This is a genomic window from Flavobacterium sp. Arc3 (assembly GCF_041431375.1).
Lineage (GTDB): Bacteria > Bacteroidota > Bacteroidia > Flavobacteriales > Flavobacteriaceae > Flavobacterium.
In genome coordinates this window covers 1-57,671 of the sequence record NZ_JASMRI010000012.1, presented here as the reverse complement: position 1 = coordinate 57,671, position 57,671 = coordinate 1, and the positions used below count along the sequence as shown (strand labels likewise).

Here is a 57,671-nt window from a genome sequence, read left to right as displayed (position 1 = left end):
TCCCATGTTAAATTTCTATCAACTGCACTTCCAAGTACAACTCCTGTATTAGTTAATTCATTGTAACCAGTTTCAAAAGACTGTATGTAAGGAAAGTATGATGGGTTCCCATCAGCATCTTGAGTTTGATTGTTACCTAACTCTCCATAAGATCCTCTTAGTTTTAATTCAGAAATAAAATTACTATCCTTTAAGAAGTTTTCTTCAGATACTAACCAAGATCCCCCAACTGCATAGAAACTACCCCATCTAACATCAGAACTAAATCTAGAAGAACCGTCTCTACGAAATGATCCTTCTAAGAAATATTTCTCTTTGTAATCATAACTTAAACGACCTAAATAACTAGATAGTCTATCTTTTGCAGTATATCCTGAAACAGACGATGGAGTTGTACTTCCATTTAAAACGGCAACCCCTGGTAAAAATCCTTCTCCTTGAGCACCTAAAGCATCAATCTTAAATTGGTAAGCCTCTTGAATCAAATCTGCTCCGAAAGTATGATCTCCGAATGTCTTTTTATAATTCAATGCATTAGTAACATTTACTCCACTAGTAATGTTTCTATTTTGAGTAACTCTACCTTGTACATTTGATGCATATCCTACTTCACTACTTGCATATGTGAATGAATCATATAAGTACTTTTCAAAAGCTATAGTAGTTTTAAATGAAAGACCTTCTGTAATTGCTGCTTCTAAATAAGTATTGGCAGTATAATTATCTCTTTTGTAACCTATATCATACTTAAATAATGAACCATATGCATTTTCATTATCAAACACTGGACGGTTTGCGTTTAACAATTGCCCTGTATTAGCACCGTAATCAAATGACTTTTGCCCATTCCCATCTAACAATAAATCTCCATTTCCATCTCTTCTATAAACTGGATAGATTGATGGCACATTATAAATAAACTGAATAGCACTTTGGTAACTCGTTCCACTTTGAGATGGAAAGTTTTGATCTGACGTTGAATAAAACATTGTCACACCACTCTTCAACCAATCGTTGACTTTAGTATCAATACTAAGTCGAGTATTTAACCTGTCAAATTTAGAAGTAGTTACATTTCCTTCTTGTGAAAGGTAATTTGTAGTAAAATAATACTTAGTATCTTCACTACCAGCAGATATTGCCAATGTATGTTCTGTTCTAACAGCCGAGTTATTTAGCATTAAATCTGCCCAATTTGTATCCCACTTTTTATTAGTAGTAACCAAATTTCCATTAGCATCTACTGGAGTAGCAACTGTATAAGGATTATAACCTAATCTAGGTATCAAACCACTTGATGCATTAGAACCAGCTGTAGTGGCGTTTTGACCGTTGATATACTGATTCGTATTTTTCATAGCTTCCCAGTTCAATCGCATGTATCTATCTGAACCAACCATTTTATGTAATGGAACAGCATTATCAGCAAAACCTATAGTTGAAGTCAACGAAACTTTTGGAGCACTATTAAACTTACCTCTTTTTGTCGTGATAAGAATAACACCATTTGCACCTCTAGACCCATACAACGCAGTTGAAGACGCATCTTTCAACACACTCATCGATTCAATTTGGTCAGAGCTTATCGCATTTAAATTACCATTGAAAGGAGCTCCATCTAATATAATTAATGGAGATGACGAAGCATTTATAGAACCTGTACCACGAATACGTATTGTAGGGCTTTCACCTGGCATTCCACCTGCAGCAATTATATTAACACCCGAAACACTACCTTGCAAAGCTGTCATAACATTTGTCGCTTGTTGCTTTAATAGTACATCACTGTCAATTGTTGCTACTGAACCTACAATGGATTTTGCCGTTTGCTTACCATAAGCTACGATAACTACCTCATCTAATGATTTAGCATTTGATTGCAAAGATACACTCACTCTGTTTGAAGCACCTACTGTAACCGATTTATCATCCATTCCAATAAAAGAAAACACTAGTACATCTCCAGTATTTACTTTTAGAGAATACTTTCCATCAAAGTCAGTTTGGACTCCTCTTGTCGTACCTTTAACAATTACATTCACACCTGGTAATGGTCCTGAGTTATCTGTTACTACCCCCGAAATTGTTTTTTCTTGTGCAAAAGAAAATTGGAAACTTAACACTGTCAAAAGCATTAAAATCCATTTGAATTTTGATCTCATATTTAAATATTTTGAATTAGTTAAGACAAAAATCTTAAATATATCTTAAATAAAAAAATTATTAGTCATAAAATTTAACAATTTCATAAGGTTTACGCGCAAAAAAATGCAAATAAACCTATTTTGTTAAAACATTCTATCGCTGTAAAATCATAGAAACTATGTGTTTATGTAAAATCAGTAGAAAAAAAAGTAATCAAATACAATTCTATATAAAAATTGATGGTGTAGATATATATTTTATTTTCAAATGAATTCAAAGAGACATGAATAATTTTAGAACCCCTACTCTATTTTCAAATCTGCATTTTAGTTATTTATCTAATGATCCTCTTCAAAAACCGTAAACGCAAAATGAAAAATCCAATTTAAATAACTCATAACAATCAACTAACCCTTTTTGTACACACAATTGATTTATATTTTCTAATTTTGCTTAATGCTCCAACTTAATTTTTCAAAACTCATTTTAGAATCCGGAACTGATGAGGCCGGCAGAGGTTGTCTTGCAGGGCCTGTTACCGCCGCCGCCGTAATTCTTCCTGCAAATTTTGAGAATATAATACTAAATGACAGTAAGCAACTATCTGAAAAAGCAAGAGACAAATTACGCCCTATAATTGAGCAACAAGCTATTACCTTTGCGGTAACGCATCTAGAACCTTTAGAAATTGATGACATTAACATTCTAAATGCCTCCATAAAAGCAATGCAGGAATGCGTTTTAAAACTTAATCCACAACCTCAATATATTATTGTAGATGGCAATAGCCCTTTCATTCGAAAAAAAGGCATAAAAAACAGCAGTGGAAAAATTTTCACTCCGGTAGAGCTTACTATTTTGACCTCCATTCCTAGTAGCAGTATTGTAAAAGGAGATGCCAAATTTATGAGTATTGCTGCCGCATCAGTATTAGCTAAAACATATCGAGATGATTATATGAACCGGATTCACGAGGAGTTCCCTATGTACAACTGGAAACAAAATAAAGGGTACCCAACAAAAGAACATCGAGAAGCAATTCGGAAATATGGCGTAACTAAATACCACAGATTAAGTTTTAGATTACTACCCGAACAGCTGAAACTAGACATGTAGCCCTAATCCCATTCCCCTGTGAAGGAGAAGGAGACTTAATGGAATATTGAGAGTTAATAGATTTTAAAAAAATTATTAATTTAAAAAAACTATAGGTTGTTGATTAACTAATTTGGATTGCATACTACACCATTTAAGTCATATAAGTTCTTTTAAGACTAATCTACTTTATATGTTTGGTGCCTTTGTAATTAAGCCATAGATAAAACGTTCACAGACTTATCATATCCTTTTGTCCTTCGTAGCTAGTTTTTAATTTCGCAAGCAAACAATTCTGCGAAATGTTTCAAGATTTTAGCCTTTACTTCTTCCTCGTTTACTTTTTCTACACCGAGTTCAACATTTAATGAGGTTACCGCTTTACCACGAATTCCACATGGAATGATATTGTCAAAATAACCTAAGTCAGCATTGACGTTCAAAGCAAAACCATGCATGGTGACCCAGCGTGAAGCACGAACTCCCATAGCACAAATTTTTCTAGCAAATGGAGTACCTACTCCAAGCCAAACTCCCGTTTCTCCTTCACTTCTACCGCATTCTAAGCCATATTCTTGCAATGTTAAAATAATTGATTCTTCCAGAAAACGCAAGTATTTATGAATGTCAGTAAAGAAATTTTCTAAGTCTATAATAGGATACCCAACAATTTGTCCCGGACCATGATACGTAATATCCCCACCGCGGTTGATCTTGTAGAAAGTGGCACCTTTGTCTTCGAGTTGTTTTTCAGATAAAAGAAGATTACTCAAATCACCACTTTTACCTAATGTATATACATGTGGATGCTCTACAAAAAGAAAATAATTAGGTGTTTCTAACTCTAATTCTTCCCTGCGATTTCTTATTTTTAGGTCTACAATTCCTTTAAACAATTCTTCCTGGTATTCCCAAGTTGCTTTGTAATCTTTATTCCCTAAATCTTGAAGCTGTATTTTTTTTTTCATTTTATTCAAATTCTACTTTAAAGCTTAAATCTATATTGTCTTCTAAATTTTCTATCGGTATTTCCTTAACAAAGTTCTTTTTATCTGCTGATATAACAACTCCTGGCATCGAGACTGTTTTTATTTTTTTAGGAAAATGATATTCAATTGAATATTTACATTCCTTTAAAAAATCACCTAACTTTTTCGAAAATTCATCTTCAGGCTCTTCTTCTTTTTTTGTTTTTAACTTTTCCTTTGTTATCTTGTTTTTTTGCTCGTTTGTTAAAGTGACTGTTTTTATAAAATATTTACCATCATAACTAAAATTGGCATTACTAGTATTCTTATCCTTTGAAGGGGTCATTTTTTTCACAGCTATTTTTTTATCTGAAAGTGATAATAGAGACGCCGCTTTAGTAGGTGACATGATATTGGACAAACTATCTACAGAAGGAAAATCAAACTCCATATCATAGCTAAACTCCTTTGCAATCTCGTCAATTTTCATTCTTACTCTAAAAGCTTCAAGCAACTTGAATTGCGCTTTTTCTACCTCCGACAATTTGGCAATACTGTCTTTCATTGGCGCCATAATTTCCTTGAAAGTAAATGTAGAATCCATTACTTTAGGGACTTTAGTAGAATCTGTTGATTTTCCCATTTTCATTAAAGCCGAAACATCAAAACCATAAGAAAAAGTACCTGATCCATCTTCGTTTAAGACCATTTTCTCTTTAATTGTACAACTTGTACAAACAAAAATCAATAGTAACAATGGATAGAATTTCTTCATCTTTTTTACAAAGATACAAACTCTAGTTGAAACGACTAGTTCGTTACGCTGATTACTCTAGGGTTACTTCAAGATTCGTACTCGCAGGATTTTGTAAGAAATCAATTATGTTGAACTGTAATTCTAATGACTTTTTATCATTACCAATGATGGCGCTGGAGTTTGAAACTGTTTTTATTTTTCGTGGAAAATGGTATTTCATGACATAAGACTGTTCTAACTTAAAGTTAACAAGCCTTGTTTTATAATTTCCAATTTTTTCTTTTTCAGTTTTATAAATCGCCTCATCAGTAATGGTTACGATTCGGTTAAATTTATCCCCGTTCAACGTAAAACGGATATTGTAATAATGCTCCTCGGCAGTTAAAGCGTAATTGTGAACGATATCACTAATGTAATTTTCTGTTTTTGAAAGATCCGCAATATCTTCTATTTTTTTGAAATCTTGAGAAATTGTTGTTCTAAATTCTTTATCAAAAGCACTTTTTTTAAGATGAACTTTTACCTCTTTAAATTTATTAAACAATTCTTGCTCTGCGGCCGTATACTTTATAAAATTACTATTGTATTTATTGATATAGTCTTGAAAAACATAAGTTGTGTCTTGAAAAATGGTTTCTTTTGAATATTCTTCTTTTACAATTTGCATATAGCTATTTTCATTGCGATGACTTTCATATACAATCGTTCCCGAATTATCAGGGTTGACATTTAAAGTTTCAGTAACCTCACAACTAGTAAAAGAGATTAATATCAGTAAAAAAAAAGCGTACTTCATTTCATTTTAGATTTATTGACACTAAATGTACTGTAGTTATAGTTTTCAAAACGATATTTTAACAAAATATTCTTACAAACACATCTTCTCTATAAAACCAACTATTTACTAATTAGCCTTTATCGGACTACCATCGTCCGTTTTATCAATGAGTTATTTTCTTTTTTTTATCGTTTACTTACAAGAGCCTGATATTGAATTTATATCTTCAATTGTAGTCCTAGATGTCAACGTATGCCCAACGAATCCGCTGTAGGTTTTGGGATAAAAAGTACTTCTAAAAACAATGTTTTGAGCTGCGACCTCAGTTTGTTTTAAAATTCCTGAAGTAGTTACTGGACTGATGTATTGCCAAACGATGTTACCACTACTATTTATTTCAGTAAAAATCCCTGCTGGACCATTGCAAAAAAGGACGTTTCCATTAGACAACTGTTGTGCTCCAGAAATATTTTGAGCATAAATACTGTTTGGATTTTCGTAATTGTAATTCCATGATGCTGTAGCGGGTAAAGAAGGCAATGTTTGCGTATAATTATAACCATTCACTGGTGGTTTTATAATTTCTATCGTCGAATAATTACCGCCAGTTCTACCATTTCCATTGTTAAAAATCATAATTTGATTCTCAAATGGAAATCCTGCCTCAATCCAATACGCATTATGTTGTCCAAATAATTGTGTCGTAGTTCCTGTGTTGTATGCCAAGGAATTTCCCCATCGGTAAAGTAAATCTCCACCATTACCAGAGTTTCCCCCAGCATGACTTTTGGCTTGAGCAGTAGTGGTACTGTGATCAATAATCCACACTTCGTTAAAGGAATGCGAACTTACTAAAATTTGGTCTAAGGCAGCGTTGTAGTCTATTGAATTTAGATGTATCCAATCTTGGTTTGTAGCACTAGCATTGTAATTTAGATTAATCAATTTTGATGCTGTAGCAATGGTTCCGTAATTCGGTTTAGACACGTCAAAATCTTGAACTAAATGATCCCATAAATGCCATTCCCAAACAATGCTACCTCCAGAACTTCCCGTAGGTTTTACTTCAATAATTTGTTCGCTCCACACAGTTACGGGAACTAAGTTTGGATTTCGTCCCTGTGCAATTGCTTCTGTATTTGTTTTTGATTCCCAAGCGATAATCAGCACGTTTCCGTTGGGTAATGCTTTTACATCGTGGTGCTGACATTTTAAAGCATCCGAAAGGGTGTAACTCCAAATCACATTTCCGTTCCAATCTATTTTTTCAATAACACCACCTTTTCCACCGGCATTAAAAGTGGTGTTATTGTTGTTTCCAGGCCGCAACAAGCTACCATCTGTCAATAAATAACACGACTGCCCCGGTTTGTAATTGCTAGACCATGTCTTTACTTGCTTACCACATTTATCTATCAAATAAGTTGTGTTGCTGCCTATGGGGGCAAACAAAACATAACCATCGTCTAATGATCCAGCATCATGACGTGTTAAACCAACAGTATTTGAAACTGCCGGAATTACTGGGATTTCAGAAGGATTATCATTTGAAGTGCTACAAGAAATTAGCAAAAAAAAATTCAAAACAGAAGCTATTAAAACTACTATTTTCTTATTGGTTACATTTTTATAGTTCATGGTTTTTAATCTTTAAGTACTTGTTTTTCTTTTTTTAATGTAATAATGTCTTCTATAATCCGATCCATTTCTACGGCCACTGTTCCATTGTAAACTCCACGAATGCGGTGTTTTCCATCTACCAAAATAAAATTTTCTGTATGTAGAAAATCATTTGCTTTTCCGAAATAACCAATAGAATCTCCTGCAAAATATTGTTTTTTAGCTATCGAATAAATAGCTTCCTTATCACCTGTAAGTAAATGCCATTTGCCCGAAACACATCCTTTCTCTTTGGCATATTCTTTCAAAACCGCAACATTATCTTTCTCGGGAGTAACAGAATGCGATAGCAATAAAACTTCTGAGTCGTCAATGAATTTATCTTGTAAAATTTTCATATTATCTATCATTTTCGGACAAATACTGCCGCAACTTGTAAAGATAAAATTGGCAACATAAATTTTGCCCTCCACTGTTTTTTGATTTACTATTTCTCCGTTTTGATTGGTGAATGAAAAATCAGGAATAGTATGAATTTTTGAAAATTCTGGACTATCCGGACTAATCCATTCTGGAGTAAATTCGAAAGAATTAAAAAAGGGTAATCCTTCGTCTTCCTCTTTGTTTTTATCACACGACAAAAACACAAAAATCATTAAAACCAAAACTGTCCATCTATTATTCAACACTCTTTTCATAAGGATTTTTACATAATTTAATTCCGATCAAGCCGTATTTCTTTCCTTTTTTAATCACATAATTGGCGCGAACACTACCGTCTTCAAACCACAAACGTTCACTCCCTTCTTCTTGGCCTTTTTCATAATGGAATCGTTTGAATAATTGACCTGAAAAATACCATTCTTGCACTTCTCCTTGGTATTCATCATTAAAAAATTGATAGGAATACTTTGGTTTTCCATTCTCCCACCAGCCTTTGTGTTGTCCTTCTTTTTTATTCGAAACATACAAACGTTCTTCGGCCAAAACACCATTGGGATACCATTGTTTCTGGACTCCTTCGAGCATACCTTTCAAGTACAATTTCACAAAAGCAGTATCCTTATTGGAATATAAAAGATATTGCTTTCCTGAATATTTTTGGGATTTAAAATATAAAGTATCCTGCTTAAAATGAAAATCAGTATCGTTAACTAATTTAAAAACATAAGGCGTTTTTTGCGCTTGCCTAACCGATTTTTCATCTTGAGTTTTATTACAACTATGAAAAAAAAGTACTGCAAAAGCAATAAAAAAAATAGTATTAAAAAGGGGTGTTTTCAAATTCATTAGATGATTTTACAACAAAAATATTTTCATTAGTTGATTGGTAACAATCAATTAGACTCTAAGCCTCAGCCACTCAGAAAATTTGAAGGTCTGCAACTTTTAATCTTAAAAAAATCTAATTAGATACCGTTCCCGGAGTTCCATAATACCCGTTTCCGTTAATATACGGATCTGAATTTGTTACATGATAATGATAAATCCCGTTAGGATAATCTACCGTTGCTGTAGTATGTCCGTGGTAGACATCAAGACCAGTGACAGCAACACCATTTTCAACAGGACCATATACGGGAAATCCGTCCAGTAAAAATCCCATTAAAGCCTCTTTTCCTTTATTAGTTGTTAAGTAAGTGGGTTCAACATGATAATGATAAATCCCTGTTGCTTGCGGGTGTCCCCAATATTGATCAAAGGAAGTAATCTCATCCGTCAAAGGCTGATTTGGCCCAGCGTACTGATTAAAAAATGGGACTCCGTTTATAGCTACCCCAATAGCTCCTAAAGGTGTTGAAGCATGCGTTGTTGCTACAACAGGGTTCAACGGAATTTTAAATGTAAAAGCTAAATTTAAATTGATGGTATTTGGATTTTTTTTAAAGGTAGTCCCTCCAAAAGTAGTTCCGCTAAAACTTTCGTACTTTGAATTGCTAGTGGCATAGTACACACTTTTATGATCCGGTTGTCCATTGGTTTTAATAGTAACATAAGTCCCGTCAGAGGTTATGCTTGAAGCGCCGTAGACCTTCTTATAAATATCGGGTACTGCTGTCGAAGTTGTCGCAGCTGATGCACTATCATCAGAACTAGTACAAGCAAAAAGTAAAAAAGTTGCTACTAAAGAAGCTGCAAATACGGTTGTTTTTCTCATGTTTATTTTTCTATTTAATTACCCATTGAAATTTCATCATTCAGACTTGTATTAGTTAAGACACATTCAAGTTAAAAAGGTTTAATAATAAAACAGAAAAATTAACATTTTCATTAATTATAATTTGGATATCGTTGAAAATTACTGTTTTAAAAACAACTATTTACTACTCAAAGCATACATAAATAACCGCTTTTTCACTTTGCAACTTTAAGACATAAAGACTATCTTTGTGCTCTTAAAATAAGCACAAAAATGGCATTATCAGAACAAGAAATTATCCGAAGAGAAAAACTTCAATCCTTACGCAACTTAGGAATCAATCCTTATCCAGCTAATCTTTTTCCTGTAAATCACACTTCGAAGCAGATAAAAGAAAGCTTTGAAGAAGGTAAGAAGGTAATTGTTGCCGGACGTTTGATGAGTGTGAGAGATCAAGGAAAAGCTTGTTTTGCCGAACTGCAAGATAGCGAAGGCCGTATCCAATTGTACGTGAATCGTGATGTTTTGTGTCCTAGTGATGATAAAACATTATACAATCAGGTATTCAAAAAATTAACCGATTTGGGTGATTTTATTGGAATCGAAGGAGAATTGTTCACGACCAAAGTAGGAGCGCAATGTATTCGTGTCGATGGATTTACTTTCTTGAGTAAAACCTTGCGTCCGTTGCCTTTACCAAAAGTAGATGAAGACGGAAAAGTACACGATGCCTTTAACGATGCTGAATTGCGTTACAGAATGCGTTATGTAGATTTAACAGTGAATCAACATGTTAAGGATACTTTTATCAAGCGTACAAAATTGTTTAATGCGATGCGCGCTTTCTTTAACGAAGCGGGTTACCTAGAAGTTGAAACGCCTGTTTTACAAGCAATTCCGGGTGGTGCTGCAGCACGTCCTTTTATTACGCACCACAATTCACTTGATATTCCGTTGTACATGCGTATTGCGAATGAGTTGTATTTAAAGAGATTGATTGTTGGTGGATTTGATGGGGTGTATGAGTTTTCGAAAAACTTCCGTAATGAAGGAATGGACAGAACGCACAACCCAGAGTTTACTGCGATGGAAATATATGTAGCCTACAAGGATTATAACTGGATGATGGAATTTACCGAAAAATTGTTAGAGCATTGCGCTGTGGGTGTAAATGGTACTAGCGAAGCAACTTTTGGTGAACACCAAATTAGCTTTAAAGCGCCTTATGCTCGTGTAACAATGACGGATTCTATTAAACATTTTACTGGTTTTGATATCTCAGGTAAAAACGAAGAAGAATTGTTTGAAGCTGCAAAAGGCATGGGAATCGACGTGGACAAAACCATGGGGAAAGGAAAATTGATTGATGAAATTTTTGGAGCTAAATGCGAAGGAAATTATATTCAACCTACTTTCATCACGGATTACCCTAAAGAAATGTCACCACTTTGTAAAGAGCACCGTGACAATCCAGAATTGACGGAACGTTTTGAATTGATGGTTTGCGGTAAAGAAGTAGCGAATGCTTATTCTGAACTAAACGACCCGATTGACCAACGGAGCCGTTTTGAAGACCAAATGCGCCTAGCTGCCAAAGGAGATGACGAAGCGACTGGAATTATCGATGAAGATTTCTTGAGAGCTCTTGAATACGGAATGCCACCAACGTCTGGATTAGGTATTGGAATGGATCGTTTAATGATGTTCCTGACTAATAATGCATCGATTCAAGAAGTATTGTTGTTCCCACAAATGAGACCAGAGACGAAACAAGTTCAAGTGGAGCTGGAAGACGATGAGAAACTAATTGTTTCTTTATTACAAGCGAATGAGAACCAAATGGAATTTGGATTATTGAAAATAAAATCAGAATTGAGTGGTAAAAAATGGGATAAAGCCATGAAGAACTTATCTTCTCTAGGAATGACTGAAGTGGTTGTTGAAGGAGATGTGAAAGCTTGCCGCTTGAAAGAGTAAATAGTACTCAAAATTATAGTAAAAACGGCTTGAATATTTTCAAGCCGTTTTTTTTTCTTTATGCTAATACTGGAATTTTAACCCCAAGCAATTCTTCTTTATACAAAAGCAGCTGATCTAAGATGCTGTCATTATCATTTTCCGTACTAATTGCTGCTGCAAACAAGGACTGATAATACCCAATTCCCTCCGTCAGATTGTTTTTAAAAGCATTCCATTTTTTTATTTGGCCCGCAGTAATCTCTTCAGAAACTCCTTTAATTTCATTTTTCAAATAATCAATATACATCGTCAATTCTTTGACAAACATATTAGGGCGATTTGTTGACGTCAATACAGAAGCGTTACCATAAATATGTTGCACCATTTTAGAAAGTGATACTTCTTGATCAAAATAAGCCATATTGGGACCGGGACAAATAACGACACCTTGCGCCTGCCCTTTGATTTTCATCTCATTCTCTAAATAAGACGCATTTGCCAAACCTACACAAAGACAAGATTTCTCGGTAATTTTCGTTTTAGCGTTTGCAAACATTTCTGCTGTCAAAGTCTCTTTCTTACTATCTAATTCCTCCAATTTCAAATCTTGAAATTTCTTGGAAGCAGAACAAATTCCTTTTGCACCATATTCTTTGCTTAGCGCCAAAAATTTCTTTGGGCAAGAACTTCCAGCATTGCTTTCCTGAATTCTTTTTAATTTCAACATTTCATTAGTCGTACCTTTCAAGGTATTAAAAGGAATTCCAAGTGGAGATATATGACTCAAATACAAGTCTTCTTCTTTTGCTTTTGCCAATAATTTACGTGTGTCTACGTCAACAGAAGTCGCTTCAGGAACCAGTAGAAATGGTGAACCCCATCCCACGGAATCCACTTGATAATGATTCATCAAAAAATCATGTTCTGCCGCAGTTCCAACTCCACCTTGCACGGTAATTTTTAGTTCCAATGGATGCTCTGGAATGTGTTTCCCTTTTTGTCCTAAAGTTTTTATCATTAATTCATGTGCCGACTGGATCAATTGGTCTTTCTTTTGCTTGAACTCTTCTAAAATAGGCCCTAAAAGATGCCCTTCGGTAGCAAAAGCGTGTCCTCCGCAGTTCAATCCAGATTCAATTCTATATTCAGAAACCCAAAGTCCTTTTTTTGCCAAAAAGTTACCCTGAATCATCGCCGAACGAAAATCGCTTACTTTGAGGATAATTTTCTTATTCAAATGATTATTTGCATCGGGAAAAAACACATCGAAGTTCTCAAAATAGCTATACAGTCTTGGGTTCATCCCTGCAGATAGCACCACCCCAGAGGTCAGTTTACTGTTAGCAAAACCACGAAGAGAAGCATGGGCATCATTGAATTCCGTTGGCATTTGCTCCTCTTTTAGGAAATTATCCTTGTCTACTTTAGTCATGATGTTGACATCGATATCACCAGCAGTTAGATTAGTTTCAATAAAATTTCTAATATTGTCTTTAAAAGCAACACCTTCATCTATTAAATCCTGCAAGCCTAGCTTTATCTCAGACTTGTTTGGTAACATCGCAATGTAATTTTCCAGAGCTAGTTTACTTTCGGCAAGTTCATTTTTGAAATTCTCAAACTTCTGTTTTACAATTTTGTCTACCAAATCCAAATAAGAAGTAATACGCTCTGCACGATAATCGTGTATTTTTTGAGTTATTTCTTGGTAAGGCAAATTAAATTTACTGCTATAAAAAGCATTCATTTTCTCTATTAAATCATCGTCTATAATCGAAATTACAGAAGAGATACCATACTTTGCTACCCTAATCGGACTGTCAATAGTATATGCCAATCCCATTACAGGGATATGGAAAGTATGTAACGGTTTAGTTGTTGTTGTCATTCGTAAAATTTTAATTGTACTGTAGGCCACAAATTTCATAAATGCAAACCGTTAAAAAGCTGATAATTATCATTTTATTAAAATAAAAAAGAGATGATATTTGCATTAATACACTGGATAATAAGCAAATATACCTTAACTAACATCCAAATTAATTATGTCTATAGATGTTGATTCACTTTTTTCGCGAGGCGCTGCAGCAACAAAATATAAAAAAAAAGAAATAGTTTTTCACGAAGGAGAAGCTGCTAATTTTTATTATCAAATCATTGATGGCGGCGTAAGAGCATACCACGCAAATGATAAGGGAAAAGAATTTACACAAGGTCTTTTTTGTGCAGGAGAAGGATTTGGCGAACCACCACTATTAATTAACGAAACCTATCCTTGCAAGGCAATTACGGTTAAGGATAGTACTATTCTAAAATTATCTAAAGACAATTTTTTAAAAATCCTTGATGATTATCCTCCAATCCAGAAATATTTCCTGCTTTTACTGGCAAAAAAAATACATTCCAAGTCAAAAACTTCCAATAATATTATCAATCAAAATCCTGAGTTTAGAATCCTCGCTTTTTTAAATTCATTCAAAAAGAAATCCGGAAGTGCTAATGGTGATAAGGTTTTAATTCCCTACACTCGCCAAGAAATCGCGAATCATACTGGTTTAAGAGTAGAAACGGTGATTCGGGCTCTAACTAAAATGAAGAACTCATGCAAAGTCGAAATAATCGACCGTAAAATTTATTACTAGCACCAATTTTAATTTCCAAAATTAAGATTGGAGACCCAAAAAAGATTTGGTAGCTATCATTGAGGTGAAAGTCGTAGTGCAGCAATTTAAATTGAGAAAGAAACTTTTTTTTTGCAAAATTACTCAACAAACACATGAGAGATTGCCTATTCCAAAACTTGTATTGAATCAATTGGATTGCTTTGGTGTTTACCCAAAAAAGAATAATTACAATTCTTCTTTCTATATAAAAACTCAGTTAAGTTTCGATTTAACAAAGTAGTGCTGCTTTATTATGAATATCCTTTTTATTAACTAGATCAGATACATTTTCGAAAGTAGTTATAGCTATTTGTGTTAGAGCTTCATTAGTAAAAAAGGCTTGATGAGCAGTTACCAATACATTTGGAAAACTCATTAATCGCTGTATATCATCGTCCTGAATAATATCTTCAGACAAATCTTTAAAAAATAATTTTTCTTCTTGTTCGTATACATCAATCCCTAAGTAACCCACTTTACCATTTTTCAGGGCTTCGATACTATCTGTTGTATTAATCAACCCTCCTCTACTGGTATTAATAAGCATAATATTATCTTTCATTTGTGAAAGCGAATTTTTATTTATCATATGCTTTGTTGCGTCACTCAACGGACAATGAAGAGAAATGATATCAGCTGATTTAAAAATATTCTCCAAGGTTTCATAACGCACTCCTAACTTCTCCATTTCTTGATCTTTACTGATATCAAAAGCTAACACTTTACAACCAAAGCCCAAAACAATTTTAGCAAATGCTTTACCTATATTTCCCGTTCCAATGACACCTACTGTTTTACCATGTAAATCAAAACCCAAAAGTCCGTTTAACGAAAAATTTTGTTCCCGTACTCGATTATAGGCTTTATGCGTTTTACGATTTAATGTCAATATCATTGCCATGGCATGCTCAGCAACAGCCTCAGGAGAATAAGATGGAACACGACAAACTCTTATACCCGCTTTTTTAGCAGCGATAAGATCTACATTATTGAAACCTGCACATCGCAAAGCAATAATTTCGACTCCCTTTTCTGCTAGTTTTTCAATAACTTGAGCATCTAAAACATCATTTACAAAAACACAAACAATTGCTGTATTTTTAATTAAATCTACTGTTCGAAAATTCAATTGAACTTCAAAAAATTCTAATTCAAAACCAAAATTGGCATTGTACTTTTCAAAAAAGGACTTATCGTAGGACTGTGTAGAGAAGAAAGAAATTTTTTGCGCCGTTACTTTATGGTTTGCTGTCATGATATTAAAATAATTAAAAACTAATGCTTCTTCCTAGCAGAGAGATTGAATAAAAACACTAGATTTAGAATACTAATTCAAATATACTTATAAACAAAAAAGCAATACTAATTCTATAGAACTATTATTGCTTTTTTTGTTTCGTGGAAAATAAAATCTCACGAATTTCTACAAAGTATAATTTAAGTTGACACTCCATCTATAATTTGCTTCTATATTCCCGCTTGATAAATTTTGATTGATGGGAAGCATGGCATTAATCCCTACCGAAAATTTGTCTTTTCCTACTTCAAGACCAAACTTACTAAAAAGAATATCTCCTGCAGTATTTAACACCTTTTCTCCATATTGTTTATTGGTCTCATAAACCTCACCCGCTACACCTATTTGAGGAACTAGCTGCACTGTATTTAAATCTACAAGATAAAACAAAGTACTACCGTAATTCAGTTGGTTTCCAAACTGATACTTCTTAGAATTCTCTGTTTTGATATTGTAATTTATCATGCTATTCAGCCCCAAGTTTTTCTTTTTAATCACATACTCGGTAAGAAAAAGGTAGTCCCAACTTCCAGTTCCTAGTTGAAAACTTTGATTTACAGTACCTAAATTATTAGACTCTTCAAACTTACCTGTAGGCATTTTTACACCACCGCCCACTTGTACAGTATGAGTAAAAACAGTGCTATCCTTTTGTGTCTGATAAACAGAATAGGTCGCCATAACGGTGATATCCCCTAAACCACTTATATTTTCAGTTCCTGTAGTCAATTCTCTATTATGAAAATGATACGGAATCAGAGCTGCAATTTGGATTTTTTCAGTTACTGGAATTTTAGTCCAAATTTGAGCCGTATTAAAGTTTTCGTCAACCCAAGGAGAATTTGCAAAAATCCCATCTCGACTGGAGTAACTTTGATTAAAATAGCGAATACCCACAAAATTACTATTCAACATCGAGCTAAAACCCATACTCCCACCGCTGGCAGAACAGCCACAAGCATCACAGTCAAAATCCATTGCTGCATCCAATTGCATTTTCTGAAAAGTGAAGCTGGAAATACTATCTTTTGCAGGAGTCATAGCACTAACTAATTGAATAGATAAAAAAGTAAGCACACTTAATATTATTGTATTTTTCATTGTAATTAAAATTCTGAAAATCGTTTATCAGTAAGATATTGATTGTCGGTTAATGTTTTTAGAAACGCGATTAGTTGTACTTTCTCTGTTTCCGAAAGTGTAATTCCTAGTTTCCCATTTTGTTTTAAAATAGGATCTAAAGTAGCTGAGTCTACAACTCCAGAACTGTAGTGGTTAAGCACTGCCTCGAGTGTTCCAAAACGGCCATCGTGCATGTACGGGCCAGACACCTCCACATTGCGTAAACTAGGTACTTTAAATTTATAATAATCTTGTGCGAGTTCAGTAACTCTGGAACGCCCAACATCATTAATTAATGGGTTAACAGCTAAGCCGTTGTTTCTAAAAGCATCATCGGTCATTAGGTCTGTTGCATGACAAGAAGCACATTTGTTTTTAAAAACCGCATAACCCGCTGTTTCATCACTTGTAAGTGTACCTCCTGATTCATTACGTCTATAATGATCGAATGTTGAATTAGAAGAGGTCAGCATCACCATAAATTGTGAAAGTGCTTTAAGCATGTTCTCTATAGAAACCGTTCCATCAGTAAAAGAGGCTTTAAACAATTCCCGATATGTTTTATCGGCTTTCATCATAGCCAGAATAGCGTTTAAATCGCCATTCATTTCGATTTCGCTCGTTAAAGGAATAATAGGTTGCAGATCTAAATGCGATGCAGCTCCATCGTACATAAAAACACGTTGAAAAGCCATGTTTTGAATAGCAGGTGCGTTCCTAGTTCCTTGAGCATCATTCCCACCATGACTCACGGTGTGTCCGTGATGGGTGAAGGCATTTTCCTGCAGGTGACAAAACCCACAAGAAACTAGTCCGTCAGAGGCTAAGCGACCATCATAAAATAGTTTTTTACCCAGTTCGAATCCCTTTTCTGTTGGAGGATTTGTAGTGATATCATAAGCTAAATCCGGAAAGTTAGAAGGCACTGTAAAATCTAATGGAAGATTCACATAATCATCATCCTGATCTGAGCAACTAATAAATACGGGAAGAAGTAGCCAAAGAAAATGTTTTATTTTCATGGTTTTTAATTTATAAAGAAGCACAAAAGTTGTAGAATAGCCCCGGTTGAAGCGGCATCCTTTTTTTATTTTCAAAAAAAGATATAGCGTAAAACGGGACTTAACTTGTTAAAAATAGTACTCTTGTGCTCCTAAAAAATGAAATTAATCGTTGTGAACGTGGTCTACTGTAAACATAGTCGATACATTTTGAGTAATTAAAGGCAAGTTTGAACCTCCCATAATATCTGCAGCTGTTCCATTAGGATTATTGTCAGAAAGCTTAATCACATTTGTACTGTTTAAAATTTTAGACAAATCAGTAATAATGTGAATTTGCGGTGTAATCGTACTTCTCACTAAGGCTTTTGTCTTTAAGTCAAGACTAACTGTTGTGTAGTTATAATCTGTTCCTGTTTGCCCCGTATGTACTTTAAACGGCACTGCAGTGGTTACAGTAGCTGAAGTAAAATTCCCCTCAAAGGCTACAAATTTATATCCTGCTGACCAGCTCCACATCATTCCTGCCGCTTGCGCTTTAGCTAAGAAATCTCCTTGACCATCTGCTCCAGCACTCCATTGGTCTTTATCTACTCCAATACCAAAAGTAACCTTAGTATAGTTGGCCGCTGGCACATTTGTTAAGTCAATTACATGACTATCAGCGTTAGATTCATCTACAATAAAATAGCTTTCACTTTTAGGATACGTAACAGTAGTTCCATCTTCTTTAGTTAAAACTATATTACTAATAATGTATTTTATAGCTGTAATTTTAAGCACTTCATTGCTAGCGGTTGTGTTTGTCTGGGTTTCAAGAATTAGGTCATTTCCGTTGAAAGAGTTATCAAATTCTAATGCTAGTGTTCCTGTTCCTGAAATTGTTTCTTCATCACTAGAACATGCAGTAAAAGTAGCACTCAAAGCTAAAACAGCTAAGGCTTTGTATATTAAATTTTTCATTCCTTTAAGTATAATTTCTTTATATGATTTTTAAATAAGTTGCATCAAAAGACTTCCTCATAGGCTTTCGCCAAAGGGAATCAGACACAAAAAAATGATATTATTAAGAAATTAAAATTGGTGGACGAAAAACAGCATCACTTTCTAAATGCGAGTAGAAGTTAGTATAAGCAGCATTAAATTCTAGTGTAGTTGCTTTTTGAAAAACCAAAAAATTAAAAGAAGCTGCCTCTGTAACAAAAAGATCAACAAATGGATTTGAGGTTTGCTTTTTCTCAGAAGAAGTGGATTTATCATCATCAGATGCTTTTGCCAATTCTTTCATCAAATGACACTTACCATTACATTTTAATTCTGGCTTTGCTTTATTAACACAAAGTACTTGTGAGATATACTCATAATTAACAGCATAGTCTATAACCGGAAGAATTGGTTTTAGAAATAAGAGTAATAAAATTATGACTGCATATTTTTTCACACGGCAAAGATAGAAATCAAATTTGAGTTTAAAGTGATAAAAATCACCTTTTACTAAATTTTTGTTAAGGCTTAAACCTTTGAGATACATTACTGTCTTATCACTATAACATTAAAATAAAAAAAATGAAAAAATTAATTATCGCCGCATTATTGCTTGTTGGAATGACAAGTTTTGCGCAACAAGGAAATAAAACTGACAAAAAACAAGGTAGAGCTGAAATGGAAAAATTCACTCCTGAACAGCGAAATGAGTTGATGTTGAAAAAAATGACATTAGAACTAGATTTGTCATCAAAACAACAAGCTCAAATGAAAAGTATCATTGCTGAAAAAAGTGCTAAAAGTGAGGCAATGATGAAGGCTCATAAAGACAACAAGACAAAACCAACAAGAGACGAGCGTTTTGCTATGAAAACCAAAATGATGGATGAGCAAATTGCGATGAAAGCTAAAATGAAAAGTATTTTATCTGATGAGCAATTTGTAAAATGGGATGCAATGAAAGAAAAGCATGACAAACGAAGAGGACACAGAATGCACAAAAGATCTGGTGATAAAACGGATCGCAAAAAAGAAATGCAGAAATAAAAAAAAACTCTCGGTTTGATACCGAGAGTTTTTTTTTGTTCTAAAAAGTTTTAGAAACTTTATCTATTGCTTGAATTGTAAAATCAAGATCTTCATAAGTTAACGCATCTGTAATAAACCAAGTCTCATACGCTGATGGCGCGATATATATTCCTTCCTGTAATAATCCGTGGAAGAATTTTTTAAACGTTTCATTGTCTCCATTTGCCGCTGATTTAAAATCAACTACAGGAGCAGCGTCAAAATGAACTGAAATCATAGATCCAATTCTATTGATTGTAAATACGACATTGTTTGCTTTTAGTACCTTTTCGATTCCAGCGTGCAAATAAGCTGTTTTCTCTGCTAGTCTTTCAAAAATAGCATTGTCTTCATTTAATGTTTGCAACATCGCTAATCCTGCAGCCATAGCCAGTGGATTCCCTGATAAGGTTCCTGCCTGATAAACTGGCCCAAGTGGTGCTAGATAATTCATTATTTCCTCACGAGCAGCAAAAGCACCTACAGGTAGCCCACCACCAATTACTTTTCCGAAACAGACTATATCTGCATCGACATTAAACAATTCTTGTACCCCACCTCGTGCTAATCGAAATCCGGTCATAACCTCATCAAAGATAAGCAGTATACCATTGTCAGTACAAAGTTGGCGTAAGCCTTCTAAAAAACCTTTGTTTGGTGGAATACAACCCATGTTCCCTGCAACCGGCTCCACTATTATAGCGGCAATTTCGTTTTTATTAGCTTCGATTAAAGTCTTTACATTTTCTAAATCATTGTATTGAGCTAACAAAGTGTCTTTAGCCGTTCCCTCGGTTACCCCAGGACTATTAGGCGAACCAAAAGTTACTGCTCCACTTCCTGCCTGAATCAAAAATGAATCAGAATGACCGTGGTAACAACCAGCAAATTTTATAATTTTATCTCTTTTTGCAAACCCACGAGCCAATCGTACTGCACTCATACAAGCCTCAGTACCTGAATTTACAAATCTAATTTTATCAATATTAGGCACCATTGACACTGCCAAAGCGGCAATTTGTGTTTCTAGTTCTGTGGGCATACCAAAAGAGGTTCCCAACTTAGCTTTCTCGATTACAGCTTGCACCACCGGTTCAAAAGCATGACCTAAAATCATAGGTCCCCAAGAATTAATATAATCAATTAAACGATTTCCATCTTCGTCGTACATATAAGCACCCTTGGCACTTTTAACAAAAATTGGAGTTCCCCCTACTGCTTTAAATGCTCTTACGGGCGAATTTACTCCTCCAGGAATTACCTTTTCTGCTTCAGCAAAAAGCTGACTACTTCTTTTATATAACATGTATATTTGAATGTTTTATTTACGATATGCTATCTTCTATTCTAAACTTCTATTATTTCACTATCAATTTTTGGCCGATAGAGATGGTATTGGCTGACAGATTATTGATTTGCTTTAAATCGTTAACCAATAAATTATATTTTTTTGAGATTGAATACAGGGTATCTCCTTTTTGCACTTCATATAGAGATCTGTTCTGACTGTCAACAGCTGCAATTCTTGTATCTTGTCTTTCAAGCGGAGTATAGTCTTTCCCCATAACAATAGCATCATATTGTCCCAAATTGTAACGCTCGATATATGATATTAATTTGTCTGGGTATTTTGGATCCGTGGCATAACCCGCTCTTCTAAGTCCTCTTGCCCATCCTTTATAATCTTCTTTAGGCAAATTAAATAAGCTGGCATACCTACTTCTACCTGTCAAAAATAAGGCGTGATCATTAAACGACTCTGCAGGTTCGTAATATTTTCTAAAACATTCCTGACTGGAATCATCATCATGTCTAACCGATTCGCCAGTCCAACCCTCATGGCATTTTATTCCAAAATGATTGTTAGCCCTAATACATAGATCGCCTCTTCCAGCGCCAGACTCTAATATTCCTTGAGCTAAAATAATACTTGCCGGAATTCCATAAATCCTCATATTACTCATCGCAATGTCTTTATATTGAGAAATATACTTTCCGATTACATCAGTCCCAACATAGGTTACTGAGGTTGATTCGATTACTTCATTTTCTTCCTCAACTTGTTCTCGTGTTGCCAATTTATTAATTGTTGGCTTGACTGCATTTGTTTTTTTGCCAGAACGAGTTGTCACTTTTTTTGAACTTGAAGGCGTCGCTTTTTTCGTTACTATCACTGGCTTAGTTGCATTACAACTTAGTAAAGTAAACAGCGTTAGTATAAGCAGGATTTTTTTAAACATAGGTATCTATTAATGGTAATTGTTTACTTCTTAATTTTGAATTCATTCCTTCGATTCCTTGAATTCCACCAGTATGAATTAGTAAAATTTTAGATTCAGCCGGAAAATAATTGGCAACTATCATATCTATAACGCCAAAAACCATCTTTCCAGTATAAATAGGATCTAAGGGGATGTCGTTATTTTTTAAAAACTCATTGATAAAGGTAACCAAATCTTGATTCACTTTGCCATATCCACCAAAATGGTAATTCGTAATCAGCTCCCATTTTTCATCTGGAACGTCGGTTACAAAACTACGAATTTCATCTTTTAAAAAATCACCTTTTAAAGCAGGAAATCCTAAAACTTTCTGATGTGGCAAAACACTATTAATAATTCCGGAGATCGTCCCACCAGTTCCTACTGCACAACAGATGAAATTAAACTGTTCATCTTCATTGGTTAGAATTTCTTCGCACCCTTTTATCGCTAAGTCATTAGTACCGCCTTCAGGGATAAGGTAAAAATCACCGTGTTGCTGTTTTAAGTTTTCCAAAAATGGAATTTCGTTTTTTAATCGGTATTCTTCTCTTGATATAAATTCGAATTGCATGCCACAATTTTGAGCAAACTGCAAGGTTGGATTAGTTGCTATTTTATCGCGCAGTTCATCTCCCCGAATAATCCCGATGGTTTTGAATCCATTTTCTTTCCCTGCAAATGCTACTGCAGCGATATGATTAGAATAGGCTCCGCCAAAAGTGAGCAGCGTTTCTTGATTTTCCTCTTTTGCCTGAAGCAAATTATACTTCAGTTTTCTAAACTTATTCCCTGAAACAAATGGATGGATCAAATCTTCACGCTTGATTGTCACCGAAATCGAGTTTGGGAATTCTATAATGAGTTTTTGATTCAAACCAGATAATTTTTCACAAAGGTAAAATTTATAGGCAACAAAAAAATTGATTAACCATACATTGTCTCTTTATAACATATTTTTAAGGCAATATTCATTTTTCAGTCAAATTTTCTTCCCAATTTAGTCTTTCACACCGTTATAAAATCACCACTATTAATGGGTAACTCCTATCGAACCAGATGATTTCATCATAAAGTAAAACACTACATCGTAATTTTGTTTATGTATTTTATGAAACTAAAAAACCTTCTTTTTTTCAGATAGAATATATCCGATTCATTTGCATAGGCTTCACGCTCAAAACTGATATTCCTGTAGGCCAAATCTCTGTTTTTATATTGAACCAACCGAACAAGATACTCCAAGAAGTACCAAATAAAAAAAGGAAATATTAATAGCTCTAACTGCTGGCGCAAGTGTATCTTTTCGTGGTTTATAAATACTTTATTCCCCTTATCTTCGCTATACTTTACCAATACAAACGGAAAAGCGGTCAAACCTCTATAGCCTCTAGGAATTAAATATTTAGCAACAATAAGAAACATTCGCTATAAAAATTATAAATTTGTAATGCTAAAATAGTTCTTTTTAATGAAATACTCAATTGTTTGAGCACCCTACTAAATCGAACCATTAAAAAATCTCTTTACAATAGAATACCCCAAAACATGATTGACAAGAATAACGAAAATAAATTAATCGAAGGCGAAGATTTCTATTATACCCCAGAAGGTTATAAATGCTTTACCGAGAAACACCACTTAAAAAGAGGGTATTGTTGTAAAAGCGGATGCCGTCATTGCCCCTATGGTTATGACAAAAAAACAGGTACAAACAAGAAGTAGTTATCTAGAACTGCAGTTGCTATAAAACGAAATGGATATTTATTCAAAGAAATATAGAATCAAAATTCACAAATCCTACCATCGGTCGGATATTCGTTATCCATAAGCCCCCTAACCCCCTTGGGGAACAAAAAGTGGACATAATTTACCTTAATACTAAATTAATCAACAACATGAATAATCAATCCAATATACCATCCGAATCAATTCCCCCTTCGGGGGGTAGGGGGCTTTTCCAAGAACAAATCCAACAAGGAATCCCCACTATACTACCTCAGCCTAAACCGTATGAGGCAGACATGAATCATGCTCCAAAACGAAAAGAAATTCTATCAGCAGAGGAGAAAAAACTAGCACTTCGTAATGCTTTGCGCTATTTTAAAGCAGAACATCATGCCGTATTAATTCAAGAATTCAAGGAAGAATTAGAAACTTACGGTCGCATTTATATGTATCGTTTTCGTCCAGATTACGAAATGCGCGCGCGTCCCATTAATGAATATCCGGGAAAATGCGAACAGGCAAAAGCTATCATGCTAATGATCCAAAACAATCTGGATTATGCCGTAGCACAACATCCACATGAGTTAATAACCTATGGTGGTAACGGAGCCGTTTTCCAGAACTGGGCACAATATTTATTGACCATGCAATACCTGTCTGAAATGACAGAGAACCAAACGTTGACCATGTATTCTGGGCATCCTATGGGATTATTCCCTTCGCATAAAGAAGCGCCAAGAGTGGTCGTGACAAACGGAATGGTAATTCCTAATTATTCTCAACCGGATGATTGGGAAAAAATGAATGCGCTAGGCGTATCACAATATGGCCAAATGACTGCAGGAAGTTACATGTACATTGGTCCGCAAGGAATTGTACACGGAACAACAATTACGGTTTTGAATGGTTTTAGAAAAATAAAAAAATCTCCAAAAGGCGGTTTATTCGTAACCTCAGGTTTGGGAGGTATGAGTGGTGCCCAACCTAAAGCAGGTAACATTGCCGGATGCATTACCGTTTGTGCCGAGGTAAACCCAAAAATTACACACATTCGTCACAGTCAAGGCTGGATCAACGAAGTAGTTGAAGATATCAATGAGTTGGTTAAAAGAGTCGCTTTGGCGAAAGCCAACAAGGAAACAGTATCTATTGGTTATCTTGGAAATGTGGTTGATGTTTGGGAAAAATTTGACGAAGAGCACATCCATATTGATTTGGGAAGCGACCAAACTTCATTACACAATCCTTGGGCTGGTGGCTACTACCCTGTTGACATTTCGTTTGAAAATGCCAATGAAATGATGGCTAACAATCCTGATTTATTCAAAGAAAAAGTACAAGAAACATTACGCAGACATACTGCAGCTATCAATAAACATACTGCCAAAGGAACTTATTTCTTTGATTATGGAAATGCATTCTTATTGGAAGCTTCCCGTGCAGGTGCCGATATTATGGCTAAAAATAATATTGATTTTAGGTATCCGAGTTATGTTCAAGACATCATGGGACCTATGTGTTTTGATTTTGGTTTTGGACCTTTCCGTTGGGTTTGTGCTTCAGGAAAACCAGAAGATTTACAAAAAACGGATGCTATTGCCTGTGCTGTTTTGGAAGAAATGGCAAAAACGGCTCCTATCGAAATTCAGCAGCAAATGCAAGATAATATTCAATGGATCAAAGGAGCACAAGAAAACAAATTGGTCGTGGGCTCACAAGCCAGAATATTATATGCCGATGCCGAAGGCCGCATGAAAATTGCCGAAGCTTTTAATCAGGCTATTGCCAAAGGCGAGATAGGAACTGTCGTTTTAGGTCGGGATCATCACGACGTTTCCGGTACGGATTCTCCTTATAGAGAAACCTCTAACATTTATGACGGCTCCCGTTTTACGGCTGATATGGCGATACAAAACGTGATAGGTGACAGTTTCCGCGGTGCTACTTGGGTTTCTATCCATAACGGCGGCGGCGTAGGTTGGGGCGAAGTAATTAATGGTGGATTCGGGATGGTACTTGATGGATCGAAAGAAGCATCAAAACGCATCGAATCCATGCTTTTCTGGGATGTCAACAACGGAATTTCGAGAAGAAGTTGGGCTCGAAATGAAGGAGCCCTTTTTGCGATAAAGAGAGCTATGGAAAGCCAACCGTTGTTAAAAGTGACTCTGCCCAATATTGTTGCTGATAATTTGTTGGATTTTTAATAAATTGGACGTATCTTTAGTAAACATTTAACAACCAAACATTTAAAACATGAAAGCAATTAAAATCCTTGTGATGCTCTTTCTATTTATATTGGGTTCTTGCAGCTCTATTAAAGTCAATTCTGATTACGACAAATCGGTAGATTTCAGTCAATATAAAACCTATGCATTCCATAAAAGAGGTATTGACAGAGTCGAAATATCTGGATTGGACAAGAAAAGAATTCTTAATGCAATCGATATGGAACTTAGTAAAAAAGGGATGACTAAAAGTGACAACCCCGATATACTGATTAATATCTTCACCAAAGAAAGAGAACGCGTTGACGTAAACCAATACAATGCAGGATGGGGTTACGGATGGGGATACGGATGGAACCCATACCTTTGGGGAGGACGCACCTACGTTTCCACCTATGTTGAAGGAACGTTATACATTGATTTAATTGATGCCAAGAAAAAAGAACTGGTTTGGGAAGGTGAGGGTGTTGGTTACCTAACAGAAAACCGCGAGCGAAAAGAAAGCCAAATTAATGAGTTTGTAGCAAAAATTATGGCTCAGTTTCCACCAAAATAGAAATACCAATAATTTCTTATTCTATATAAATGGCCTACCTTTGCGTAGGCCTTTTTTATACCTAATTATGACACAAAACAAAGACATTACTACACTAGAAGACATTAAATTATTAGTTGACACTTTCTATGGTAAAGTGCAAAAAGATGATTTCATCGGACCTATATTTAACGACAAAATAGGGAATCGTTGGCCAGACCATTTGGAAAAAATGTACCGTTTTTGGCAAACTATCTTACTCGAACAACATACTTATTCTGGTAGTCCATTTCCTCCCCACAAACATTTACCTATTGACAAAGTGCATTTTGACCGCTGGATGGAAATTTTTACTGAAACGGTAGACACATTATTTACCGGTGCAATAGCTGACGAAGCAAAATTACGTGCCAAAAATATGGCTGAGATGTTCAACTACAAAATCAACTATTTTAGAGACGCCGACCAAAAAGGAGATCTTTTAAATTCAAAATAAAATTTCATGCGCAAATTATTATTCCTCGCTTTTTTACCGCTTGCTTTTATATCCTGTTCTAGTCTAAAACCTGCTGAGCCAGCAAATGCAAATCCTTCTCTAAAATTCATCAACTCTATTGAAGTTCCTTTTAATCAAGAATTTAAAAATACGGTTGTAGGTGGACTTTCCAGTATTGATTATGATGCCAAAAACGATTTGTATTATTTCATAAGCGACGATAGAGCTATTTACAATGATGCTCGTTTTTATACTGCCAAAATTCATTTGGATTCCGATACCATGAACAACATCGCATTCAAAAATGTAGCTTCCCTAAAAAATGCCGCTGGAGAAAAATACAGCAATTGGGAGAAAAAACCATCAGAATCTATTGATCCCGAAGAACTGCGTTACAACCCAAAAACAAAATCAGTGGTCTGGAGCAGTGAAGGCGCTCGTGTTATTGCCAAAGACTTTTCGGTGCTGCAAAACCCCACGGTGCAAACAGCTGACTTAAACGGAAACTTTGTAAATGAATACCATTTACCGACCAACCTCAACATGCAAAAAGAGGAAAAAGGACCGCGCAGCAATGGCGTTCTTGAAGGGATTGCATTTGATAAAAACTACAGCACACTATACACAAACGTTGAAGAACCTTTGTACGAAGATGATGCCGAAGCGACCACTACAAAAGGCGGTATAATCCGTTTGTTTGCCTTTGATGTGAAATCCAGAAAAAATACCGCACAATACGCCTACCTTTTAGATCCTATTGCACACGAACCGAATCCTGCAAATGGCTTTGCTGTAAACGGAATCTCGACGATTCAGTATTATGCTAAAAACCAACTTTTAGTTGTTGAGCGTTCGTACTCTTTAGGGAGACAGGCTTGCGCCATAAAAGTATATTTATGTGATTTTACCAATGCCACAAATGTAAAAGACATTGCTTCGTTGCAAGGACAAGAATTTACACCAGCAACAAAAAAATTGATTCTGGATATGGATGATTTGGGTATTTTTATTGATAATATCGAAGGAGTAACTTTTGGTCCAAAACTAGCAAATGGAAAACAATCCTTGCTATTTGTATCTGATAATAATTTCTCTGACAAACAGAAAACGCAAGTACTACTTTTTGAAGTGGACTAAAATATCGTTTTTTTACAACATCAAAATCCGTAACAGCAGTGTTGCGGTTTTTTTTTAGATCCTATTTTAAGGAAACAGAATGCTAAACTTAATTACAGTTCTTATTTAAGAATTTCAATTCAAGCCCGACAGCTTTTTAAAAAGCTATCGGGTTTGCTTTTTTCGATACAATTAAAGTCCGTGCTTACTCAGAAGTAGGGATTTCAGCACCATCTGCAATTGACTCATTAATGGATTCTATATACTCAGATTTGCTCAAGGATTTACCGTCAAGTGTTTGTATAACAATTGGGTTTAAATCTAAAATCGCTTCTATTTCTGCTAATAGATTTTCATCCTGAACATCAAGTAGTTTTTTGATTATCTGATTTTTATACGCTTCAATATTCATAGCCGTTATATTTAATAGAATAAAGATACGAATTTTTACAAATGGATATATAATTTCCAAGAGCTAACCTACCAATACTTTTGTTGATAACTTGCTCGTAATCTTTTTCTTAAATAAGGTAACTTAGCATAAAAAAAAACTTCTATTATGTCAAAAAAAATACAAAAAAAGGAATATATCATAAAAATCCCTGTATTTACTTCTGAGAGAATTGAAAGGACTGATAATATCTTTAACGGTATAACCTATAAAGAATTTATCGATACTGCAAAATCAAAAATTGAAAGACATAATCAAAACGAGGGTTCTCTCACTTCTGATAAGAGAAATAAAATTATTAAAAGAGAAATTGGCAAAATACAAATTATTGAAGATTCATTTGATACAACTCCATATCTGCTACTCAAAATTGCTGCTTATAATACAAATTTAGAAGGATGTTTAATTACTCCAGATGAAACTCATCAACTAGAAATTAATGACAAAATTGGAAGTGAGAATAATTTCATTATGCTTTATCCAAAAATAATTGGCACTGAAAATCAATCTATTTTCTGGATAGTATTAATTTATGACGACCCAAAAAAAGACAGTTACGACGTTGTAAGCACCGCAAAATTAGTCCTTTCTAAAGTTTTAAATCAACCAATAAAATCTATAAAACTACCCGCTGTTTTAAAAGAAATTAAAGAAAACAAAATTCTTCCACAAATTAAAATGCAATTAAACGCGGTGAGTTTTGATGAAAGTACAGTTAGTCCACAATTTGAAAAATACCGAACATCTTCTAAATTGTCGCGAAAAGAGGAGTATGATTTTGCAAATATGCCATTTAATGATATTGAAGAGTTAATAAGTAGTCCATTTAATGAATTCAGACAAAGGATAATAAAATTAATTGTCTCTAAAAAAGAATATAAAATAACTCAAGAACATAAAGCAGATGCACAAAATGGTTTAAACGATCTAGTAGAACAGATTTTTAATATGTCAACAATAATACAAGAGGATGAATTAGAAAAATTATATGAAAATGATTTTGTAACTTTAAAATTAAAAACAGTTCTACAAAACTACTTAAAGAACGGAGATGAATAATTCTCAAATAAATATTTTAAACGATTTTTTAAATCTATACTTAGTTATTTTCGGTATCGCGATTACCCTTTTTACGGTTATATATTCTTTTATTGTCAACAAAAAAGAGGAATTACTTAAAATATTAGATAGCATCAATCAGGGAAATAATTCACCATTAACTGATCAAAAAAGATACTTTACAATTTTACAGATAAAAAGATATAAAGCTATTAATAAACACTTGATAGCCATAACTATTTTATCAATATCACTTTACATAACAAGTTTTATTACAAATCGAATTTTATCAAGTTATAAAATAAAATTAATTTTATTTTATGGCATTAGTATTATTACGATAATTCTATTCATTTACATTTTAATTATTATCGCTAAAGTAATTTTTAATTACAAAAAAAATACTAAAATTTAAAACAAGCCTCCACCCCGCTGCACGAATCCTTTCTTGTGGTGCGTGTTTAATAAAAGATAAATTTTATATAAATTCACAATAACTCTCTATGTGATTTCTTTGTGGATTATTTTAGTGTGATTGCTTCGTTCCTCGCAATGACAAACGAAGCAAGAGTTATGTTGAATTACCACATCTCAAATTACCCCACAACTCCCCTAGCCCCAATTGTAATGTAAAGCTTTTTGTAAAAGCCGTTTTGGTTTTTCTTGTTGCCGCAGAGCGACCGCAGGAAGCTCCTGCGGGAACTCTAGAAAAACAAACGGCGCTGCAAAAACTTGTAATGAAAAGCGGGAAATAGCTCCCAGATTTCGTACTTTTGTATCTTAACTACAACGTTTTCGACATGAATGCAACTATTGAAACTAATCCGTTATTAGACCGCTTGCCAAAACACTTGAAGCAATTTATTAAGCCTCAAGATTATAGCGATTACACGCCTATCAATCAAGCCGTATGGCGTTATGTGATGCGCAAAAATGTGGATTACCTATCGAAAGTAGCACACAAGTCCTATTTAGATGGCTTGAAGAAAACGGGAATAGAAGTGGACAACATTCCAAGTATGTACGGTATGAACCGTATCCTTACGGATATTGGTTGGGCTGCCGTGGCAGTAGATGGATTTATTCCGCCTAACGCATTTATGGAGTTTCAGGCATATAACGTACTAGTTATCGCTTCGGATATTCGTCAGCTAGAACACATTGAATACACACCCGCTCCAGACATTATTCATGAAGGTGCTGGTCATGCTCCTATTATTGCCAACCCAGAATATGCGGAATATTTACGCCGTTTTGGAGAAATAGGCTGCAAGGCGATTTCTTCGGATAAGGATTACCAAATGTATGAAGCCATCAGACTGTTATCGATAGTCAAAGAAGCAGAAGACACGCCGCAAGCAACTATTGACGCAGCCGAAAAAGCAGTGGAAGACTTGCAAAATAATATGGGCGAATTATCTGAAATGGCGCAAATCAGAAATTTACACTGGTGGACTGTTGAATACGGTTTGATAGGAACTGTTGAAAATCCAAAAATATACGGTGCCGGTTTGTTATCCTCGATAGGCGAAAGTGCTTATTGTATGACCGACAAGGTGAAGAAAATCCCTTATGACATATCAGCCGCAAACCAGAGTTTTGACATTACGAAGCTGCAACCTCAGCTTTATGTAACGCCAACTTTTGCCTATCTAAATTTAGTTTTGGAAGAGTTTGCGAATAAAATGGCACTACGAACAGGCGGTTTGTCTGGAATTGAAAAACTGATCGACTCTACCGCTTTAGGAACTATTGAATTGAGTACTGGTTTGCAAATTTCAGGTGTTTTCACCAAGGTGATTGCACATGAAGGCAAACCTATTTATATACAAACGACTGGAAAAACAGCATTAGCGTCTCGCGAAAAGGAATTAGTTGGCCATGGCACACTAGCGCACGCAGAAGGTTTTGGTAGCCCGATAGGAAAACTGAAAGGCATCAATCTTGCCATTGAGGACATGAGTCCGAAAGACTTAACTGCCTATAATATAACGGAAGGCAATACCGTAAAACTGGAATTTGAAGGCAACATTACCGTTGAAGGGGAAATCGTTACGGGTTCCCGAAACCTACAGGGAGAAATCATCCTTATCCGCATGAACAATTGTACAGTATACCACGGCGAAACGATTTTGTTTCAACCAGAATGGGGCGTATATGATATGGCAGTGGGTAAAAAATTAGTTTCGGCTTTTTCTGGCCCTGCTGATATGAATAGTTTTGACTTGATTACGCATTTACCATCTAGTACAACTATCAAAGCAAAACATACTCCTGAACGTGATGAGTTAGAGGTTCTATATCAAACGGTAAGAATTATTAGAGAATCGAAAGACATATATGCTTCCTTAGCTCCTATTTTCCATAAGCTAAAAGCGGGTCACCCTAAAGACTGGTTACTTGCTGTTGAAATTGCGGAACTTCTAAAAGACAGAAACGAAACCCAACAACTGGACGAAGTCCTGAGTTACCTCGAAGAATTAAAACAAAAAAGACCAGAAGTAGCACATTTAATAACTGGAGGATTGGACTTGATTCTTGAGAAAGAAAACGATTAAACTTTGTAGCCACTGATTAAAAGTGATTATTATAAAAAAAATAGCCGCAGATTCACTGATTTATTTGGATTGAAAGTATAAAAAAATTAATCGCTAATTCGTGAATATATGGTTGTTTATTTTGAGAAGGAAAACGAATAAAAATTTTAGCCACGGATTCACTGATTAAAAGTGATTATTATTATTAAAAATTTAACCGCAAATTCGTGAATAGTTAATTCATGAATTTGCAGTTAAATTTTTATCAATCTGCGAAAATTTAGCCACGGATTCACTGATTAAAATTAGTGCATTCGTGGCTTTTTCTTTTTTTGAAGCTAAAAGCAAAATACACTAAAAAGCACGCTCTTCAACTATATTGCAGATTCATAAAAGTAATTACATTTTTTTTGAATTATCACATACTAAAAAAGGCCTTTTAGACTGTCTATCCTATAAAAAATCGTTACATTTAAATCTCAAAACGAGAAATAAATATGTGCAGCAGCGAGACGATAACGGTTGAAATGGAGGGCGAAACAATTTCCTGTAACTATATCACTCCTGCAAATTGTACAAACGATACCCTACTCCTTTTTTTGCATGATGCTTTAGGCTGTTCTGAAAGTTGGAAAGACTTCCCCTCAATACTATGTCAAGAAATGGGATCTGTTGGTTTTACATACGATCGATTAGGTCATGGAAAATCAGAAGCGACCACCGTTAAATGGTCCAAAGGCTATCTGGAAGCAGAAGCCGACTTTCTAAAAAAAATCATCACGAAACAAAACCTTAAAAACGTTGTTTTAATTGGCTCTAGCGATGGAGGAAGCATTGCGCTTCTCTATGCAGCAAAATACCAAGACTGCAAAGCTATCGTAAGTATTGCTGGCCATTCGAAAGTGGAAGAAGCGACGACGGCAGGCATTCAACGTACAATTCAAAATTCAGAAAAAATCAGTAGCCAATTAAGGAAATACCACGGTGACAAAACGGACTGTCTTTTTCAGAATTGGCACGAATGCTGGCTTTCAGACGATTTTCAGAATTGGAATATAGAAACTGAGCTGCCAAAAATTCAATGTCCAAGCCTTATCATTCAAGGCAAACAAGACGAATATGCAACCGACGCGCATTGTACAAGCATAGCAAAACTAATAGGTAAACAAGCCAAGGCCGTTCTGATTGATGATTGCGGACATTTTCCGCACAAAGAAAATCCGAACCTTATATCACAAGCAATAAACTCCTTTTTAAATAAAAGATTATGAAAAAATACAGCTATACGAGCGGCATCAGTGACGAACCTTTATTAGGACTAACGATAGGCGAAGCTTTTGAAGAGACCGTAAGTAGGTTTCCAAAAAACGAGGCTGTGGTCTCGATGCACCAGAATATTCGATATACCTACGAACAATTAGAAATCCGAGTGAATCAATGTGCAAAGGCTTTTTTAGCAATTGATATTCAAAAAGGCGATCGCGTGGGAATATGTGCTAACAACTGTGTAGAGTGGTTGATTGTGCAAATTGCAACGGCTAAAATAGGTGCGATTTTAGTAAACATAAACCCTAGTTATAGGACGTATGAGTTAGAATATGCTTTGAATCATTCTGGTTGCAAATCTATTGTGATTGCCGACAAAAATAAGCATACAGACTACAGTCAAATGCTTTATGAGTTGATTCCGGATCTTAAAAAAAACAGTCTTCCTACTTTTGATTGTGCTGAATTTCCGTTGTTAAAATCGGTTATTTCTTTAAGCAAAAACAATCTGCAAGGAATACTCATGTGGGAAGAGTTTATCGATATGGGAATCCACATTGATTATCATAAATTACAAACCCGACAACTTCTCCTTTCATTTGACGACCCAATTAACATCCAATTTACTAGCGGTACAACTGGAAGTTCAAAAGGAGCAACATTAAGCCATCACAATATTCTAAATAATGCCTATTTCACTTCTAAAATACAACGTATCACTGAAAAAGACAAAATAGTCATACCAGTTCCACTCTACCATTGCTTTGGTATGGTGTTAGGGAATTTGGGCTGTATCAGCCAAGGAGCAACAATGATTTACCCGGGCGAAACCTTTGATGCTGAAGCTACTTTAAAAGCAATTTCTGAAGAAAAAGCAACGGCCCTTTTTGGGGTGCCCACAATGTTTTTTGCAGAGCTGGATCATCCTAATCTTAAACAATATGACCTCAGCAGCTTACGAACTGGAATTATGGCCGGATCACTATGTCCTTCTGAACTGATGAAGAAAGTCCAGTCAGAAATGAATTTGACTGAGATGGAAATTGGATACGGCATGACCGAAACCAGTCCGTTGAGCACTCAAACGAGGCATGATGCACCATTTGACAAAAGAGTGAGCACAGTGGGCAGAGTTTTACCACATACAGAAATAAAAATCATTCACCCAGAAACTCATCAAGTCGTTCCCATTGGTGAATCGGGAGAATTGTGCACCCGTGGATACTGCGTAATGCTTGGCTATTGGAACGATCCCATCAAAACAAATGAGTCTATTGACGCAGCCCGCTGGATGCATAGTGGTGATTTAGCGACTATGGACGAAGAAGGCTACATCAATATTGTAGGAAGAATTAAAGACATGATCATCCGCGGTGGAGAAAACATCTACCCAAAAGTCATTGAAGAATTTCTATATACGCATGAAAAAATAAAGGAAGTCTCCGTTTTTGGAATTCCAGATGAAAAATATGGCGAGCAAGTATGTGTTTGGATTCAAATGCATGATAAATCAGAACTCACAGCCTTAGAGATAAAAGAATATTGTAGAGGAAAAATAGCTCATTACACCATTCCCGGCCAGGTAAAATTCGTTACTGATTTCCCGATGACTGTTACGGGTAAAATTCGTAAAGTCGAAATGAGAGAAATTATGATTGCTGAATTAGCGTTGTTAAAATAATAAAATAAGGGTTTGAATCGCATTACTGCTACTCAAACCCTTATTATTAAAAGCAAATTAAACACCTGCTATAGTTTTATATTTTTGCCAAAATCTTTTTCACTTTCAACTACAACCCCATCGTACTTTAAGGTCCATCCTAAACTATTAGTAAGAATTAGAAACTTAGACAATTCACTAACTAACCTGTTTTGAGCATTCGTTTTAAGCGTCGACTTCTCTATTTTTTTTGCCATATTTGCTTTAACCGATTTGTTGATTTTATTATAATCATCACCGGTAAAAGGATTTAACTTACTTTGTTCCACATCATAAAATTGAATGTCGGTACTAATTTTAATTTCTTCTTTTGGAATACTTAGAATAGTAATCGTTTTATTTTTTTCGTCAATATCATATTTCATTTTATGCAAATCATAGGCAACAGTGACATCGGCATTAACGACAATCAACGCTTTTTTATCGAATGACACTATACCCATCAAGTATTTCTCCTTATTCTTATAGGTAACCACTTCAGAGAAATGCCCTTCTGTTACAACTAACTTACCTACATTAACAATTTGTTGCTGTATCAGGTTTGTATTGTAATCCATTGCTGAGTCGTCCTCCTTCTTGAATTCACAATACTTAAACAAAAGCACGACAGTGCCTATCAAGCCCATAAAAATAAGTAATCTTCTTAACATAATTAAAATTTCATAAATGAATATTGAGAAACCAATGTAGCGATTTTATTGTTGAGTTTAGTCTCAAATTTTTGGTGACTTTCAGAGTTTGGATTGAATGGTCTATGAGACAAACTTTTTTGGATTGTTTCTACTTCATCCATTGTTGACAAAGCAGTTTCTGAAATGTAAGTTTCCCTGAAACGCTTCCAAATATAGTCAATAGCGACCTGGCTAGGATGCAACATGTCTTCAGTATAAAACCGATAATCACGAAGTTCATCCATCATGATTTCGTAACTGGGAAAATAGTTATAAGTTATGAGTTGTGAATTATGAATTGAGTGAATTGCCGAAATTAGATTCGATTTACTCCATTGATTTTCTACAAAACCATCTTTGATGTGGCGCACTGGCGAAACCGTCAAAATAATATTACAATTGGGATTTACGGAATGGATCAAGTTCAGTGTATTATCAATAGATTCTTGAATTTCATCAACTGAAAGTAACTCCTTATTAAATTGCTTTTGTGGCACTTTATGACAGTTAGCAACTAAAGTGTCACTTTCTATGTTTCTATACACCCAAGCCGTTCCATAAGTGATAATAATGTGAGAAGCTTCGCTTAATTGTGTCCAAGTTGATTGAATGATATCATTTAAATCCTTCAACAATATAAAGGAGTAAGCGTTGCTTAAATCAGAATGAGCATCATAACAGTGCCAGCGTTCATTGTAAAAAAAAATATCCTCTTCAGTAAACACCTTTTGAGCAACAGCAAAGGCAATTAGTTTCTCGATTGCCAGTGGATGAAACAAAATACCAAAGGGATTGCAGGAATTCTGAAATTTAAAATAGTCCAGTTTCTCTGACATGTTTACCGCAAAACAAGAACCCAAAGACATAATCTTTGAGTTATAATCTATCGGATGAGTACTTTTTGTAATGGGTATTTGAGTTCTAAATTGCATCACATATTATTTATCCGAACTGAAGGAATTATTAGTAAAAGTATTGTGATTTTAAAGATCCTGACTTCGCTGTTTCAGCAAACCGCTCCGTTGGATAATCATCTGTGTCATACTTAAAAGTGCTTTTGTAAAACTTAGCTGAAGATATGATTTGGTCTGCTGCATTTGTGGTAGTACTCTCTACAACACTAATTAAACTATTATTGACAGATACTAACTGATTCTGATTTAAAAGTTTGTCAAATCCTAAAATAGCATGCATCGGATTCTTCTTGGAATCATACTCAAAACTCACATCCTCAGTCGTTACAACACCTACTTGAGTACCATCTACAGTCCTCTTATCTTTTACTAAATTATCATTCTTCAATGATAAAACCCCATGATATAGTTTAGTTTCTTGATTATTAGAGTCTAAAGAAAATCTTTCGTAGGCAACTGTTCCATCGCTATTATGAACAAAATCGATTCTATAATTATCAGAAGATTTGACGCTCACTAACTGTTCTTTTTGATAATTATAATCAACGGTTACTGCAGATTGATTACTTTTATTTTTTGTTATAATTTTAGTAATTAATCCATTCACATACGTATAATCTACATGTTCATTAGCATTGTCTGAGCTTACAATCTCATTTCCTTTATAAGAAAATAGGGTTGTAAAAGACGAACCATCCTCAGTCTTTTCTACCAACTTTGTCAACAATTTATCATTGCCGTTTTTATCATTTGCGCAAGAATAAAAGAGAAACAACACTAACGATAAGATCCAAAATACATTTACTTTTTTCATTTTCAACTAATTAAAATTGTGTTACCATAAAATAAAATTTTACTGTTTTGTCATCAATGTAATATTTAACCGTCAAAATCTATGCCTAGATATACTTTTTACTAAAAATTATACTACAAAATCTACTGCTTTAGTCAGAGCCTCCTGAATACCTTCTGCATTTTTTCCTCCTGCAGTAGCAAAGAAAGGCTGACCTCCTCCTCCTCCTTGTATGTACTTCCCTAATTCACGAACTACTTGTCCTGCATTTAATTTTTTATCAGCAACCAGTTCTTTAGAAATATAACAGCTTAACATTGGTTTTCCTTCTTCGGCTGTAGCCAAAACTAAAAACATATTAGTTCCCATGTTCCCTAAATCATAAGCCAAATCTTTAGCTCCTTCTGCGTTAAGATCTACTTGGACTGCCAAAAATTGTACTCCGTTTATTTCTTTGATTTGTTGCGCCAATTCTGTTTTTAATCCTTTTGCCTTATCTCTAATTAATTGCTCAACCTGTTTTTTTAATTTTGCATTTTCATCTTGCACTGACACTACCGCTTTAATTACATCTTGCGGGTTTTTCAGAGCGACCTTAATTTCATTCAATGCATTTTCCTGAGAAGCAAAGAAAACTTTAACGGCATCACCCGTAATCGCTTCGATACGTCGAATACCTGCAGCAACGGCTCCTTCTGAAACAATTTTAAAATACCAGATTTCGCCAGTATTCTTAACGTGAATTCCTCCACAAAGCTCCATGCTGTCGCCAAATTTAATTGCGCGAACATGATCTCCATATTTCTCACCAAATAAAGCCATAGCACCTTCTTCTACCGCTTGCGCGAAAGGAATATCTCTACGTTCTATCAATGGTAATTGTTCTTGAATTCTAGCATTAACAAAGTCTTCTACTTGCTGTAATTCTTCATCAGATACTTTTGCAAAATGAGAAAAATCAAAACGCAAATGGTTCGAACTTACTAACGATCCCTTTTGTTCCACATGTGTTCCCAATATGCTTCTCAATGCCTGATGCATCAAGTGTGTCGCAGAGTGATTTTTTGTAGTATCTGATCTTAATTTGCTATCTACTTTAGCTACAAAAACACCGCCTACATTCTCCGGTAATTTTTTAGTAAAATGTAAAATTAAATTATTCTCTTTTTTAGTATCTATAATTTGGATGGTTTCATTTGCCGAAACTAAAACCCCTTTGTCTCCCACTTGTCCTCCACCTTCAGGATAAAATGGTGTAGTATCTAAAACGATTTGGTACATAATCCCATCTTTTTTAGAGTCCACTTTACGAATTCTTGTTATTCTTGCTTCACTTTCAGTTTTGTCATAGCCTACGAAAGTTTCCGTATTTCCCTCTACTAAAATTTTCCAGTCATCTGTTGAAACTTCGGAGGCTGCGCGAGAACGTGATTTTTGTTCTTGCATCGCCTTATCAAATCCAGCTTCGTCCAGACTGAATCCTCTTTCTCTAAGAATCAAAGCGGTCAAATCGATTGGGAATCCAAAAGTATCGTACAATTCGAATGCTTTTGCTCCTGGAACTTCTTTTCCTTGATTTGTTGCAATCACGTTATCTAACAACTGTAACCCTTGATCTAGTGTACGCAAAAAAGACGTTTCTTCTTCCCGAATTACATTTGTAACTAATCCTTGTTGTTTTTTGATTTCAGGGAAAAACTCTCCCATTTGGTCGGCTAGAACAGCTACTAATTGATAGATAAAAGGCTCTTTGGTATTCAAAAAAGTAAATCCGTAGCGTATTGCACGACGTAAAATACGACGAATTACATATCCTGCTCCTGTATTAGAAGGCAATTGTCCGTCGGCAATAGCGAAGGCTACCGCACGCACGTGATCCACAATTACGCGTATCGCAATATTGGTTTTATTTTGTTCCTCACTGATGTCTTTTACTTCATTTGAAGTATATTTCAATCCTGTAATTTCCTCCACTTTTTCAATAAGCGGTGTAAACACATCAGTATCATAATTTGAAGTAGTATTTTGCATTGCCATACACAAACGCTCAAATCCCATTCCCGTATCAACGTGTTGTGCCGGTAATTTTTCAAGAGAACCATCGGCTTTACGGTTGAATTCCATAAATACGTTGTTCCATATTTCTACCACTTGTGGATGATCTGCATTTACTAAGCTCCTGCCCGTAACAGCCGCTCTTTCTTCATCTGTACGTAAATCGATATGAATTTCAGAACATGGTCCGCAAGGTCCTTGATCTCCCATTTCCCAGAAATTGTCTTTTTTGTTTCCAAGGATAATACGATCTTCGGGAACAAATTGCTTCCAAATATCAAAAGCTGCCTGATCAAAAGGGACATTCTCTGTCTCGTTTCCTTCAAAAACAGAAACGTACAAACGATCTTTGTCTAATTTCAATACTTCCGTTAAGAATTCCCAAGCCCATGGCAAGGCTTCTTCTTTGAAATAATCGCCAAAAGACCAATTCCCCAGCATTTCAAACATGGTATGGTGATAAGTATCAAAACCTACATCTTCTAAATCATTATGTTTTCCTGAAACACGAAGACATTTTTGAGTGTCGGCAATTCTATTGCTTTTTGGCGTGGCATTACCCAAAAAATATTCTTTAAACTGAGCCATTCCAGAGTTATTGAACATCAGGGTAGGGTCATCTTTAAGAACAATAGGTGCCGAAGGAACAATTAAATGTCCTTTGCTTTGAAAAAAGTCTAAAAATTGTTTACGAACGTCTTGTGATTTCATTATTTTATTTTTTTTGCCACTAAGGCGCTAAGGCACATAGTTTTTTAATTTATATATTGCTCGAAAGCATTTTTGCCCCAGATTATCTCACACGCTCCTATTTTCATCAGAGTTCACTGAACACTTCGTGTTTGTAGTGTAAAGCTTCGAGATTGAGTAATCATTTTTTCTTGAAATAGCAGAGCGACCAGAGGAAGCTCCTACTTTATCATTAGAAAAAACGATTACTAAACGAGAACTTGCAACGAATAGCTGGAATAGGCACATTATTTTATTTATTATTGAAAAAACGCGGGAACAAATGAAACATTTATTAAATTTGTTTAACTTACATTTTACAATGTGCAAAAATAGGGTATTTTAAAATATGGCGAAAGTAAAATATTATTACGATTCGGAAAATCTAGCTTATCGAAAAATAAAAACAAAAAAAAGGAAGAAATTTGGTTTTCTTGTGTTGTTTTTAGTGGCCTCAGCATTATTTGGCTCTCTAATATTTGTGCTTTTATTAAACACTCCTTACTTTGATACACCTAAAGACCGGCTGCTAATTCGTGAAAACGAAAATTTAAAATTGAATTATGCCGTTTTAGACAAAAGAATAAATCAGCTGGACAATGTAATTGAAGCGATTGAAGACAGAGATAACAATTTATACAGAACCTATTTCAATACATCACCAATACCTGAAAAAGAACGAAAAGCAGGATATAGTGGCGAAGATCGCTACGCCGCTTTACAAGGATATAACAACACCCAACTGGTTCTTAATACCACAAAAAGGGTTGATGTACTTACAAAAGAATTAGCCATACAGTCAAAATCACTAGATTATATTTTAAAATTGGCCAAAGCCAAAAACAAATTACTATCTGCCATTCCTGCCATTCAGCCTGTCAGGAATGAAAATTTAAAACACATGGCTTCTGGTTTTGGATATCGTACAGATCCATTTACTAAAGCTCGTAAAATGCATGAAGGAATGGACTTTACGGCTAAAGTAGGCACACCAATTTTCGCAACTGGTGACGGAGTTGTGGCACAAGCAAACAGTAATGCTTCTGGTTATGGGAATCATATTGTCCTTAGGCATGGTTATGGATACGAAACCTTGTATGCGCATTTGAGCAAATACAATGTCAAAGCGGGACAAAGAGTAAAACGAGGAGATGTTATAGGATATATAGGAAGTACAGGTCGATCTGAAGCCCCACATTTACACTATGAAGTCCATAAAGACGGTAAAGTAGTTAATCCACTTAATTTTTATTATGGGAATATTTCGGCAGTGGAATATGTTGCCATTTCAAAATTAGCGAACCAAGAAAATCAATCATTAGACTAATGCACATAGAGCTACAACCAGATAAAAGATATTATAGCATTGGTGAAATCGCCAAAGCTTTTGATGTAAACGCTTCCCTGATTCGGTTTTGGGATAGTGAATTTGACATTCTGAAGCCAAAGAAAAATGCTAAGGGAAATAGGATGTTTACTCCGGAAGACATCAAAAACCTACAGCTTATTTATCATTTGGTAAAAGAAAGAGGATTCACATTAGAAGGGGCTAAAACCCATTTAAAAGAAGGGCAAAAGAAAACGTTGGATAAATTTGAAATTATTCGAAAATTAGAGACCATTAGAACACAATTAACAAATATTAAAAATCAACTTTAAATTAAACAAACATGAAAAGATTTTTGCCTTGGATTATCGGAGCCGTAGTTATCATCGGAATATACAGTTATGTTAAAGGAATCAACAATACTGCTGTAGTATATGAGCAGGGTATTAACGAAGCCTGGGGTAATGTTCAAACTTCTTACCAAAGAAGAAATGACTTAATCGGAAACTTAGTGAATACTGTAAAAGGAGCTGCTGATTTTGAAAAAAGCACTTTAACTGCCGTTATTGAAGCACGTGCTAAAGCAACTTCGGTAACAGTTGACCCTACGAATATCACTCCAGAACAATTAGCACAATTCAATCAAGCACAAAGCGGTGTTAGTAGTTCTCTATCTAGATTATTAGTTAGCGTAGAGCGTTATCCTGATTTAAAAGCCAACCAAAATTTCTTGAAGTTACAAGATGAACTGGCAAGCACAGAAAATCAAATACTTACCGCTAGAACACGTTTTAACGAAGCGGTTAAACCATACAACAATCATATCAAAATTTTCCCAAACTCAATCTTTGCCGGTATGTTTGGGTTTAAAGAAAAACCATATTTCGAAGCTGTTACAGGGGCTGATAAGCCAGTAGAAGTGAAATTCTAAAACTTGCCCAAAAGGGAATTAGTTTAGTAATAAAACAAAAAAACTAGAACCCACGGGCTTTATCGTTCGTGGGATTCAGGTAAAAAAAAGCAATACAATGTCAAAAGTAGAAAATTTTTTAACAACAGAAGAAGAGCAAGAAATTGTTGAAGCGATTCGTGTGGCCGAAAAAAACACCTCTGGAGAGATTAGAGTCCACTTAGAAAAAACAACCGATTTAGATCCTTTTGATCGTGCACTGGAAGTTTTTAATGAACTAAAAATGGATGAAACCCAACTTAAAAATGGTGTGTTAATCTACCTGGCGGTAGAAGACAAAACCTTTGTAATTTGTGGTGACCAAGGTATCAATGAAATTGTTGAAAATGATTTTTGGGACAGTACCAAAGATGTTATGGTCGCTCATTTTAAAAACGGAAATTTCAAACAAGGTTTGATTGACGGTGTTTTAAGAGCGGGAGAAGAACTAAAAAAACATTTTCCATGGTCTGAAGATGATACGAATGAATTATCAAACGAAATCTCAAAAGGATAATATGATTATACCTAAATTAAATAGCTCACTTTTTTTTAAACTACTTATTTGTTTTTTTGTTACTCAAATAGGTTTTGCACAATATACAATACCAAAAGTTCCAAGTTTACAGACTTCAGTTTATGACTATGCTAATCTGCTTAGTGCACCAGAAAAAAAGCAATTAGAAGAAAAGCTAATTCACTATTCTGATAGTACAACTACTCAAATCGTTGTTATTACAATAGAAAGTTTACAAAACGAAGATGTGAGCCAACTGGCAACCAAATGGGCGCAAACATGGGGAATTGGAGGAACTGCAAAAGATGACAATGGAGTAATTATTTTAGTCGCAAAGAATGAAAGAAAGATTGCCATCAACCCAGGTTATGGATTAGAAGATCGATTAACAGCGGGAATTGGAGGAGAAATAATCCGAAACATCATTACACCTGAGTTCAAAGCCGGAAGTTATTACAATGGATTAGACAAAGGAACAGATGCGCTTTTTAAAGTTTTTGCAGGAAAATACAAAGGGGAAAGAAAAAAAGTTACTAAAGAAAAAGACTTTCCTATTTTACCCTTTATCATTATTATTGTTATTATTATAGTATTGATTTCAAAAAACAAAGGTGGCGGCGGTAACTCCGGTAATCGTGGCGGTGGCGGACCTAGTTTACTAGATGTCATTCTCCTAAGCAGTCTTGGTCGTGGTGGTGGCGGTTTCGGCGGCGGTTCATCGGGAGGTGGATTTGGCGGCGGAGGCGGTGGTTTCGGCGGTGGCTTTGGCGGTGGAGGATTCTCGGGTGGAGGCTCTAGCGGAGGCTGGTAAAAAAACATAGATTATCAATATATAAAAAAGCTGCAATTCGCAGCTTTTTTTGTGCTACATATTGAAGGTTTACAAGCGAGTTCATTGTAAAAAGAGCAATATAAATTTCTAAATAACGTGGTTATAAAAACAGTATCCAAAAAGGAATAAATCACTATTTAATATTTGATTATCAATTATTTAACTAAATTTTAGCGATGTAAAATGTAACTTTAATAGAAAACAAAGCCATGAAAAATTTTGCGATTAAAATCGTGTGGTTGACTACTTTGTATGTGTTTATTTTTGCAGCTTTATGTCTATTAAATATTCCAATTCAAGTATTAACGATTTTATTAATTATAGGATATTTTTTAATACTGTTTATGGTTTACAAAGTTCTAACAGATAAATACAGTGCTACAAAAACTTTTAAAGACTGGTATGAAGATCAGCCAATGGACACTTTAGACGAATAGAAACATACCGTTCGTTTTACTAAAGCTATTAAGGAAAAAAGGCATTCTCGTACTTTACAAAATGCTTTCTTCCTTCAATTCTTATTTAACACTTTAATACTAACGTACTTTACTTTTTAACACAAAACGGTGCAGCAGCTTTGGAAAAAAACGTTTCAAATAAACACCTAACACTTCTTTTCCTCCTATATATGCTTCAAATTTTTTAGCTTCTACAGCCTCAACTAATTTTTTAGCAAAGGTACCAACGGCCATTCCGTTTAAGGTCGCGATATCGTCCTTATTTTGCTTAGAACCATTGCCCGTAAGCGAATTTATAGCTACATTAGTCTGAATAAAACCAGGGCAAATTAGCGTTACGTTGATATTGTCTTTTTGATGCTCCATTCGCAAAACATCAAAAAAACCGTGCAAAGCATGTTTCGCTCCACAATATCCGGATCGATATGGCGAACCAAATTTCCCCATCAAACTAGTAATGGTTACAAAATGCCCTTTTCTATTCGAAATAAAGTGAGGCAATAACGCTTTTGTTATAGCCACCGTACCTAAATAATCAACTTCGATGAGTTTTTTGTCTACCTCAAAATCAGTGTCAACTAAAAGCGAACGTTGACTCACTCCGCCATTATTAATGAGAACATCAATTTTTCCAAAAAAAGAAATGGCTTTTTCAACATGATTTTTGGCATTATCGAAATCTACTAAATCAAAAGGGAGGACAGCCACATCTACATTCGAGCATTTGGCTTTCACGCGCTCGAGGTTTTCGATATTCCGCGCAGAAAGTATGAGTTTACAGCTTCTTTGGTTTAATTCATACGCCAAAGCCTCTCCAATGCCACTCGAAGCTCCAGTAATCCAAACTACCTTGTTATTTATAGATGCCATTTTTTATTATAAATGTAAAAAAGTTTACCGAGTAATAGCTAACTCGATAAACTTTCTTCTAAAAATCAAGGAAATAAAACTAATTCCCTCCAACCTAATTTCCCATTGACACACTACAAAGCTCCAGTTGTCTCATCTTCTACTTTCAAGCTAACATGAGCAAACTTACTTTACCTCTTGCACATAGTAACAGCTGAAATCTAAAAACAATTTGTAAAAACGCTCAAACCCTAAAAAATTAGAAAGCGGAAGACGCCTTACATTGAAAAAAAAGAGTAAAACACTTTAATTTATGCATAAAAAAACCTCCAAAAAGCAAATTGCTATTTGGAGGTAATTGATTAAATAAAAATTTATTTATTTTATTTCTCTCTAATATATATATCGATTGGCACTCCAGAGAAGTCCCAGTTGTCTCTAATTTTATTTTCAAGGTAGCGTTTATATGGTTCCTTTACATATTGTGGCATATTAGCAAAAAACACAAATTGTGGTGTTTTAGTTGGTAATTGCATACAATATTTAATTTTTACATATTTCCCTTTTGTTGCAGGTGGTGGGTACGCTTCAATCACTTTCAACATGTATTCATTGAATTTTGATGTAGCGATACGTTGTTGTCTACTTTCGAAAACTTTTACGGTTGCTTCTAATGCTTTCAATAAACGTTGTTTTGTTAATGCAGAAACAAAAAGAATAGGCACATCAGTAAATGGCATTAATTCTTCTCTTATTTTTTCTTCATAATCACGAGTCGACATCGTTTCCTTTTCAACTAAATCCCATTTGTTAACAAGAATAACAACACCTTTTCTGTTTTTTTCGGCTAACCAAAAAATACTTTGATCCTGACCTTCAAATCCACGAGTGGCATCAATTATCAAGATACAAATATCAGAATGCTCGATGGCACGCACTGAACGCATAACAGAATAAAACTCCAAATCTTCTTTTACTTTGGCCTTACGACGAATTCCCGCAGTATCAACTAAGTTAAATTCGAAACCAAAACGGTCAAATTTTGTATCAATAGAATCACGAGTTGTACCCGCAATATCAGTAACAATATATCTTTCTTTACCAATTAGCGCATTGATAAAACTTGATTTTCCAGCATTTGGACGACCTACAACTGCAAAACGAGGCAATTCTATTTCTTCTTGAGTTGGTTCAGGTTTTATAGGAAATGCATCAATTAATGCATCCAATAAATCTCCTGTTCCACTTCCTGAAATACTTGCAAAAGTGTAATATTCTCCTAAACCTAAGTTATAGAATTCAATAGCATCTTTTTCACGCATCGCATTATCCACCTTATTTACAGCAAGTAAAACCGGCTTAGTTACTTTACGCAATAGTCTCGCAACAGCATCATCCATTGGCGTGATCCCTTCTTCTACGTCGACAACAAATATAATAACATCAGCTTCATCGATTGCTAATTCTACTTGTTTACGGATTTCAGCTTCAAAAACGTCATCAGAACCGCGTATATATCCTCCCGTATCGATTACAGAAAATTCCTTCCCGTTCCACTCACTTTTTCCGTAGTTTCTGTCACGGGTAACTCCCGAAACTGAATCTACTATCGCTTCTCTTCTTTGTATCAATCGATTAAAAAGTGTCGATTTCCCTACGTTTGGCCTTCCTACAATGGCAACAATGTTATTCATAATACTAATTTCAATATTTTGCAAAGGTAGTGTTTAATCCCGTGACTATCAATTTTTTTGATATATTAGCAAAAGCTTACCTTTTTAACTGATACAAGTTTACCACTATGGACACTAATAATGAACTAAGACTGCGTTTACGATTTTATAAAGATGTTCCAGAAAACACTGCCGCAGTGCTTCAAAAGTTTGAGGACTATAAGAAATCAAACTGCGATGACTACGCTGTAAAAACGGGCGGCAACCACATCTGGCTAAATATAAAAGACAACAAAAAATCGTATTATTCCCCACATTTACATTTAGAATTGGAATCTAAAAATGAGAACGGAACACATATAAGAGGATTATTTGGCCCAGCCCCCACCTTATGGACTTTTTTTATGTTTCTACATTTTATAATTGCAGGAGTATTTCTAACTTTTAGTGGTCTAGCCTACTCCGATTATGTTTTAAAAAATAGCATGACATTTGATTTTATAGTTATTGGACTTATGTTTTTTTCTTGGTTCCTACTATACTTTATTGCAAAGCAAATCCGAGAAAGCGGCCATGACCAAATGAATGAATTAGAAAGCCTATTCTTAAAAATCATAGCCTCCTAATTATTAATATCTCATCCCATCAAGGAGCAGATTAGACAAAAAAAAATCAATATCAGAATTTAAATTCTAATATTGATTTTTTCTATTTTTAAGATCTAGCAAAACTACACGCTAGATTTCTCACTTCTTCACTCTTGGTTTCAAATCAAACTGATCAAACGACAAGCTTATTGGTTGTAACCGAAACGTTTTAACATGTTCACGTTACTTCTCCAGTTTTTATTTACTTTCACATATAATTCGATGTGGATTTGCTTTCCGAAGAATTTCTCTAAATCAGCACGAGCATCCATCCCTACTTTCTTAAGTGCAGCTCCTTTATGCCCGATAATGATTCCTTTTTGCGTTTCACGCTCCACCATAATCAAAGAACGTAATCTAATGATGTTTTCATCTTCAAAGAACTCTTCAGTTACGATTTCTACCGCGTATGGAATTTCCTTGCTGTAATTCAACAATATTTTCTCACGTATTGTTTCATTTACAAAGAAACGCTCTGGCTTGTCTGTTAATTGATCTTTTGGATAATATGCTGGTGATTCTGGTAAAAGCGAAATTATTCTTTGGAAAACTTCTGGAACATTAAAGTTCTGCAAAGCAGATATAGGATATATTTCTGCATTAGGCACTTTCTCAGTCCAAAAAGCCACTTGTTTTTCTAATTGTTCCTGATTAGAATTGTCAATTTTATTCAACAATAATAAAACAGGTATTTTTGAATGAATGATTTTATTGAAGAACGCTTCGTCTTTTAAATCTTGCTCCCCTATTTCGACCATGTAAATTAAAATGTCAGCATCTTCAAAAGCGGACTTTACAAAGTTCATCATCGATGCTTGCATTTCATATGCAGGCTTAATAATCCCAGGAGTATCAGACAAGATCATTTGAAAATCTTCTCCATTTACAATCCCAAGGATTCTATGACGAGTCGTTTGTGCCTTAGACGTAATGATAGAAAGTCTTTCCCCTACGAAGGCGTTCATTAATGTGGACTTCCCAACGTTTGGATTCCCAATGATATTTACAAAACCTGCTTTATGTGACATTTAATATATTATTTATTTTGCAAAGGTAGTTATATCAAGTGAATAGATGAAATAAAACATTTTTTAAAATTTTTGTTGGAAATGATAAAATTCGTTGTACCTTTGCAACCGAAACAACGCGGGATAGAGCAGTAGGCAGCTCGTCGGGCTCATAACCCGAAGGTCACTGGTTCGAGTCCAGTTCCCGCTACTAAGTTAATTTTATTGAGATTACAAACGCACATCGCGGGATAGAGCAGTAGGCAGCTCGTCGGGCTCATAACCCGAAGGTCACTGGTTCGAGTCCAGTTCCCGCTACTGAGAGAAACCCATCAACTTTTTGATGGGTTTTTTTATTTTCAAACCCCTCCTTAATCCCTGTTACCACTGCTATTAACTCAAAAATACCATTCACTTTTTTGGTTAGATATTCCCTATTTTTAGCCCTAATGGACAAACCTTCCGGAAACACTAAATTTTGAATCCTTATTTTATCCTCGACATCTCCCCTACCCCAGCAATCACTGATGTTTTTAATTTTATCAACTACTTTTTCGATATGTTTTTTGTGGTTAGATATTTTTTTCTCGTTCATATCTATCTGCTCTTCAATTGTCTTTAATTCGACTGAAAATTGCAAAACGTATTTGTTATATTTTTCATCTCCAAAATTTGGGTTATCAAAATATCGTTTATCCAAATTCTCGATTTTAGTTTCCAACTCTTTTTTCTTTGCAAATAAACTTTTCATTTCACTCTTACCCTCAGTGTTCATGGTGTCAAAGAGCTTATTTAACTGCAATTTGAAAGGTTCGATAAACCGAGTGTTAAGTGTATAATTTGACAGTAAATTCTCAAAAGAGTTATTCAAACCTTCTGCTTTTGATTTTTGGGTGGTCGAAGCATTAAAACTAACACTTTTACACTTTTGACATTTGTAATAATGTTTGTTTTTAACCCGAACCTCGTAACTTGTAAGTAAGCATCCGCATTCACATCGAAGAAAACCTGTTAGCGGTCTAAACTCATTAACTTTATTTTTGGTATACTCTTTAACTGCATTTCTTTTATTATTAGAAAGTACGGCATCCACGATCAAGAAATCTTCCTGACTCACTAATCCTTCCCAATTCCCTTTCACTGGTCCCTCAATTAAAGAATTTACTAATATTCCACAGTAAAACGGATTACGCCACATAGAACTAAGTCCTTGCTTTGAAATTATTAGATTTAATCTCTCTAATTTTTGTCTAATCACATAATCCCGCTCACCCATTAGTTTCCATTTCCAAGCCTTTTTTAATAGTTCACCCTCCTCATTTATTGTAATGGATTGCGTTTCTTGAAGCAAAGTATAATCGGCTACTTTTTTACCTCGCATAGTATATCCCCTAGGAGCTTTACCAAGCCAATCGCCTCCTGCCAACAACGTCTTCATTCCTGGAAGTGTTTTCTCTAACCTATCCATATTTTCTCTTCTAGCATCTAAAAGCTTACTGTAAATATCTAATTTACTGTATTCGTCATTTGTACAAAGTCCGGACGATGTCTCTATTAAATGTACTCCTAATTTATCCACTAGTTCATTTACGATCGCAATAGCATTACCGCCAGTTCTTGAAAATCTGCTAATAAATTTTATAGCAATTCCAAAAGGCCTCTGTTTTGCACTCTTAACCTCATCTATTAATTTAGTGAACTCCTTTCTTGTAAAATCACCCGAAGCACTCTCGTAAGTTCCTCCAAGTATATTTTTTAAAGCATACCCACTGTTATTAGCAAATTGAACTATTTCACTTCTTTGCTCTTCTAAACTATTGTTTACTAATTGTAATTTGGAGCTGACTCTTGTGTAGCCCCAAATCTCTTTTATCACAACACTTTCAGGGATTTTTTCTTTTTGAAATTTTTTGAAATTTTCTATTCCCATAATTCTATTCTTTTAAATTATATACTACAATTGCTAATTTAAATAAACTCTCAATTATCTCATTAATATCCGATGCAGATATTTCATCAAAGCCTTTACATTTTCTTATTTCTTCAATCGTTAATTTATCTGAATAATCCTCACTAATATTCTTTTCATCGCAAGGCAACTTTTTTTTGCCTTCAAGCATTAAGTCCAACCCTTTTGCCTTTAACTTTTCCAAAGTCTTCTTTGGAGTGATTCCTCTTTTTTCATTCTCATCTTCATTTTTCATCTCGCACCTCCTTTTTTCAATAGCAAAAGACCGTCTTAACGGTCTTTTACTAATTCGACATAAATCACACTTCCTTACAAAGATAGAATTGTTTTTTGTCTAAATCATAGTTAAAATATGGTGAGGATAGGAGACTAAACGTAAGAAAGAAATAGCCTTTAAGTCTTATTTTTCAGGTGTACCATTCTCGTTTTCCCTCAAAAGCAATTCTCTTGACTGGTGTAAAAATCCTGCTTCGTCACAAGGCAGTACCTTCAGCGCTATTTCTAACATATTCTTTATATTGCTTGGTGAATCCGGTATCTGAATACAATTTGATTCATCTGAATCAAGAGCCAAAATGGAGACCTTTATTAAATTAGCAACAGTAAAAAGTAAATCCAAATATCCTTCCACACCTATGTCAACAGTATATAAACCTTTCTTACGATGGCTTGGTTTAAGAATCTTACAACCTCTTCCCGATAGTTTGCGCAATTCCTTCAGTGATTTGGTTTCATTCGTTTCCATAGTTATAGTGATAAAATAATATTTTTAAATATGTCGTTCTGCCAGGATCTCGGGATCTTTTATAAACATTTGATGTATTTAATCCTAGGTTTCAATTTCTTCTATTGGAAGAAACTGCATAACGATCTCCAAAACAAATGCAACGTTGATGGGAGTGTATTTGATCGTCTTTAAAATTTCAGGAGCTACTTGGTCTAGCCCAATAACACACAAATTCAGCATTTTAGAAACGACATATGTAAGTTAAAAATAATTTAACACTCTTATTTCAGCAGTATAAATATCTTTTCTATCCGTAAAAGGCATTAATGTGTCGAAATTCCGAGCACTTAATTTTCAAATATTCTCTATGATTTAAATTTTATTTATTTCGATGATCTTTAATCTTTTGTTTTGTTATTTTAATACGTTCCTCAAATAATCTTCGAACTTCTTTTTCAGCCCAATCCACTTTTGCAGATGCTACTTCCACGGTTTTTTTACTGATTGGTTCAATTTCTGCATTGAATTGGATTGCAGCACGAGCATTTTCCAGTTGTTCTAAGACAAAAACCTCTTCTTCCTTATCGAGATCAAATGTTTTACCTAAAGTGCTGGAAAACTTACTCAAGTCTTTTTGAAGTTTTACTAGACTGTGCTCGCCTATCCATTCTCCCGTCAGAAACCATGTGGCAAATACAAAAATTGAGCGCATTTCATGATGTATATTATAAGCTGCCATAGTATAGTTTTCACATCTTAAATGAAAGTTTCGATCCCGCCCAATAACCACACTCTCTTTAAAATCAAAGCGAAACGTATCTTTAGCCTCCTTTATAAGCCGTTTGGCATTTATTTTTTTGAGGACGACAACACTACTACTTTCATCAGTACTGTAAACCAATTCGTGTTCACTACAATGCATGATAAAAAAAATATTACCACCTCTGAGCGACTCCATTACCCAATCTGCATTAAAAACTCGAAATGAAAACTCAGGATAGGCTTTAAAAAAATTCGAGCCGTACTCGTAAATATCTTCCCAATTATGCGGATTATTTTCACTGACAAGAACCGTGATAATACCTATGTTGATTTTCTCTTCAATATGGCGTGAGAAATAAATAGTCTCTGTCTCAATAAGCTTAATTAAAAGTTTGGTCATTTTCTTTAATTGACTATAATTTGGATAGTCTTTCTGAGTTAAAATATTATGGTACATAGTTCAAATTTTTAGAGTTCTTTATTATATAAAATTTCAATACGCTCCAATTCGACTTCTACAAGTTCACAAGCTCGTTCATGGAATAGCTTGCATTTTTTCGCTAGAAGCTCAGTATCTATCCTACTTGAATTTTTCAATTTAAGCCAGCGAAGAGAACCTGGATGTGTTTTTAATAAATCAAAGAGTCTTTTATCTTCTCCAGTAGTTTGTGGAAACATTTCAGATACAAGTGGCGTGAATATTTCACAGATTTCAAACAAATAAGCTAGTGAAAAATGATTGGGATGATATCCTAAAAATACGTTGATTAGTCCTAGACAGATTTGTTCTACAGCGGTATGCATCATTGCTTCGTGAACCACTGCGCTTTCCAATAAGTCAATTTGATTCTGACTATTTATAAAATTATCAGCTACAGCACTTCTGTTTTCCCAATAGGAACGTATGTAATCAATATTACGTTTAGGAGCTTTATCTAAAACAAGATTCGGTGACGTATTATCACGCTCATATACTTTATATCCTTTGGTTAAAATAGTATGAAAGAAATATATTTGATGTGGTGTGAGACAATTATCCGATTTTACTTTATGGAGTAACATAGTCACTGTATAGCGTCCTTCTGTTTTGTTTTTTATAGCTTCACTAATATCGGATACAGTTTTAATAATATTTTCATCAGTCAAAACCAATAAATAGAAATGGGTTTTTCTTTCTCTTTTATAATTATTTTCCAAAAAAGGATTTAAAACCGATTGGTTTTTCTTTATCTCTCCAAAACAGTAAATACCACTGGCTCTGACACTTCCAATAACAATATTTTTAACTATCTGTAATCCACCTTTGTCAATTGCTTTCATAATTTTAATTCTTTAGTTAATACTAATCTGAAAAATTGTATTTTTGTTTAATACGAAGCAAGTAAGGAAGATTTAGTACCGTACCGAACCATCCGGAATTGTATCACACCATAATTGACTTGTTTTTTACCAATGAATTTTTTTTGATAGAATTTTAAATATCTTTGAACTATGAGCACAGCAACAAAACCAAAACATATAGGCAGAAATATCAGCCGAATCAGAGAGCTTAGAGGAATGAAACAAGAAGCATTGGCTATTGCAATTGGTGTAAGCCAGCAATCAGTTTCTAATATCGAAGCAAGTGAAACTGTAGACGAAGAAAAATTACAAGCTATTGCCAAAGTATTAGGCGTTTCTGCTGAGGCCATAAAAAATTATAGCGATGATACAGTATTTAATATTATAGGTAATACATACCACGATAACGCTTCATCATTAAACTACAACTGCACATTTAATCCTATTGACAAATTGATTGAAGCATATGACGAGAACAAAAAACTTTACGAACGTTTAGTTCAGTCCGAAAAAGATAAGGTTGAGTATTTGGAAAAATTATTGAAGGCTAAATAGACCTTTTATAAAAGTTAAAATTAATTCCAAAGAGAGACCTTCATCAGTCTCTTTTTTGTTTGTAGGATAGAAAGTAAATAAAACTTTTTTGTTTACAACATATCACTATTTTGCAATAATAAAAAATCAAAGAATAATCCGATGGATAAAACTATTAAGTTAAGAATTAAAAAAGAAATTGATCATAGTAATGCGCTTAAAGTTATGAAATTAAAAGGCTCTCTAATTTCAAAAGGGTACACTGAAATTATTCATATTGCTGATGAAAATACAGAGTATTATCTTAATTCATTTTCCACTTCACCCGAGAATAAAAAAGAAGTGGACTATTATGTTTTGGACTATATCACAAATCATGATCTTGCTGAAACCGTTACCTTACTTCAAGAAAAGAATTAGATAATTTTTGATTGCTAGATCTCTTTCAAATCATGTGCAAAAACCTTCCTGAAAACAGTCAGAATTTTGCACATTAATTAAAATGTATTCACTTGAAAAAGTACGCTCCATTATTCAAGATCTAATAATTATTTAGGAACATTTTCTCCCGTATTGGAATAAGAGAGCGTACACTTTCAAAGACCTCTAAAATAAGTATTCTTACAGCTTTACAATCTCCCAAAGACCTTAAAAATATCACAATAAAAAATCACAAAAAGTACAGCCAAGGTATTGGTCATTCACCAACTGCGTGCCCATAATGGCACCGCTCATTCTTCGCAGTGACACCCTTCGGGACTTATAGCACTCCGTTTGATGCATATCCAATTTTGTACTGCTTTCTTTTTTTTCTTTTTCTTTTGAAAAATTAAAGGGTAGTCTGACTGAATCAATTACTACTAACTCTTATCATTTATCGAAGTGTTATCCTAGCCAAAATATAACGATGATTGTTTATTTCTAACATTAATTTTAAATTAGCATTAATCCTTTAAAAAGCTGAAAGATTGCCACGTTCCTTCAATCGGCAAGATGAACGGTTGTTAAACAACCGGATCTTGCTGCCCCACACTCGGAACTCGTGGGCAGTGACACTGAAAGGATAAAAAGAGTTTGAAAAACAATGAAATGAACCGTAGCAAATTCACGAATGCCAATTAAAAGAAAATGAATTAATGAGTAAAATGATAGATGATGGAAGCGGAAAATTCAAACAGAACACGCATAATCGGGCTGCGCCTAACTCCCGATGAATATGCAACAATTGAACGCACATGGAAAGCCAGTACATGCCGAAAATTAAGTAACTACGTCCGTAAGCATCTTTTCGATAAGTCAATTGTGACTACCTATCGAAACCAATCGCTGGACGATTTTATGGAAGAAACTATAATACTCCACAATGAGCTGAACGCCATTGGAACCAATATTAACCAGGCTGTAAAAAAACTACACACTTTGCAACAAATTCCTGAATTCAGGAACTGGATAATTAGCTTTGATCTGGATAAAAAAATCCTTTCCAACAAAGTAGAAGAAATCAATAAACACATTCAAAAAATATCGGACAAATGGTTACAATCATAAAAACTAGTCATTCAATCCGCAGTATTTTTAACTACAATGAGAACAAAGTTAAAGTTGGTGTAGCTGAGTGTATCTCGGCAGGAAACTATCCTGTCGATGTTGACAAAATGAGTGATGCTTTAAAGCTAAACCGTTTTATAAAACAGATAGAATTAAACGAAAATGCAAAACGGAATAGTGTGCATATTTCCCTAAATTTTGATCCGTCAGAAAATCATTCCAAAGAAAAGCTGATGTTAATTGCCGATACTTATATGGAGAAAATTGGTTTTGGAAAACAACCATATTTAGTATACCAACATCACGATGCAGGGCACCCCCATTTACATGTGGTAACCATAAATATTGAAAGGGACGGTAAGCGGATTGACCTACATCATTTAGGGATACGAAAATCTGAGCCGGCTCGTAAAGAAATTGAAGAACTGTTTGGACTCGTTAAAGCGGAAGGAAGAAAAAAGAAAGAAGAATTTATATTGCAGCCCATTGCTGTTGGCAAGATTCAGTATGGTCGCATTGAAACAAAGAAAGCCATATCCAACGTTTTGAATGCAGTTCTCAACCAATACAAGTACGCAAGTCTTCCTGAACTAAATGCAGTTCTAAAGCAGTATAATGTAATGGCTGATCGAGGCAACGAGAATTCAAAAATATTTTTATCTAAAGGATTAGTGTATCGAATTTTAAACGAACAAGGCAAACCAATTGGTGTTCCAATTAAAGCAAGTGATTTTTATAGTAAACCAACTTTAAAATTTCTAGAAGACAAATTTAAGCGCAATGAAGTTAGAAGAATACCTGACAAAATAAGGCTGAAAAATGCAATTGATATTGCACTACTAAGAGAGCAATCAATATCTACAAACGAACTGGCAAGGCTGTTGGAAAAAGAAGGCATTCATACTGTTTTTAGAAAAAGCGAAGAAGGTCTGCTTTATGGTATTACCTATGTTGACCATCAAACCAAAAGTGTATTTAATGGTAGTAGTTTAGGAAAAGAATACAGTGCAAAAGCTATTCAGGAACGTTGCGGATTAAAAGTTACTGGTGTAGAAAAAAGCAACAAGATGTCTAAAAAAAATCCTTCCAAAGAATTTATACTTAACAACATGCAACAACAAAAAGACACTCTTACGATTCCTGATTTGGTAAAAGTATTGGATATTCTTATACAGGCTGAATATTCTTCAGATTATTTACCGAACCAACTCAAAAACAAAAGGAGAAAGAAAAAAAGAAAAGGACTATCAGATAATTGAAAGAACCCTGTACTGAAATCCTAAATATATACAGTAAAAACGGCGGAAATCAAATTCGGCTAAGTTCGTAGTGTTTTGATGTTTTAAAAACAGAAAGCAATATTAAACATTCTAAAAACTAATCACAATAGGCAAATTTCATTGAGTACGCCGTTCAAAATAATAATTAAGTATTGGCAAAAAAATAAATTTAATGCCAAAACTTAATTTATAAAAAAAAAGCAGTACATTCACTTTTTTAAAATAGACCTGTGCCAAAAACTCTTGAAAATACAATTATAAACTACTTTGAATCTGACAGACAGCTGTCTAGAGAGGATCTGGTAAAAGCAATTACAGAGGATTTTCCAGATCTAACGGAAAGCACGATTACTGTTTATCTTTCTAAACTTAAAAAAGCAGGTATAATCAATAATCCATCAAGGGGGATTTACACGATTACAAACAAACCAAATTTCAAACCCGAAATAAATCAAGCCCTTAAAAAAGTTTATAGTAAAATTCACAAAGAGTTTCCGTTCATAAAAATTTGTGTTTGGAATACAAAATGGATAAATGACCTAATGCGACACCAAACATTTAAAAACTTCACGATAGTGGAAATTGAAAAAGAAGCTGCAGAACAAGTATTTAATAGCATTAGCGAAAATACCAAAAATGTATACCTGAATCCAGATGAAGAGATATTTGAAAGGTATATAAGTTCAAACACCGAAGAAGTAACCATAGTTAAGAATCTTGTAACAGAATCACCAACAATACAAATCGATACAATCGAAATCCCTTCTTTGGAAAAATTGTTAGTAGATATGATCATTGATAAAGAACTATTTGCAGCTCAACAAGGTGAACTCGATTTCATTTACAATACAGCTTTCAAAAAATACGTGGTCAATACCGCAAAAATGAAACGATACGCAATGCGCAGAAACAGAGAGTACGAAACCGAAAACAGAATTAATTTAGTTTTGGCAAATTAATGTATTTTTTGCCATAAGTTAACAACTATGATTGAACATAAAACACATCAGATAGAATGGTGGAAAAACCGGTCAAATTGACCACCCAATTCCAGTGCAAATTGACCACCAGTTCCGGAGTAAACTGACCACCCTA

General features: G+C 34.7%; 57 protein-coding genes and 2 tRNA genes (1 of these 59 running past the window's edge). 28 read left to right on the top strand and 31 right to left on the bottom strand.

What is annotated here, in order from left to right:
* Positions 1 to 2,162: the 5' portion of a SusC/RagA family TonB-linked outer membrane protein gene (locus tag QO200_RS10610; RefSeq protein WP_371539640.1), read on the bottom strand. It extends 973 nt beyond the left edge of the window; 2,162 of the gene's 3,135 nt are visible here — the first part of the coding sequence; its start codon is at positions 2,160 to 2,162; its stop codon lies beyond the left edge, outside the window.
* Between the two features lie 439 nt (positions 2,163 to 2,601).
* Here QO200_RS10610 and QO200_RS10605 point away from each other — a divergent pair, with 439 nt between their 5' ends.
* Positions 2,602 to 3,261 (top strand): ribonuclease HII, encoded by a 660-nt coding sequence (locus tag QO200_RS10605; RefSeq protein ID WP_371539637.1) that lies wholly within the window; start codon positions 2,602 to 2,604, stop codon positions 3,259 to 3,261.
* 245 nt (positions 3,262 to 3,506) lie between these two features.
* Here QO200_RS10605 and lipB read toward each other — a convergent pair whose 3' ends face one another.
* The 7 genes from lipB to QO200_RS10570 form a co-directional block, all read right to left on the bottom strand.
* Entirely contained in the window at positions 3,507 to 4,208 is a 702-nt protein-coding gene (gene lipB / locus QO200_RS10600; protein WP_371539635.1) for a lipoyl(octanoyl) transferase LipB, read from the bottom strand.
* 1 nt (position 4,209) lies between these two features.
* Positions 4,210 to 4,983: a hypothetical protein gene (locus QO200_RS10595; protein WP_371539633.1), complete on the bottom strand. Its 774-nt coding sequence runs from the start codon at positions 4,981 to 4,983 to the stop codon at positions 4,210 to 4,212.
* Positions 4,984 to 5,035: 52 nt separating this feature from the next.
* Positions 5,036 to 5,761 carry a hypothetical protein gene (locus QO200_RS10590; RefSeq protein WP_371539630.1) on the bottom strand — a complete coding sequence of 242 codons (726 nt, stop codon included), beginning with the start codon at positions 5,759 to 5,761 and terminating at the stop codon, positions 5,036 to 5,038.
* 174 nt (positions 5,762 to 5,935) lie between these two features.
* Positions 5,936 to 7,381 (bottom strand): aryl-sulfate sulfotransferase, encoded by a 1,446-nt coding sequence (locus QO200_RS10585; RefSeq protein ID WP_371539627.1) that lies wholly within the window; start codon positions 7,379 to 7,381, stop codon positions 5,936 to 5,938.
* Positions 7,382 to 7,386: 5 nt separating this feature from the next.
* Positions 7,387 to 8,061, bottom strand: coding sequence for an SCO family protein (locus QO200_RS10580; protein WP_371539624.1), 675 nt, complete (start codon positions 8,059 to 8,061; stop codon positions 7,387 to 7,389).
* The gene (locus tag QO200_RS10575; protein ID WP_371539621.1) at positions 8,042 to 8,653 is read right to left on the bottom strand and encodes a toxin-antitoxin system YwqK family antitoxin; all 612 of its coding nucleotides are present in this window, start codon (positions 8,651 to 8,653) and stop codon (positions 8,042 to 8,044) included. The genes QO200_RS10580 and QO200_RS10575 overlap by 20 nt, the downstream gene beginning before the upstream one ends.
* Positions 8,654 to 8,768: 115 nt before the next feature.
* Positions 8,769 to 9,521, bottom strand: a complete 753-nt coding sequence (locus tag QO200_RS10570; protein WP_371539618.1) for a YHYH protein — start codon at positions 9,519 to 9,521, stop codon at positions 8,769 to 8,771.
* A gap of 255 nt (positions 9,522 to 9,776) precedes the next feature.
* Here QO200_RS10570 and lysS point away from each other — a divergent pair, with 255 nt between their 5' ends.
* Positions 9,777 to 11,480: a lysine--tRNA ligase gene (gene lysS, locus QO200_RS10565; RefSeq protein ID WP_371539615.1), complete on the top strand. Its 1,704-nt coding sequence runs from the start codon at positions 9,777 to 9,779 to the stop codon at positions 11,478 to 11,480.
* A 58-nt stretch (positions 11,481 to 11,538) separates the two neighbouring features.
* On the opposite strand, the gene QO200_RS10560 is transcribed toward lysS, so the two are convergent.
* Entirely contained in the window at positions 11,539 to 13,350 is a 1,812-nt protein-coding gene (locus QO200_RS10560) for a hypothetical protein (protein ID WP_371539613.1), read from the bottom strand.
* Positions 13,351 to 13,507: 157 nt separating this feature from the next.
* On the opposite strand from QO200_RS10560, the gene QO200_RS10555 reads away from it, so the two are divergent.
* Positions 13,508 to 14,104 carry a Crp/Fnr family transcriptional regulator gene (locus tag QO200_RS10555; RefSeq protein WP_371539611.1) on the top strand — a complete coding sequence of 199 codons (597 nt, stop codon included), beginning with the start codon at positions 13,508 to 13,510 and terminating at the stop codon, positions 14,102 to 14,104.
* A gap of 250 nt (positions 14,105 to 14,354) precedes the next feature.
* Here QO200_RS10555 and QO200_RS10550 read toward each other — a convergent pair whose 3' ends face one another.
* The 5 genes from QO200_RS10550 to QO200_RS10530 form a co-directional block, all read right to left on the bottom strand.
* Complete coding sequence (locus QO200_RS10550; RefSeq protein ID WP_371539609.1) at positions 14,355 to 15,380, bottom strand: 2-hydroxyacid dehydrogenase; 1,026 nt, start codon at positions 15,378 to 15,380, stop codon at positions 14,355 to 14,357.
* 168 nt (positions 15,381 to 15,548) lie between these two features.
* Positions 15,549 to 16,523, bottom strand: a complete 975-nt coding sequence (locus QO200_RS10545) for a transporter (RefSeq protein WP_371539606.1) — start codon at positions 16,521 to 16,523, stop codon at positions 15,549 to 15,551.
* 5 nt (positions 16,524 to 16,528) lie between these two features.
* On the bottom strand, positions 16,529 to 17,566 hold the full coding sequence (locus QO200_RS10540) for a cytochrome-c peroxidase (RefSeq protein WP_371539604.1): 1,038 nt from the start codon (positions 17,564 to 17,566) through the stop codon (positions 16,529 to 16,531).
* A 144-nt stretch (positions 17,567 to 17,710) separates the two neighbouring features.
* Positions 17,711 to 18,508 (bottom strand): MbnP family protein, encoded by a 798-nt coding sequence (locus QO200_RS10535; protein WP_371539601.1) that lies wholly within the window; start codon positions 18,506 to 18,508, stop codon positions 17,711 to 17,713.
* Between the two features lie 103 nt (positions 18,509 to 18,611).
* Entirely contained in the window at positions 18,612 to 18,986 is a 375-nt protein-coding gene (locus tag QO200_RS10530) for a hypothetical protein (protein WP_371539598.1), read from the bottom strand.
* 125 nt (positions 18,987 to 19,111) lie between these two features.
* On the opposite strand from QO200_RS10530, the gene QO200_RS10525 reads away from it, so the two are divergent.
* Positions 19,112 to 19,576, top strand: a complete 465-nt coding sequence (locus QO200_RS10525; protein ID WP_371539595.1) for a hypothetical protein — start codon at positions 19,112 to 19,114, stop codon at positions 19,574 to 19,576.
* 40 nt (positions 19,577 to 19,616) lie between these two features.
* On the opposite strand, the gene hemL is transcribed toward QO200_RS10525, so the two are convergent.
* From hemL to QO200_RS10505, 4 genes are all read right to left on the bottom strand, one after another.
* The gene (hemL, locus tag QO200_RS10520) at positions 19,617 to 20,903 is read right to left on the bottom strand and encodes a glutamate-1-semialdehyde 2,1-aminomutase (protein WP_371539593.1); all 1,287 of its coding nucleotides are present in this window, start codon (positions 20,901 to 20,903) and stop codon (positions 19,617 to 19,619) included.
* 52 nt (positions 20,904 to 20,955) lie between these two features.
* Positions 20,956 to 21,837 (bottom strand): glucosaminidase domain-containing protein, encoded by an 882-nt coding sequence (locus tag QO200_RS10515; RefSeq protein ID WP_371539592.1) that lies wholly within the window; start codon positions 21,835 to 21,837, stop codon positions 20,956 to 20,958.
* A complete protein-coding gene (locus QO200_RS10510) occupies positions 21,830 to 22,735 on the bottom strand; it encodes a 1-aminocyclopropane-1-carboxylate deaminase/D-cysteine desulfhydrase (RefSeq protein WP_371539590.1) in 906 nt (301 codons plus the stop codon). The genes QO200_RS10515 and QO200_RS10510 overlap by 8 nt, the downstream gene beginning before the upstream one ends.
* Positions 22,736 to 22,941: 206 nt before the next feature.
* Positions 22,942 to 23,283 carry a hypothetical protein gene (locus tag QO200_RS10505; protein WP_371539588.1) on the bottom strand — a complete coding sequence of 114 codons (342 nt, stop codon included), beginning with the start codon at positions 23,281 to 23,283 and terminating at the stop codon, positions 22,942 to 22,944.
* Between the two features lie 123 nt (positions 23,284 to 23,406).
* Between QO200_RS10505 and QO200_RS10500 the strand changes: the two genes are divergently transcribed.
* The 5 genes from QO200_RS10500 to QO200_RS10480 all read left to right on the top strand — a co-directional run bounded on the left by QO200_RS10500 (position 23,407) and on the right by QO200_RS10480 (position 27,982).
* Positions 23,407 to 23,583: a DUF5522 domain-containing protein gene (locus tag QO200_RS10500; RefSeq protein ID WP_371539586.1), complete on the top strand. Its 177-nt coding sequence runs from the start codon at positions 23,407 to 23,409 to the stop codon at positions 23,581 to 23,583.
* A 173-nt stretch (positions 23,584 to 23,756) separates the two neighbouring features.
* The gene (locus QO200_RS10495; protein ID WP_371539755.1) at positions 23,757 to 25,793 is read left to right on the top strand and encodes a urocanate hydratase; all 2,037 of its coding nucleotides are present in this window, start codon (positions 23,757 to 23,759) and stop codon (positions 25,791 to 25,793) included.
* Positions 25,794 to 25,842: 49 nt separating this feature from the next.
* The gene (locus tag QO200_RS10490) at positions 25,843 to 26,370 is read left to right on the top strand and encodes a DUF4136 domain-containing protein (RefSeq protein WP_371539583.1); all 528 of its coding nucleotides are present in this window, start codon (positions 25,843 to 25,845) and stop codon (positions 26,368 to 26,370) included.
* A gap of 67 nt (positions 26,371 to 26,437) precedes the next feature.
* Complete coding sequence (locus tag QO200_RS10485) at positions 26,438 to 26,845, top strand: group III truncated hemoglobin (RefSeq protein ID WP_371539580.1); 408 nt, start codon at positions 26,438 to 26,440, stop codon at positions 26,843 to 26,845.
* Between the two features lie 6 nt (positions 26,846 to 26,851).
* Complete coding sequence (locus QO200_RS10480) at positions 26,852 to 27,982, top strand: esterase-like activity of phytase family protein (protein WP_371539578.1); 1,131 nt, start codon at positions 26,852 to 26,854, stop codon at positions 27,980 to 27,982.
* Positions 27,983 to 28,166: 184 nt separating this feature from the next.
* Here the strand turns inward: QO200_RS10480 and QO200_RS10475 are convergent, their stop codons facing one another.
* Positions 28,167 to 28,373: a hypothetical protein gene (locus tag QO200_RS10475; protein WP_371539576.1), complete on the bottom strand. Its 207-nt coding sequence runs from the start codon at positions 28,371 to 28,373 to the stop codon at positions 28,167 to 28,169.
* Positions 28,374 to 28,520: 147 nt separating this feature from the next.
* Here QO200_RS10475 and QO200_RS10470 point away from each other — a divergent pair, with 147 nt between their 5' ends.
* The 5 genes from QO200_RS10470 to QO200_RS10450 all read left to right on the top strand — a co-directional run bounded on the left by QO200_RS10470 (position 28,521) and on the right by QO200_RS10450 (position 34,955).
* On the top strand, positions 28,521 to 29,471 hold the full coding sequence (locus QO200_RS10470; protein WP_371539574.1) for a hypothetical protein: 951 nt from the start codon (positions 28,521 to 28,523) through the stop codon (positions 29,469 to 29,471).
* On the top strand, positions 29,464 to 29,886 hold the full coding sequence (locus QO200_RS10465) for a hypothetical protein (RefSeq protein WP_371539571.1): 423 nt from the start codon (positions 29,464 to 29,466) through the stop codon (positions 29,884 to 29,886). The genes QO200_RS10470 and QO200_RS10465 overlap by 8 nt, the downstream gene beginning before the upstream one ends.
* A 385-nt stretch (positions 29,887 to 30,271) precedes the next feature.
* Positions 30,272 to 32,029 (top strand): aromatic amino acid hydroxylase, encoded by a 1,758-nt coding sequence (locus tag QO200_RS10460; protein WP_371539569.1) that lies wholly within the window; start codon positions 30,272 to 30,274, stop codon positions 32,027 to 32,029.
* A gap of 476 nt (positions 32,030 to 32,505) precedes the next feature.
* Complete coding sequence (locus QO200_RS10455; protein WP_371539566.1) at positions 32,506 to 33,279, top strand: alpha/beta fold hydrolase; 774 nt, start codon at positions 32,506 to 32,508, stop codon at positions 33,277 to 33,279.
* Positions 33,276 to 34,955, top strand: coding sequence for an AMP-binding protein (locus tag QO200_RS10450; protein ID WP_371539564.1), 1,680 nt, complete (start codon positions 33,276 to 33,278; stop codon positions 34,953 to 34,955). The genes QO200_RS10455 and QO200_RS10450 overlap by 4 nt, the downstream gene beginning before the upstream one ends.
* A 68-nt stretch (positions 34,956 to 35,023) precedes the next feature.
* On the opposite strand, the gene QO200_RS10445 is transcribed toward QO200_RS10450, so the two are convergent.
* The 4 genes from QO200_RS10445 to alaS form a co-directional block, all read right to left on the bottom strand.
* Positions 35,024 to 35,644, bottom strand: coding sequence for a DUF4230 domain-containing protein (locus tag QO200_RS10445; RefSeq protein WP_371539561.1), 621 nt, complete (start codon positions 35,642 to 35,644; stop codon positions 35,024 to 35,026).
* A gap of 2 nt (positions 35,645 to 35,646) precedes the next feature.
* Positions 35,647 to 36,597 (bottom strand): GSCFA domain-containing protein, encoded by a 951-nt coding sequence (locus tag QO200_RS10440; RefSeq protein ID WP_371539559.1) that lies wholly within the window; start codon positions 36,595 to 36,597, stop codon positions 35,647 to 35,649.
* Between the two features lie 31 nt (positions 36,598 to 36,628).
* Positions 36,629 to 37,393 (bottom strand): hypothetical protein, encoded by a 765-nt coding sequence (locus QO200_RS10435; RefSeq protein WP_371539557.1) that lies wholly within the window; start codon positions 37,391 to 37,393, stop codon positions 36,629 to 36,631.
* Positions 37,394 to 37,501: 108 nt separating this feature from the next.
* Positions 37,502 to 40,138 (bottom strand): alanine--tRNA ligase, encoded by a 2,637-nt coding sequence (alaS, locus tag QO200_RS10430; RefSeq protein WP_371539554.1) that lies wholly within the window; start codon positions 40,136 to 40,138, stop codon positions 37,502 to 37,504.
* 367 nt (positions 40,139 to 40,505) lie between these two features.
* On the opposite strand from alaS, the gene QO200_RS10425 reads away from it, so the two are divergent.
* From QO200_RS10425 to QO200_RS10400, 6 genes are all read left to right on the top strand, one after another.
* On the top strand, positions 40,506 to 41,483 hold the full coding sequence (locus tag QO200_RS10425; RefSeq protein WP_371539552.1) for a M23 family metallopeptidase: 978 nt from the start codon (positions 40,506 to 40,508) through the stop codon (positions 41,481 to 41,483).
* The gene (locus QO200_RS10420; protein WP_091084060.1) at positions 41,483 to 41,815 is read left to right on the top strand and encodes a MerR family transcriptional regulator; all 333 of its coding nucleotides are present in this window, start codon (positions 41,483 to 41,485) and stop codon (positions 41,813 to 41,815) included. The genes QO200_RS10425 and QO200_RS10420 overlap by 1 nt, the downstream gene beginning before the upstream one ends.
* An 11-nt stretch (positions 41,816 to 41,826) precedes the next feature.
* Positions 41,827 to 42,414, top strand: a complete 588-nt coding sequence (locus QO200_RS10415) for a LemA family protein (protein ID WP_371539550.1) — start codon at positions 41,827 to 41,829, stop codon at positions 42,412 to 42,414.
* 97 nt (positions 42,415 to 42,511) lie between these two features.
* Complete coding sequence (locus QO200_RS10410) at positions 42,512 to 42,949, top strand: TPM domain-containing protein (protein WP_371539548.1); 438 nt, start codon at positions 42,512 to 42,514, stop codon at positions 42,947 to 42,949.
* A 1-nt stretch (position 42,950) separates the two neighbouring features.
* On the top strand, positions 42,951 to 43,760 hold the full coding sequence (locus tag QO200_RS10405; protein WP_371539546.1) for a YgcG family protein: 810 nt from the start codon (positions 42,951 to 42,953) through the stop codon (positions 43,758 to 43,760).
* A 230-nt stretch (positions 43,761 to 43,990) separates the two neighbouring features.
* Complete coding sequence (locus QO200_RS10400) at positions 43,991 to 44,218, top strand: hypothetical protein (RefSeq protein WP_371539543.1); 228 nt, start codon at positions 43,991 to 43,993, stop codon at positions 44,216 to 44,218.
* 99 nt (positions 44,219 to 44,317) lie between these two features.
* On the opposite strand, the gene QO200_RS10395 is transcribed toward QO200_RS10400, so the two are convergent.
* Positions 44,318 to 45,109 carry an SDR family oxidoreductase gene (locus QO200_RS10395; protein ID WP_371539541.1) on the bottom strand — a complete coding sequence of 264 codons (792 nt, stop codon included), beginning with the start codon at positions 45,107 to 45,109 and terminating at the stop codon, positions 44,318 to 44,320.
* A gap of 362 nt (positions 45,110 to 45,471) precedes the next feature.
* The gene (gene der / locus QO200_RS10390) at positions 45,472 to 46,782 is read right to left on the bottom strand and encodes a ribosome biogenesis GTPase Der (protein WP_371539538.1); all 1,311 of its coding nucleotides are present in this window, start codon (positions 46,780 to 46,782) and stop codon (positions 45,472 to 45,474) included.
* Positions 46,783 to 46,889: 107 nt separating this feature from the next.
* Between der and QO200_RS10385 the strand changes: the two genes are divergently transcribed.
* Positions 46,890 to 47,387 (top strand): hypothetical protein, encoded by a 498-nt coding sequence (locus QO200_RS10385; RefSeq protein ID WP_371539535.1) that lies wholly within the window; start codon positions 46,890 to 46,892, stop codon positions 47,385 to 47,387.
* Positions 47,388 to 47,554: 167 nt separating this feature from the next.
* Here the strand turns inward: QO200_RS10385 and era are convergent, their stop codons facing one another.
* Complete coding sequence (era, locus tag QO200_RS10380; protein WP_371539532.1) at positions 47,555 to 48,436, bottom strand: GTPase Era; 882 nt, start codon at positions 48,434 to 48,436, stop codon at positions 47,555 to 47,557.
* 117 nt (positions 48,437 to 48,553) lie between these two features.
* Between era and QO200_RS10375 the strand changes: the two genes are divergently transcribed.
* Positions 48,554 to 48,626 (top strand) — tRNA-Met (locus tag QO200_RS10375).
* Positions 48,627 to 48,660: 34 nt separating this feature from the next.
* A tRNA-Met gene (locus tag QO200_RS10370) sits at positions 48,661 to 48,733 on the top strand.
* On the opposite strand, the gene QO200_RS10365 is transcribed toward QO200_RS10370, so the two are convergent.
* The 5 genes from QO200_RS10365 to QO200_RS10345 all read right to left on the bottom strand — a co-directional run bounded on the left by QO200_RS10365 (position 48,693) and on the right by QO200_RS10345 (position 53,193).
* On the bottom strand, positions 48,693 to 50,345 hold the full coding sequence (locus tag QO200_RS10365) for a recombinase family protein (protein ID WP_371539752.1): 1,653 nt from the start codon (positions 50,343 to 50,345) through the stop codon (positions 48,693 to 48,695). The two genes, QO200_RS10370 and QO200_RS10365, sit on opposite strands and share 41 nt — an antisense overlap.
* Positions 50,346 to 50,349: 4 nt before the next feature.
* On the bottom strand, positions 50,350 to 50,619 hold the full coding sequence (locus tag QO200_RS10360) for a hypothetical protein (protein WP_371539529.1): 270 nt from the start codon (positions 50,617 to 50,619) through the stop codon (positions 50,350 to 50,352).
* Between the two features lie 165 nt (positions 50,620 to 50,784).
* Positions 50,785 to 51,129 carry a hypothetical protein gene (locus QO200_RS10355; RefSeq protein WP_371539527.1) on the bottom strand — a complete coding sequence of 115 codons (345 nt, stop codon included), beginning with the start codon at positions 51,127 to 51,129 and terminating at the stop codon, positions 50,785 to 50,787.
* Positions 51,130 to 51,490: 361 nt separating this feature from the next.
* Entirely contained in the window at positions 51,491 to 52,330 is an 840-nt protein-coding gene (locus QO200_RS10350) for a hypothetical protein (protein WP_371539524.1), read from the bottom strand.
* An 11-nt stretch (positions 52,331 to 52,341) separates the two neighbouring features.
* Positions 52,342 to 53,193, bottom strand: coding sequence for a hypothetical protein (locus QO200_RS10345; protein WP_371539522.1), 852 nt, complete (start codon positions 53,191 to 53,193; stop codon positions 52,342 to 52,344).
* Positions 53,194 to 53,364: 171 nt separating this feature from the next.
* Between QO200_RS10345 and QO200_RS10340 the strand changes: the two genes are divergently transcribed.
* From QO200_RS10340 to QO200_RS10320, 5 genes are all read left to right on the top strand, one after another.
* A complete protein-coding gene (locus tag QO200_RS10340; protein ID WP_371539519.1) occupies positions 53,365 to 53,769 on the top strand; it encodes a helix-turn-helix domain-containing protein in 405 nt (134 codons plus the stop codon).
* 141 nt (positions 53,770 to 53,910) lie between these two features.
* Positions 53,911 to 54,168 (top strand): DUF3294 domain-containing protein, encoded by a 258-nt coding sequence (locus QO200_RS10335; RefSeq protein ID WP_371539516.1) that lies wholly within the window; start codon positions 53,911 to 53,913, stop codon positions 54,166 to 54,168.
* A 732-nt stretch (positions 54,169 to 54,900) separates the two neighbouring features.
* Positions 54,901 to 55,296 carry a plasmid mobilization relaxosome protein MobC gene (locus QO200_RS10330; protein WP_371539513.1) on the top strand — a complete coding sequence of 132 codons (396 nt, stop codon included), beginning with the start codon at positions 54,901 to 54,903 and terminating at the stop codon, positions 55,294 to 55,296.
* Entirely contained in the window at positions 55,281 to 56,555 is a 1,275-nt protein-coding gene (locus QO200_RS10325) for a relaxase/mobilization nuclease domain-containing protein (RefSeq protein WP_371539510.1), read from the top strand. The genes QO200_RS10330 and QO200_RS10325 overlap by 16 nt, the downstream gene beginning before the upstream one ends.
* 251 nt (positions 56,556 to 56,806) lie before the next feature.
* A complete protein-coding gene (locus QO200_RS10320; RefSeq protein ID WP_371539507.1) occupies positions 56,807 to 57,535 on the top strand; it encodes a DUF6577 family protein in 729 nt (242 codons plus the stop codon).
* The last annotated feature ends 136 nt before the right edge of the window (positions 57,536 to 57,671 follow it).

Coding starts and splice junctions, on each gene's coding strand:
- QO200_RS10480 (WP_371539578.1), top strand. CDS start 26,852: ATGCGCAAATTATTATTCCTCGCTTTTTTACCGCTTGCTTTTATATCC.
- lipB (WP_371539635.1), bottom strand. CDS start 4,208: ATGAAAAAAAAAATACAGCTTCAAGATTTAGGGAATAAAGATTACAAA.
- QO200_RS10455 (WP_371539566.1), top strand. CDS start 32,506: ATGTGCAGCAGCGAGACGATAACGGTTGAAATGGAGGGCGAAACAATT.
- QO200_RS10570 (WP_371539618.1), bottom strand. CDS start 9,521: ATGAGAAAAACAACCGTATTTGCAGCTTCTTTAGTAGCAACTTTTTTA.
- QO200_RS10410 (WP_371539548.1), top strand. CDS start 42,512: ATGTCAAAAGTAGAAAATTTTTTAACAACAGAAGAAGAGCAAGAAATT.
- QO200_RS10605 (WP_371539637.1), top strand. CDS start 2,602: ATGCTCCAACTTAATTTTTCAAAACTCATTTTAGAATCCGGAACTGAT.
- QO200_RS10490 (WP_371539583.1), top strand. CDS start 25,843: ATGAAAGCAATTAAAATCCTTGTGATGCTCTTTCTATTTATATTGGGT.
- QO200_RS10340 (WP_371539519.1), top strand. CDS start 53,365: ATGAGCACAGCAACAAAACCAAAACATATAGGCAGAAATATCAGCCGA.
- QO200_RS10445 (WP_371539561.1), bottom strand. CDS start 35,644: ATGTTAAGAAGATTACTTATTTTTATGGGCTTGATAGGCACTGTCGTG.
- lysS (WP_371539615.1), top strand. CDS start 9,777: ATGGCATTATCAGAACAAGAAATTATCCGAAGAGAAAAACTTCAATCC.
- QO200_RS10355 (WP_371539527.1), bottom strand. CDS start 51,129: ATGGAAACGAATGAAACCAAATCACTGAAGGAATTGCGCAAACTATCG.
- QO200_RS10350 (WP_371539524.1), bottom strand. CDS start 52,330: ATGTACCATAATATTTTAACTCAGAAAGACTATCCAAATTATAGTCAA.
- QO200_RS10540 (WP_371539604.1), bottom strand. CDS start 17,566: ATGAAAATAAAACATTTTCTTTGGCTACTTCTTCCCGTATTTATTAGT.
- QO200_RS10590 (WP_371539630.1), bottom strand. CDS start 5,761: ATGAAGTACGCTTTTTTTTTACTGATATTAATCTCTTTTACTAGTTGT.
- QO200_RS10500 (WP_371539586.1), top strand. CDS start 23,407: ATGATTGACAAGAATAACGAAAATAAATTAATCGAAGGCGAAGATTTC.
- QO200_RS10465 (WP_371539571.1), top strand. CDS start 29,464: ATGAATAATTCTCAAATAAATATTTTAAACGATTTTTTAAATCTATAC.
- QO200_RS10345 (WP_371539522.1), bottom strand. CDS start 53,193: ATGAAAGCAATTGACAAAGGTGGATTACAGATAGTTAAAAATATTGTT.
- QO200_RS10425 (WP_371539552.1), top strand. CDS start 40,506: ATGGCGAAAGTAAAATATTATTACGATTCGGAAAATCTAGCTTATCGA.
- QO200_RS10360 (WP_371539529.1), bottom strand. CDS start 50,619: ATGAAAAATGAAGATGAGAATGAAAAAAGAGGAATCACTCCAAAGAAG.
- QO200_RS10560 (WP_371539613.1), bottom strand. CDS start 13,350: ATGACAACAACAACTAAACCGTTACATACTTTCCATATCCCTGTAATG.
- QO200_RS10555 (WP_371539611.1), top strand. CDS start 13,508: ATGTCTATAGATGTTGATTCACTTTTTTCGCGAGGCGCTGCAGCAACA.
- QO200_RS10495 (WP_371539755.1), top strand. CDS start 23,757: ATGAATAATCAATCCAATATACCATCCGAATCAATTCCCCCTTCGGGG.
- alaS (WP_371539554.1), bottom strand. CDS start 40,138: ATGAAATCACAAGACGTTCGTAAACAATTTTTAGACTTTTTTCAAAGC.
- QO200_RS10400 (WP_371539543.1), top strand. CDS start 43,991: ATGAAAAATTTTGCGATTAAAATCGTGTGGTTGACTACTTTGTATGTG.
- QO200_RS10575 (WP_371539621.1), bottom strand. CDS start 8,653: ATGAATTTGAAAACACCCCTTTTTAATACTATTTTTTTTATTGCTTTT.
- QO200_RS10470 (WP_371539574.1), top strand. CDS start 28,521: ATGTCAAAAAAAATACAAAAAAAGGAATATATCATAAAAATCCCTGTA.
- QO200_RS10505 (WP_371539588.1), bottom strand. CDS start 23,283: ATGTTTCTTATTGTTGCTAAATATTTAATTCCTAGAGGCTATAGAGGT.
- QO200_RS10435 (WP_371539557.1), bottom strand. CDS start 37,393: ATGAAAAAAGTAAATGTATTTTGGATCTTATCGTTAGTGTTGTTTCTC.
- era (WP_371539532.1), bottom strand. CDS start 48,436: ATGTCACATAAAGCAGGTTTTGTAAATATCATTGGGAATCCAAACGTT.
- QO200_RS10420 (WP_091084060.1), top strand. CDS start 41,483: ATGCACATAGAGCTACAACCAGATAAAAGATATTATAGCATTGGTGAA.
- der (WP_371539538.1), bottom strand. CDS start 46,782: ATGAATAACATTGTTGCCATTGTAGGAAGGCCAAACGTAGGGAAATCG.
- QO200_RS10415 (WP_371539550.1), top strand. CDS start 41,827: ATGAAAAGATTTTTGCCTTGGATTATCGGAGCCGTAGTTATCATCGGA.
- QO200_RS10385 (WP_371539535.1), top strand. CDS start 46,890: ATGGACACTAATAATGAACTAAGACTGCGTTTACGATTTTATAAAGAT.
- QO200_RS10325 (WP_371539510.1), top strand. CDS start 55,281: ATGGTTACAATCATAAAAACTAGTCATTCAATCCGCAGTATTTTTAAC.
- QO200_RS10330 (WP_371539513.1), top strand. CDS start 54,901: ATGATGGAAGCGGAAAATTCAAACAGAACACGCATAATCGGGCTGCGC.
- QO200_RS10335 (WP_371539516.1), top strand. CDS start 53,911: ATGGATAAAACTATTAAGTTAAGAATTAAAAAAGAAATTGATCATAGT.
- QO200_RS10545 (WP_371539606.1), bottom strand. CDS start 16,523: ATGAAAAATACAATAATATTAAGTGTGCTTACTTTTTTATCTATTCAA.
- QO200_RS10365 (WP_371539752.1), bottom strand. CDS start 50,345: ATGGGAATAGAAAATTTCAAAAAATTTCAAAAAGAAAAAATCCCTGAA.
- QO200_RS10580 (WP_371539624.1), bottom strand. CDS start 8,061: ATGAAAAGAGTGTTGAATAATAGATGGACAGTTTTGGTTTTAATGATT.
- QO200_RS10595 (WP_371539633.1), bottom strand. CDS start 4,983: ATGAAGAAATTCTATCCATTGTTACTATTGATTTTTGTTTGTACAAGT.
- QO200_RS10475 (WP_371539576.1), bottom strand. CDS start 28,373: ATGAATATTGAAGCGTATAAAAATCAGATAATCAAAAAACTACTTGAT.
- QO200_RS10485 (WP_371539580.1), top strand. CDS start 26,438: ATGACACAAAACAAAGACATTACTACACTAGAAGACATTAAATTATTA.
- QO200_RS10585 (WP_371539627.1), bottom strand. CDS start 7,381: ATGAACTATAAAAATGTAACCAATAAGAAAATAGTAGTTTTAATAGCT.
- QO200_RS10535 (WP_371539601.1), bottom strand. CDS start 18,508: ATGAAAAATTTAATATACAAAGCCTTAGCTGTTTTAGCTTTGAGTGCT.
- QO200_RS10395 (WP_371539541.1), bottom strand. CDS start 45,109: ATGGCATCTATAAATAACAAGGTAGTTTGGATTACTGGAGCTTCGAGT.
- hemL (WP_371539593.1), bottom strand. CDS start 20,903: ATGTTATATAAAAGAAGTAGTCAGCTTTTTGCTGAAGCAGAAAAGGTA.
- QO200_RS10440 (WP_371539559.1), bottom strand. CDS start 36,597: ATGCAATTTAGAACTCAAATACCCATTACAAAAAGTACTCATCCGATA.
- QO200_RS10405 (WP_371539546.1), top strand. CDS start 42,951: ATGATTATACCTAAATTAAATAGCTCACTTTTTTTTAAACTACTTATT.
- QO200_RS10525 (WP_371539595.1), top strand. CDS start 19,112: ATGAAAAAATTAATTATCGCCGCATTATTGCTTGTTGGAATGACAAGT.
- QO200_RS10450 (WP_371539564.1), top strand. CDS start 33,276: ATGAAAAAATACAGCTATACGAGCGGCATCAGTGACGAACCTTTATTA.
- QO200_RS10460 (WP_371539569.1), top strand. CDS start 30,272: ATGAATGCAACTATTGAAACTAATCCGTTATTAGACCGCTTGCCAAAA.
- QO200_RS10550 (WP_371539609.1), bottom strand. CDS start 15,380: ATGACAGCAAACCATAAAGTAACGGCGCAAAAAATTTCTTTCTTCTCT.
- QO200_RS10515 (WP_371539592.1), bottom strand. CDS start 21,837: ATGTTTAAAAAAATCCTGCTTATACTAACGCTGTTTACTTTACTAAGT.